47 protein-coding genes, 3 tRNA genes, 1 other RNA gene and 2 pseudogenes are annotated in these 56,923 nt (G+C 44.5%); 37 read left to right on the top strand and 16 right to left on the bottom strand.

Annotated features, from left to right (window positions below; genetic code table 11):
- Window position 1: 1 nt before the first annotated feature.
- From L876_RS0120495 to L876_RS0120535, 9 genes are all read left to right on the top strand, one after another.
- Window positions 2-78, top strand: a tRNA-Pro gene (locus L876_RS0120495).
- A gap of 64 nt (window positions 79-142) precedes the next feature.
- Window positions 143-219, top strand: a tRNA-Arg gene (locus L876_RS0120500).
- 7 nt (window positions 220-226) lie between these two features.
- Window positions 227-302: transfer RNA gene (locus tag L876_RS0120505), tRNA-His, on the top strand.
- 256 nt (window positions 303-558) lie between these two features.
- Window positions 559-1,863, top strand: coding sequence for a trigger factor (gene tig, locus L876_RS0120510; RefSeq protein WP_028765509.1), 1,305 nt, complete (start codon window positions 559-561; stop codon window positions 1,861-1,863).
- Window positions 1,864-1,952: 89 nt separating this feature from the next.
- Window positions 1,953-2,564: an ATP-dependent Clp endopeptidase proteolytic subunit ClpP gene (clpP, locus tag L876_RS0120515; protein ID WP_028765510.1), complete on the top strand. Its 612-nt coding sequence runs from the start codon at window positions 1,953-1,955 to the stop codon at window positions 2,562-2,564.
- Window positions 2,565-2,647: 83 nt separating this feature from the next.
- Complete coding sequence (gene clpX, locus L876_RS0120520; protein WP_028765511.1) at window positions 2,648-3,925, top strand: ATP-dependent protease ATP-binding subunit ClpX; 1,278 nt, start codon at window positions 2,648-2,650, stop codon at window positions 3,923-3,925.
- Window positions 3,926-4,054: 129 nt separating this feature from the next.
- Window positions 4,055-6,406 (top strand): endopeptidase La, encoded by a 2,352-nt coding sequence (gene lon / locus L876_RS0120525; RefSeq protein WP_028765512.1) that lies wholly within the window; start codon window positions 4,055-4,057, stop codon window positions 6,404-6,406.
- Between the two features lie 264 nt (window positions 6,407-6,670).
- Window positions 6,671-6,943: an HU family DNA-binding protein gene (locus L876_RS0120530; protein WP_011866302.1), complete on the top strand. Its 273-nt coding sequence runs from the start codon at window positions 6,671-6,673 to the stop codon at window positions 6,941-6,943.
- Window positions 6,944-7,162: 219 nt separating this feature from the next.
- Window positions 7,163-9,031 (top strand): SurA N-terminal domain-containing protein, encoded by a 1,869-nt coding sequence (locus L876_RS0120535; protein ID WP_028765513.1) that lies wholly within the window; start codon window positions 7,163-7,165, stop codon window positions 9,029-9,031.
- A 279-nt stretch (window positions 9,032-9,310) separates the two neighbouring features.
- Here L876_RS0120535 and fabV read toward each other — a convergent pair whose 3' ends face one another.
- The 7 genes and pseudogenes from fabV to pspF all read right to left on the bottom strand — a co-directional run bounded on the left by fabV (window position 9,311) and on the right by pspF (window position 17,113).
- Complete coding sequence (fabV, locus tag L876_RS0120540; protein WP_028765514.1) at window positions 9,311-10,513, bottom strand: enoyl-ACP reductase FabV; 1,203 nt, start codon at window positions 10,511-10,513, stop codon at window positions 9,311-9,313.
- Between the two features lie 104 nt (window positions 10,514-10,617).
- A pseudogene (locus L876_RS22230) lies at window positions 10,618-11,404 on the bottom strand (peptide ABC transporter ATP-binding protein).
- Window positions 11,379-12,392, bottom strand: coding sequence for a peptide ABC transporter ATP-binding protein (locus tag L876_RS0120550; protein ID WP_028765515.1), 1,014 nt, complete (start codon window positions 12,390-12,392; stop codon window positions 11,379-11,381). Before L876_RS0120550 ends, L876_RS22230 begins: the two are co-directional and overlap by 26 nt.
- A gap of 12 nt (window positions 12,393-12,404) precedes the next feature.
- Window positions 12,405-13,295 carry an ABC transporter permease subunit gene (locus L876_RS0120555; protein WP_028765516.1) on the bottom strand — a complete coding sequence of 297 codons (891 nt, stop codon included), beginning with the start codon at window positions 13,293-13,295 and terminating at the stop codon, window positions 12,405-12,407.
- On the bottom strand, window positions 13,282-14,313 hold the full coding sequence (locus L876_RS0120560; protein WP_028765517.1) for an ABC transporter permease: 1,032 nt from the start codon (window positions 14,311-14,313) through the stop codon (window positions 13,282-13,284). The genes L876_RS0120555 and L876_RS0120560 overlap by 14 nt, the downstream gene beginning before the upstream one ends.
- Window positions 14,314-15,960 (bottom strand): ABC transporter substrate-binding protein, encoded by a 1,647-nt coding sequence (locus L876_RS22235; protein WP_051413220.1) that lies wholly within the window; start codon window positions 15,958-15,960, stop codon window positions 14,314-14,316.
- An 88-nt stretch (window positions 15,961-16,048) separates the two neighbouring features.
- Window positions 16,049-17,113: a phage shock protein operon transcriptional activator gene (gene pspF / locus L876_RS0120570; RefSeq protein WP_028765518.1), complete on the bottom strand. Its 1,065-nt coding sequence runs from the start codon at window positions 17,111-17,113 to the stop codon at window positions 16,049-16,051.
- 178 nt (window positions 17,114-17,291) lie between these two features.
- Between pspF and pspA the strand changes: the two genes are divergently transcribed.
- The 6 genes from pspA to L876_RS0120600 all read left to right on the top strand — a co-directional run bounded on the left by pspA (window position 17,292) and on the right by L876_RS0120600 (window position 22,513).
- A complete protein-coding gene (pspA, locus tag L876_RS0120575; RefSeq protein WP_028765519.1) occupies window positions 17,292-17,975 on the top strand; it encodes a phage shock protein PspA in 684 nt (227 codons plus the stop codon).
- A 20-nt stretch (window positions 17,976-17,995) separates the two neighbouring features.
- A complete protein-coding gene (gene pspB, locus L876_RS0120580; protein ID WP_028765520.1) occupies window positions 17,996-18,235 on the top strand; it encodes an envelope stress response membrane protein PspB in 240 nt (79 codons plus the stop codon).
- Window positions 18,222-18,617, top strand: a complete 396-nt coding sequence (pspC, locus tag L876_RS0120585) for an envelope stress response membrane protein PspC (protein WP_028765521.1) — start codon at window positions 18,222-18,224, stop codon at window positions 18,615-18,617. Before pspB ends, pspC begins: the two co-directional genes overlap by 14 nt.
- 52 nt (window positions 18,618-18,669) lie before the next feature.
- Entirely contained in the window at window positions 18,670-20,112 is a 1,443-nt protein-coding gene (locus tag L876_RS0120590; protein WP_028765522.1) for a YcjX family GTP-binding protein, read from the top strand.
- A 29-nt stretch (window positions 20,113-20,141) separates the two neighbouring features.
- Window positions 20,142-21,230, top strand: a complete 1,089-nt coding sequence (locus tag L876_RS0120595; RefSeq protein WP_028765523.1) for a YcjF family protein — start codon at window positions 20,142-20,144, stop codon at window positions 21,228-21,230.
- Window positions 21,231-21,340: 110 nt separating this feature from the next.
- Window positions 21,341-22,513, top strand: coding sequence for a trans-sulfuration enzyme family protein (locus tag L876_RS0120600; RefSeq protein ID WP_028765524.1), 1,173 nt, complete (start codon window positions 21,341-21,343; stop codon window positions 22,511-22,513).
- A gap of 44 nt (window positions 22,514-22,557) precedes the next feature.
- Here L876_RS0120600 and L876_RS0120605 read toward each other — a convergent pair whose 3' ends face one another.
- Window positions 22,558-23,949: an SLC13 family permease gene (locus L876_RS0120605; protein WP_028765525.1), complete on the bottom strand. Its 1,392-nt coding sequence runs from the start codon at window positions 23,947-23,949 to the stop codon at window positions 22,558-22,560.
- Window positions 23,950-24,517: 568 nt separating this feature from the next.
- Between L876_RS0120605 and L876_RS0120610 the strand changes: the two genes are divergently transcribed.
- On the top strand, window positions 24,518-24,823 hold the full coding sequence (locus L876_RS0120610) for a ComEA family DNA-binding protein (protein ID WP_028765526.1): 306 nt from the start codon (window positions 24,518-24,520) through the stop codon (window positions 24,821-24,823).
- 173 nt (window positions 24,824-24,996) lie between these two features.
- An RNA gene (ffs, locus tag L876_RS22630) (signal recognition particle sRNA small type) lies at window positions 24,997-25,093 on the top strand.
- A 376-nt stretch (window positions 25,094-25,469) separates the two neighbouring features.
- On the opposite strand, the gene L876_RS0120615 is transcribed toward ffs, so the two are convergent.
- From L876_RS0120615 to dinG, 6 genes and pseudogenes are all read right to left on the bottom strand, one after another.
- Window positions 25,470-25,742 (bottom strand): late competence development ComFB family protein, encoded by a 273-nt coding sequence (locus L876_RS0120615; protein ID WP_028765527.1) that lies wholly within the window; start codon window positions 25,740-25,742, stop codon window positions 25,470-25,472.
- A 52-nt stretch (window positions 25,743-25,794) separates the two neighbouring features.
- A pseudogene (locus L876_RS22240) lies at window positions 25,795-26,698 on the bottom strand (histone deacetylase family protein).
- Window positions 26,699-26,708: 10 nt separating this feature from the next.
- A complete protein-coding gene (locus L876_RS0120625; protein WP_028765528.1) occupies window positions 26,709-27,416 on the bottom strand; it encodes a DUF2057 domain-containing protein in 708 nt (235 codons plus the stop codon).
- Between the two features lie 9 nt (window positions 27,417-27,425).
- Complete coding sequence (locus L876_RS0120630; RefSeq protein WP_028765529.1) at window positions 27,426-28,088, bottom strand: primosomal replication protein; 663 nt, start codon at window positions 28,086-28,088, stop codon at window positions 27,426-27,428.
- Window positions 28,085-28,858, bottom strand: a complete 774-nt coding sequence (locus L876_RS0120635) for a sulfite exporter TauE/SafE family protein (protein WP_028765530.1) — start codon at window positions 28,856-28,858, stop codon at window positions 28,085-28,087. The genes L876_RS0120630 and L876_RS0120635 overlap by 4 nt, the downstream gene beginning before the upstream one ends.
- A gap of 8 nt (window positions 28,859-28,866) precedes the next feature.
- Window positions 28,867-30,939: an ATP-dependent DNA helicase DinG gene (gene dinG, locus L876_RS0120640; RefSeq protein ID WP_028765531.1), complete on the bottom strand. Its 2,073-nt coding sequence runs from the start codon at window positions 30,937-30,939 to the stop codon at window positions 28,867-28,869.
- A 135-nt stretch (window positions 30,940-31,074) separates the two neighbouring features.
- Between dinG and L876_RS0120645 the strand changes: the two genes are divergently transcribed.
- From L876_RS0120645 to L876_RS0120695, 12 genes are all read left to right on the top strand, one after another.
- Window positions 31,075-33,441, top strand: coding sequence for a DNA polymerase II (locus L876_RS0120645; RefSeq protein ID WP_028765532.1), 2,367 nt, complete (start codon window positions 31,075-31,077; stop codon window positions 33,439-33,441).
- Between the two features lie 235 nt (window positions 33,442-33,676).
- Window positions 33,677-34,885 (top strand): porin, encoded by a 1,209-nt coding sequence (locus tag L876_RS0120650; protein ID WP_028765533.1) that lies wholly within the window; start codon window positions 33,677-33,679, stop codon window positions 34,883-34,885.
- A 415-nt stretch (window positions 34,886-35,300) separates the two neighbouring features.
- Entirely contained in the window at window positions 35,301-36,764 is a 1,464-nt protein-coding gene (locus L876_RS23120; protein WP_248674692.1) for a TonB-dependent receptor, read from the top strand.
- A gap of 12 nt (window positions 36,765-36,776) precedes the next feature.
- Window positions 36,777-38,111 carry a TonB-dependent receptor domain-containing protein gene (locus L876_RS23125; protein WP_248674695.1) on the top strand — a complete coding sequence of 445 codons (1,335 nt, stop codon included), beginning with the start codon at window positions 36,777-36,779 and terminating at the stop codon, window positions 38,109-38,111.
- 540 nt (window positions 38,112-38,651) lie between these two features.
- Entirely contained in the window at window positions 38,652-41,258 is a 2,607-nt protein-coding gene (locus L876_RS0120660; RefSeq protein WP_028765534.1) for a TonB-dependent receptor, read from the top strand.
- A gap of 108 nt (window positions 41,259-41,366) precedes the next feature.
- Complete coding sequence (locus L876_RS0120665) at window positions 41,367-42,332, top strand: class I SAM-dependent methyltransferase (RefSeq protein WP_028765535.1); 966 nt, start codon at window positions 41,367-41,369, stop codon at window positions 42,330-42,332.
- A gap of 491 nt (window positions 42,333-42,823) precedes the next feature.
- Window positions 42,824-43,606, top strand: a complete 783-nt coding sequence (locus L876_RS0120670) for a DUF3450 domain-containing protein (protein WP_028765536.1) — start codon at window positions 42,824-42,826, stop codon at window positions 43,604-43,606.
- On the top strand, window positions 43,606-44,961 hold the full coding sequence (locus L876_RS0120675; RefSeq protein ID WP_028765537.1) for a MotA/TolQ/ExbB proton channel family protein: 1,356 nt from the start codon (window positions 43,606-43,608) through the stop codon (window positions 44,959-44,961). The genes L876_RS0120670 and L876_RS0120675 overlap by 1 nt, the downstream gene beginning before the upstream one ends.
- Window positions 44,961-45,488, top strand: coding sequence for a MotA/TolQ/ExbB proton channel family protein (locus L876_RS0120680; RefSeq protein WP_081730758.1), 528 nt, complete (start codon window positions 44,961-44,963; stop codon window positions 45,486-45,488). The genes L876_RS0120675 and L876_RS0120680 overlap by 1 nt, the downstream gene beginning before the upstream one ends.
- A 13-nt stretch (window positions 45,489-45,501) precedes the next feature.
- Window positions 45,502-45,906, top strand: coding sequence for an ExbD/TolR family protein (locus L876_RS0120685; protein ID WP_028765539.1), 405 nt, complete (start codon window positions 45,502-45,504; stop codon window positions 45,904-45,906).
- A gap of 1 nt (window position 45,907) precedes the next feature.
- Window positions 45,908-46,525, top strand: coding sequence for an energy transducer TonB (locus tag L876_RS0120690; protein WP_028765540.1), 618 nt, complete (start codon window positions 45,908-45,910; stop codon window positions 46,523-46,525).
- 2 nt (window positions 46,526-46,527) lie between these two features.
- Complete coding sequence (locus tag L876_RS0120695) at window positions 46,528-47,778, top strand: tetratricopeptide repeat protein (protein WP_028765541.1); 1,251 nt, start codon at window positions 46,528-46,530, stop codon at window positions 47,776-47,778.
- Window positions 47,779-47,836: 58 nt separating this feature from the next.
- Here the strand turns inward: L876_RS0120695 and L876_RS0120700 are convergent, their stop codons facing one another.
- Window positions 47,837-48,352 (bottom strand): GGDEF domain-containing protein, encoded by a 516-nt coding sequence (locus L876_RS0120700; RefSeq protein WP_028765542.1) that lies wholly within the window; start codon window positions 48,350-48,352, stop codon window positions 47,837-47,839.
- Between the two features lie 79 nt (window positions 48,353-48,431).
- Between L876_RS0120700 and L876_RS0120705 the strand changes: the two genes are divergently transcribed.
- From L876_RS0120705 to L876_RS22250, 7 genes are all read left to right on the top strand, one after another.
- A complete protein-coding gene (locus tag L876_RS0120705; protein WP_028765543.1) occupies window positions 48,432-50,261 on the top strand; it encodes a DUF885 domain-containing protein in 1,830 nt (609 codons plus the stop codon).
- Window positions 50,262-50,359: 98 nt separating this feature from the next.
- Window positions 50,360-50,638 carry a peptidylprolyl isomerase gene (locus L876_RS0120710; RefSeq protein ID WP_028765544.1) on the top strand — a complete coding sequence of 93 codons (279 nt, stop codon included), beginning with the start codon at window positions 50,360-50,362 and terminating at the stop codon, window positions 50,636-50,638.
- Between the two features lie 14 nt (window positions 50,639-50,652).
- Entirely contained in the window at window positions 50,653-51,189 is a 537-nt protein-coding gene (locus L876_RS0120715; RefSeq protein ID WP_028765545.1) for a GNAT family N-acetyltransferase, read from the top strand.
- 50 nt (window positions 51,190-51,239) lie between these two features.
- Window positions 51,240-51,473, top strand: a complete 234-nt coding sequence (locus L876_RS0120720; RefSeq protein ID WP_028765546.1) for an RNA-binding S4 domain-containing protein — start codon at window positions 51,240-51,242, stop codon at window positions 51,471-51,473.
- Window positions 51,474-51,495: 22 nt separating this feature from the next.
- Window positions 51,496-51,882, top strand: coding sequence for a ribonuclease E inhibitor RraB (locus L876_RS0120725; protein WP_028765547.1), 387 nt, complete (start codon window positions 51,496-51,498; stop codon window positions 51,880-51,882).
- Window positions 51,883-51,983: 101 nt separating this feature from the next.
- Window positions 51,984-52,475: a nuclease-related domain-containing protein gene (locus L876_RS23130; RefSeq protein WP_248674697.1), complete on the top strand. Its 492-nt coding sequence runs from the start codon at window positions 51,984-51,986 to the stop codon at window positions 52,473-52,475.
- Window positions 52,442-53,953: a serine/threonine-protein kinase gene (locus L876_RS22250; protein ID WP_248674699.1), complete on the top strand. Its 1,512-nt coding sequence runs from the start codon at window positions 52,442-52,444 to the stop codon at window positions 53,951-53,953. Before L876_RS23130 ends, L876_RS22250 begins: the two co-directional genes overlap by 34 nt.
- 58 nt (window positions 53,954-54,011) lie before the next feature.
- Here the strand turns inward: L876_RS22250 and gcvA are convergent, their stop codons facing one another.
- Complete coding sequence (gene gcvA / locus L876_RS0120735) at window positions 54,012-54,914, bottom strand: transcriptional regulator GcvA (protein WP_028765548.1); 903 nt, start codon at window positions 54,912-54,914, stop codon at window positions 54,012-54,014.
- 111 nt (window positions 54,915-55,025) lie between these two features.
- Here gcvA and L876_RS0120740 point away from each other — a divergent pair, with 111 nt between their 5' ends.
- On the top strand, window positions 55,026-55,805 hold the full coding sequence (locus tag L876_RS0120740; RefSeq protein ID WP_028765549.1) for a TSUP family transporter: 780 nt from the start codon (window positions 55,026-55,028) through the stop codon (window positions 55,803-55,805).
- Window positions 55,806-56,923: the final 1,118 nt, after the last annotated feature.

Consider the following 56,923-nt stretch of genomic DNA (forward strand, 5'->3'; position numbering starts at 1 on the left):
TCGGTGATTAGCGCAGCCCGGTAGCGCATCTGGTTTGGGACCAGAGGGTCAGAGGTTCGAATCCTCTATCACCGACCAAATTTTTAAATGGCGTGTATACGCTGTTTTGCCCAGTTAGGATATGAACCTAGTTCATAACGAAGCGCCCGTAGCTCAGTTGGATAGAGCATCCGCCTTCTAAGCGGATGGCCGCAGGTTCGAATCCTGCCGGGCGTACCAAACAGTGGTGATTGTAGCTCAGTTGGTAGAGCCCCGGATTGTGATTCCGGTTGTCGTGGGTTCGAGCCCCATCAGTCACCCCACTTCTTTTTTAAGAAGAAAATAGAGAAAGCGACCCTAGGTCGCTTTTTTTACGCCTGTAATTCGAGTCTTGAGGCTCGACTATGCAGAAAACCGTGGCTATAATGTCGCGTCTTGATAAATTTCAACTATGTGCAACGACTGCCAAACTCAGTTACCACGGCATTTTAGTCGTTTTTTAGGATCAAGAAACGAATACTTTAATGGCTGAATATTCGGCTGTTACAAAAGACGTTTGACATATTTCGAGGTAAAACAATGCAAGTTTCTGTAGAAACAACACAAGGTTTAGAGCGCCGCCTAACAATTTCTGTTCCTGCTGAGCAGATCGAAAACACTGTTAAAGAAGCATTAAAGAGCGAAGCTAAACGTGCTCGTATTCCTGGTTTCCGTCCAGGAAAAGTACCAGTAAGCGTGATCAACAAGCGCTACGGTAACGCTATTCGTCAAGACATCACTGGTGAAGTGATGCAGCGTAACTTCGTTGAAGCGATTATTGCTGAAAAGTTGAACCCAGCTGGTGCACCAACTTTCGTTCCAGGCGAAACTGATGCTGAAAACTTCCAGTTTGTAGCAACTTTTGAGATCTACCCAGAAGTCGAATTAAAAGGTCTAGAAGCAATTGAAGTTGAACAGCCTAAGGCTGAAGTGACTGATGCTGACGTTGATGCAATGATTGATACATTGCGTAAGCAACATGCGACATTTGAAGCCGTAGAACGTGCTGCTGCAGATGGCGATAAAGCGAAAATTGATTTCGTTGGTTCTATCGACGGTGAAGAGTTCGAAGGCGGCAAAGCTGAAGATTTCGAACTTCAACTCGGTAGCGGTCGTATGATCCCTGGTTTTGAATCTGGTGTTGAAGGCCACAAAGCGGGCGAAGAGTTTGAGATCGACGTAACTTTCCCTGAAGATTACCACGCTGAAAACCTTAAAGGTAAAGTTGCTAAGTTTGCAATCACCCTTAAAGAAGTTCAAGCGGCTAACCTTCCAGAAGTTAACGACGAATTTGCTAAGTTGTTTGGTGTTGTTGACGGTGGCTTAGAAGCCCTTAAGACTGAAATCACTAAAAACATGACTCGCGAGCTTGAACAAGCGCTTAAAGCGAATGTTAAAGAGCAAGTGTTAAATGGTCTGTTAGCACAAAATGAAATTGAGCTACCAAAAGCACTTATCGACGGTGAAGTGAATGTTCTTCGTCAACAAGCTATGCAACGTTTTGGTGATCAAGCCGCTAACATGCCTGAGCTTCCAGCTGATTTATTCACTGAACAAGCTGAGCGTCGTGTGAAAGTGGGTCTACTTCTTGGTGAAGTGATCAAAACAAACGAACTTAAAGCTGAAGATGAGCGCGTACAAGCGTTGATCGCTTCTATGGCTTCTGCTTATGAAGATCCAAGTGAAGTTGTTGAATATTACAACAGCAACCAAGAGATGATGCAGAACATGCGTAACGTTGCGCTAGAAGAACAAGCGGTTGAAGCATTGCTAAATTCTGCGAAAGTGACTGAGAAAGACGTCAATTTCGAAGAATTTATGAACAAGGCTACAGGTCGCGCGTAACCTATGCTTGACTTAAATGGCTGTTAGCCATTTATAATGGCTCGTATGAGGCTCCTCATGCGAGCCATTTTTATTTAGGGAAGTTTATAATGCAAAATGCGCCAGAATCAGTACTGAATGCACTCGTCCCAATGGTTGTTGAACAAACAGCCAAAGGTGAACGCTCATATGATATCTATTCTCGTCTCTTAAAAGAGCGTGTCATCTTCTTGGTTGGCCAAGTCGAAGAGCATATGGCGAATCTCATTGTTGCTCAGTTACTCTTTTTAGAGTCAGAAAGCCCAGATAAAGATATCTACTTGTATATCAACTCTCCAGGCGGTTCGGTCACTGCGGGCATGGCGATTTATGATACCATGCAGTTTATTAAGCCAAATGTCAGCACTGTTTGTATTGGTCAGGCGGCGAGTATGGGCGCATTTTTGTTAGCCGGTGGTGCCAAAGGTAAGCGTCATTGTCTGCCTAACTCTCGCGTTATGATCCATCAACCATTAGGCGGTTTCCAAGGTCAGGCGTCTGATATCGCTATTCATGCGCAAGAGATCTTGGGTATTAAGAATAAATTGAATCAAATGTTGGCCGATCATACAGGCCAGCCTTTAGAGGTTATTGAACGTGATACCGACCGTGATAACTTTATGAGTGCGGCAGAAGCTGAAGCCTATGGCCTAGTTGATTCTGTATTAGATAAACGAGGCTGATATTTGTCTGCTGCTGAGCTATGATCAGTTAAAGACATTCAGATGAATTGTGCAGTGAGAGACACTGCAAAAGAGGTAAACTAATGGGCGACAACAAAAGCAACGGTGATAGCGGTAAGCTGCTGTACTGCTCTTTTTGTGGAAAGAGTCAGCATGAGGTGCGTAAGCTCATAGCCGGTCCTTCTGTGTATGTGTGCGACGAATGTGTAGAGCTGTGTAACGATATTATTCGTGAAGAGATCAGAGAGATCTCGCCGAAGCAAGATCAGGATAAACTACCTACACCACATGAGCTCAGAGCACATCTTGATGATTATGTTATCGGTCAAGAAAAAGCGAAAAAAGTATTGTCGGTTGCGGTTTATAATCACTATAAACGTCTTAAAAATGCATCGCCCATTGATGGCGTTGAATTAGGTAAAAGTAATATCTTGCTCATCGGTCCTACGGGTAGCGGTAAGACACTACTTGCGGAAACATTAGCACGCTTTTTGAATGTACCTTTTACCATGGCTGATGCCACCACACTGACCGAAGCGGGTTATGTGGGTGAGGATGTTGAAAACATCATCCAGAAGTTACTGCAAAAATGTGATTATGATGTAGAGAAAGCCCAACGCGGTATCGTCTATATCGATGAGATTGATAAAATCAGCCGTAAGTCTGACAATCCATCTATCACGCGTGATGTGTCTGGTGAAGGTGTGCAACAAGCCTTACTTAAGCTGATAGAGGGGACTGTTGCTGCTGTCCCTCCTCAAGGCGGCCGTAAGCACCCTCAACAAGAATTTTTGCAGGTAGATACCTCTAAGATCTTGTTTATTTGTGGTGGTGCGTTTGCCGGGCTTGAGAAGGTGATTGAGCAACGCTCACACGTGGGTACGGGTATTGGTTTCGGTGCTGAAGTCAAAGGTGATGCGGATAAAGCGACGATATCTGATGTATTGTTGCAAGTTGAGCCAGAAGATCTGGTTAAGTATGGTTTGATTCCTGAGTTTATCGGTCGTCTCCCTGTCCTTGCCACATTAACAGAGCTAGATGATGCCGCGCTTATCCAAATTTTGTCTGAGCCAAAAAATGCGTTAACTAAGCAATTTGCAGCACTGTTCGAAATGGAAGGGGTTGATTTAGAATTTAGAGAAGATGCGTTAAAAGCGATTGCGCTAAAAGCGAAAACCCGTAAAACCGGTGCACGTGGATTGCGTTCAATTGTTGAAGGTATCTTGCTCGATATCATGTATGACCTACCTTCATCAGAAAATGTAGCCAAAGTGGTTATTGATGAGTCGGTTGTTAAAGGTGAATCAGCGCCTATTTTGATTTACGAAAACAGTGAGTCTCAAGCGGCTGTTGCTGAGTAATAATTCAGCTAACAGAAAGCTAAACTATGATTAAGGAGCCCATTGGGCTCCTTTTTTTATTTTTGCCATTGAAACCGATTAATCTACCCCAATATACTCATTAATATTGTTATCAAACGGAATCGAGCTATGACCTTAGAGCGTGACGCGCGAATCGAACTCCCCGTATTACCACTGAGAGATGTCGTGGTATATCCCCATATGGTTATTCCCCTATTTGTTGGCCGGGAAAAATCTATCCGCTGTTTAGAAGCGGCGATGGAGCAAGATAAGCAAATTATATTGGTGGCGCAGCGCGATGCTGAACTTGATGAGCCCACCAGTGATGATATTTTCGAAGTTGGAACTGTTGCATCGATTTTACAGTTACTAAAACTCCCTGATGGTACCGTCAAGGTCTTGGTTGAGGGTGGCCAACGGGCCCGTATTAATAAATACACTCAAGAAACTGAATACTTTGTTGCAACGGCTGAATACCTTGAGTCTGCCGACATCGCCGAGAAAGAGGAAGAGGTACTTGTTCGCTCTGCTGTTGGCCAGTTTGAAGGCTATATCAAGCTGAATAAGAAGATCCCTCCAGAGGTCCTAACCTCTTTGTCTGGGATAGATGAAGCTGCACGTCTTGCCGATACTATGGCGGCGCACATGCCTCTCAAGCTTGAAGATAAGCAAACAGTGCTGGAGATGGTTAACGTCTCAGAGCGCCTTGAGTATTTGATGGCGATGATGGAGTCAGAAATCGATCTGTTACAGGTTGAGAAGCGTATTCGCTCTCGCGTGAAAAAACAGATGGAAAAAAGCCAGCGTGAGTATTATCTCAATGAGCAGATGAAGGCGATTCAAAAAGAGCTTGGCGATATCGACGAGACTCATGACGAATTTGAAACCTTAGGCCGTAAAATTGAAGAAGCGGGCATGCCTGCTGAGGCCAAAGACAAAGCCACTGCAGAACTAAACAAGTTAAAGATGATGTCACCGATGTCAGCTGAAGCGACGGTTGTTCGCAGCTATGTCGATTGGATGGTTTCAGTGCCATGGAAACAGCGCTCCAAGATTAAGCGTGACTTAGCCAAAGCTCAAGATGTGCTCGACACCGACCATTTCGGTCTAGAGAAGGTCAAGGAGCGTATTTTAGAGTATCTTGCGGTGCAAAGCCGTGTGAAACAGCTTAAAGGTCCAATACTTTGTCTTGTAGGCCCACCAGGTGTGGGTAAGACCTCATTGGGTCAGTCTATTGCTAAGGCGACGGGGCGTAAGTATGTGCGTGTTGCATTAGGCGGTGTGCGTGATGAAGCGGAAATCCGTGGTCATCGTCGCACCTATATCGGCTCAATGCCGGGGAAAGTGATTCAAAAAATGTCGAAAGTTGGCGTGAAGAATCCACTGTTCTTGCTCGATGAGATCGATAAGATGAGCTCTGATATGCGCGGTGATCCAGCTTCAGCATTGCTTGAAGTGTTAGATCCAGAACAGAACTCAACCTTTAGTGACCACTACCTTGAGGTGGATTACGATCTATCAGATGTGATGTTTGTTGCAACATCAAACTCTATGGATATTCCGGGTCCACTGCTTGATCGTATGGAAGTGATTCGTTTATCAGGCTACACAGAAGATGAGAAACTTAATATTGCCAAGCAACACTTGTTGCCAAAGCAGATTGAACGTAATGGACTGAAAGCCAGCGAAGTGACCGTTGATGATAGTGCGGTTATTGGCATTATTCGATACTACACCCGAGAAGCCGGTGTACGTGCTCTAGAGCGCGAGTTGTCGAAAATCTGCCGTAAAGTGGTTAAACAGATACTCTTAGACAAGTCACAAAAGCATGTGGAAGTGAATCAAGAAAACTTGAAGTCTTTTCTGGGGGTACAGCGATTTGACTATGGTAAAGCGGAATCAAACAACCAAATTGGTCAAGTGACTGGTCTAGCCTGGACACAAGTTGGTGGTGATCTGTTAACCATCGAGGCAACGTCTGTGGCGGGTAAGGGCAAGCTAACCTATACCGGTTCGCTGGGCGATGTGATGCAAGAGTCTATTCAAGCTGCGATGACCGTAGTTAGAGCGCGAGCAGAACAACTCGGCATTAATCCTGACTTTTATGAGAAACGTGATATTCACGTTCACGTACCTGAAGGGGCGACTCCTAAGGATGGTCCATCGGCAGGTGCGGCGATGTGCACGGCTTTAGTGTCTAGCTTGACGGGAAATCCGGTAAGAGCCGATGTTGCAATGACCGGAGAGATAACTCTTCGTGGTGAAGTCTTGCCGATTGGTGGACTTAAAGAGAAACTACTCGCCGCTCACCGAGGTGGCACTAAGTTGGTGTTAATTCCTAAAGAAAATGAGCGCGACTTGGAAGAGATCCCTGCAAATGTTATTGCTGATCTTGAGATTAGACCCGTGCGTTGGGTTGAGGAAGTACTTGAATTGGCGTTAGAACGACCAATCAAAGGCTTCGAAGTCGTTAAAAGTTAGGCGTAACGCAAGAAAATACCCATTTGCACCAAAAAAAATGCAAAAAGGGGCTTTTTAAAATCGAAACCTGTGGTAGCCTAGGTCGGTGGATAGCTCTTTAGCTACAGGCCTTGGCACTGCTGGTTTTGAGCTTGTTCCAATTTTATTTATTAGGTTTTCCTATTTGGCTTGAACTTTGGTTTCAAGCTTGTTATAAAAAGCCTCCGCAGACCGCTCTAGACAAGGATTTGGTTGCGGCGCAAAAATTAAATTCAAGGGGATGACATGAACAAATCTGAACTAATCGAGAAAATCGCTTCTGGTGCTGACATTTCTAAAGCGGCTGCTGGCCGTGCTCTAGATTCTTTTATTTCTGCTGTGACTGATGGCCTAAAAGATGGCGATAAAATTTCTCTAGTTGGTTTTGGTACTTTCGAAGTACGTCAGCGTGCAGAGCGCACTGGCCGTAACCCACAAACGGGTAAAGAGATCAAGATTGCTGCTGCTAACATCCCAGCTTTCAAAGCGGGTAAAGCACTTAAAGACGCTGTAAACTAAGAAAACTTAGTCAAGGTGGCCTTTGTAAACCTTATTGGTAGACGTTAAGCACTGTTTAAACAGTGCTTTTTACCAGTAAGTGTTTTGATAATTAAGAGTATTATCATGCCGTTGGCCTAACTTACGCACTGTGTAACTAGGTCTGACAATTTACAAAAATGGCGCATCCTCTATGGTGATGCGCCTTTTTATTTTTTAATGCAACGAGCGAGAAGTCTGATGTTAGAAAAGATTCGCGAAGGCTCACAAGGCGTGATTGCAAAAAGCATTCTTGTTCTTGTAATACTATCCTTTGCATTTACTGGTGTAAGTAGCTATTTAGGTTCATCTTCTGAGCCAACTGCCGCCACGGTTAATGGTGAAGAGATCAGTAAAGCAGCGTTAGAGCAAGCCTATCAAAGCGAGCGTGCTCGATTAGAGCAGCAACTCGGTGAAATGTACGATGCTTTGGCGGGTAACGACACTTATTTAGCTAGCGTTAAACAAAGTGTTTTAGAGCGTTTGATTGCTGACAAGCTGGTTGATCAAAGTGCCGCAAACCTAGGGCTAACGGTTTCTGATGAGCAGATTAAAAATGCCATCATGAACGAGCCTGCTTTCCAAACCGATGGCCGTTTCGACAATGATCGCTATTTAGCGCTTATTCGCCAATTAGGCTACCAGGCAAACAGTTTCCGCGACATGATGCGTGCTGATATGACACGACGTCAGCTAGTTGTTTCATTGGTTGGTTCTGAGTTTGTATTACCTGGTGAAGCTAACTATTTAGCCGATATTCAGGGACAAACTCGTGATATTCGTTACCACATCGTTGATGCGACTCCGCTGCTTGAGCAAGTGACGGTTTCTGATGAAGAAGCCAATACCTACTACCAAGCTAATCAAATTCAGTTTGTGCGCCCTGAAACGGTCTCGCTTGACTATGTCGAACTCAATTCTGCGGATATGGCCAGTGCTATCGTCGTATCAGATGAAGAAGCACAAACTTATTACGATGAAAATAAAACCCAATATTTACAGCCGGAAAAACGTTTAGCCGGCCATATTCTGGTTAACTTTGGCGATGATGAAGATGTGGCCAAAGCTAAAGCTGATGCTATCTACGCTAAGTTAGCGGCAGGTGAAGATTTTGCGGCATTAGCCAAGTCAGACTCTGACGATACCTTTAGTGGTGAGCAGGGCGGGCAACTCGATTGGTTTGAACAAGGTGTGATGGATGAAGCATTTGATGCTGCTCTTTTCTCGCTCGATAAAGGCCAATATTCAGCGGTTGTGAAAACTAACTTTGGTTATCACATAGTGAAACTGCTGGATGTACAAGCTGGTTCAACGGCACCGTTTGCTGACGTCAAAGATAAAATTATTGCTCAACTGATGCAGAACAAAGCGGTTGATCAGTTCTATAGTTTGCAGCAGCGTTTAGCTGATGTTAGTTATGAGGTACCTGACACACTAGCTGAAGCGGCACAAGAAGTGGGTGTGCAGGTTAAGACTAGCCCAGAGTTTTCTCGTGATAGTGCTCCTGCGCCATTAGATTCACCTGAGGTGATCAAGGCTGCGTTTTCAAATACCGTACTACTCGATGGTATGAACAGTGATGTGATTGAGCTTGGTCCTAACCACGTTATCGTTGTTCGTATGAATAAACATACGGCTGCTGGTACACTGGCATTTGATGATGTTAAGGCTTCCATTGTTCAACGTCTTAAGCAAGATAAGGCTAACGAAATTGCTCGTGATAATGCACAGACTATGATGACTGCATTAAAAGCGGGCGATACGTCAGTTGCACTTACTGAGCAGACCAAGCTAACACGCTTTGATCAAGCTATTGATACCTCTATCGTTAACAAAGCTTTCCAGATGGCGCATCCAGATGTCGATTTAGTTGTCGACACCGCTGCGCTAGCCAATGGTTATGCGGTAATAGTGCTTGATAAAGTTAACGCTGCTGAAAGCGTTGACGAGAATTTAGTTAACGCATTGAAGCAGCGTTTAAGCTCGCAATATAGCGAGAACGATTATCGCTCGTTAATCGCATTATTGAAATCTAAAGGCGAAGTGGTTTATACCCCAGCCGATGAGTAATCGATAAGCGACTTCAACTGCTTAATGTTAAAAAAGCCAGCGGGTTAACTCGCTGGCTTTTTTTATGGGGTAATTGGCATTAAAAGGTTTTATTTACTAGTGTGACGGCTACATGGAGTCATACAAAGCGCTAAGCAGCTGCTTACGTTGTTCATTTGAGATTGATGTAAAATGAGGTGGCCAAACATGTTTGTCACGTTAGAGCGCGCGACAGCCGCGATACCAAGGGTATAAAAAAAGCCACGATAATAATCGTGGCTTTTTTTATAGGATAGCGTGTTAAATCTGTTCTACATCAAACTCAATTGCTGGGTTTACGTCTGCTTCATAATCAACAGATGCGACCCCAAAGCCAAATAGTTTAAGAAATTCTTCTTTATACTCACGATAGTCAGTAAGCTCACTTAAGTTTTCAGTGGTCACAGATGGCCATAAATCACGGCAGTGCTGCTGGATCTCTTCTTTAAGTTCCCAGTCATCTAGACGAAGACGGTTAGCGTCATCGACCGATGGTGCGTTGCCGTCTGCACGGAATAGACGTTCATTGAACATACGGTTGATTTGCTCTTGGCAACCTTCGTGAAGGCCAGCTTCACGCATCTTCTTAAATACCATTGCAATGTAAAGTGGCATAACTGGAATTGCTGAACTTGCTTGGGTTACCACACTTTTTAGTACGGCAACGTTTGCACTGCCGCCAGTGGTCGAAAGCTGGTCATTTAGCGCATGGGCTGCGCGATCAAGGTCCATCTTGGCTTTACCTAACGCACCATGCCAGTAGATAGGCCAAGTAAGTTCGGTACCAATATAGCTGTAGGCAACAGTTTTACAGTTAGGGGCCAATACGCCTGCATCGGCTAGAGCATTGATCCAAAGCTCCCAATCTTCACCGCCCATGACGGTGACTGTATCTTGGATCTCTTGCTCTGTTGCTGGCTCAACACTCGTTTCGATAATGAGATCTTTATTGGTGTCTACAGCCGTTGCGGTATAGGTTTCACCGATAGGCTTTAACGATGAACGGATTAATTCGCCGCTGTCAGGGAGCTTTCTTACCGGAGAGGCCAAAGAGTAAACCACCATGTCGACTTGGCCTAGGTCTTGTTTGATTAACTCAATCGCTTTTTGTTTCGCTTCATGGCTGAAGGCGTCGCCGTTAAGGCTTTTAGAATACAAACCTTCTTGTTTAGCGAACTTATCGAAAGCGGCTGAATTATACCAACCCGCTGTACCTGGTTTTGTCTCTGTTCCAGGTTTTTCAAAAAAGACGCCGAGGGTTGCAGCATTGCTACCGAAGGCAGCGGCAATGCGCGAAGATAGACCATAGCCACTGGAAGAGCCGATCACTAACACTTTTTTAGGACCATTTTTGACTGGACCATTTGCTTTGGTGACGTTGATTTGCTCTAGTACATTTGCTTCACAGCCAACCGGATGAGTGGTGGTACAAATAAAGCCACGTGTTTTGGGTTTGATTATCATGTTTCTGCTTCTCTTGAAAAAGTGCCATAAGGATAATTAAACAAGCATGAAATGGCACATGTTTTTTGACAATTCGTGTTGTTAACGTGAGTGGTTGGAGCAGTTTAGCGTTTGTATGAAAACATTGTCTGCTCCTGAATGAGCCGCTGGGTGTACTCATGTTGTGGTGCATTAAACAGTTTTTCTGTGGTGGCTTTCTCGACCATTTTTCCCTGGTGAAGCACCATTATCTTATCGCTAAAGTGGCGAATGATGTTCATGTTATGGGAGACAAAGATATAGGATAAGCCCATCTCTTGCTGCAGCTTAAGCAGCAGGTTCAGGATCTGTGAACGTACGGATAGATCTAAAGCTGTCAGTGCTTCATCAGCAATAATAATTTTTGGATCTAGCATTAATGCGCGCGCTACGGCTACGCGCTGCTTCATCCCTTCTGAGATCATATGGGGATAAAAATCAGCGTGTTCAGGCAACAACCCTACTTTTTTTCAACCGGTCAACCACCTGATTTCGTCTGGCGTGTTTATCTAAATTGGTATTGAATCGCAGCGGTTCATCCAGTAATTCACCCACGGTTAGCCTTGGGTTTAATGAGGTGTTGGGGTCTTGGAATATCATTCTAATCAGTTTACAACGTTGCTTTAGATTGCGAGACTCTAACACTTCGCCTTCAAACAGTATTTCACCGCTAGAGCGTTCTTCTGCCCCCACTAATATTCTTGCTAGGGTGCTTTTTCCTGAGCCAGTTTCACCCACGATCGCTAAGGTTTCACCGCGATTTAACTCGAAGGATATGGGCTCAAGTGCTTGGTTATATTGGCGCTTAAACCCCTTATAGCCCGAGAAGAAGGTTTTACTTAGTTGATTAACTTTTAGTAAGGGGCTCGTCATGGCATGGCTCATTATGGTAAGGGAAGTGGCAAGCGAAATAACGGTCTTTTTGGTGGCATAAACTGGGTTGATTAACGCAGTGCTTTTGTGCCTGTGGGCAACGCGGCCCCAGTCGGCAACCAATAGGCAGATGCTGCAAAGCGGGTGCTGAGCCTGGTAGCGTGTGCATCATGGTTTTATGGTGTTCGGCATTTGAGTAGTCTGGGATATTATCCAGCAGAGCCTTAGTATAAGGGTGATAAGGCTGTGCGATAACATCTGCAGTGGGGCCTGACTCCATTATCTGGCCGCTATACATCACTGATAACCGATCGCACCATTGAGAGAGTGTTTCCAGTTCATGACTGATAAGCAAAATTGACACGTTTTGCAATTGGTTGAGCTTACTTAATAAACGGAAGATCTGCGCTTGGGTACGCAGCTCCATCGAGTTGGTCGGCTCATCGGCGATGAGTAGCCTTGGTTTATTTGCCACGGCAATCGCTATCATCACCTTTTGGCATTCACCGTCGGATAACTCCCAAGCATAGCTAGACATCACTTTTTGGGTGTTTTTTATGCCTACTTTGTGTAGCCACTGTTGCGCATTGATTCGCTTATCAGCTGCACGCTTCCACCAAGAGATGGTTTTGTTTTCTGGCATGGCTTCTATTAATTGTGCACCAACAGATATCGCGGGATCTAAACTGCTCATGGGATCTTGAAATATCATTGCCATTTCGCATCCCATTAAGGCCCGTCGCTGCCTAGCGCTCATCTCCATGAGGTTCTGTCCATCCCACATCATGCGATCCGCTTGTACGGTCCAGTTGTGCCCAGGAATGCCCAAAATTGCTTTCGCTAGCAGAGTGCGTCCAGAGCCCGATTCACCCACTAAACCGTGGATCTCTCCAGGATTTAGGGTCAAACTTACGCGCTCAAGGGCTTTGACTCGCCCATGCGGCGTATCGAGTTCGATGGTGAGATTTCTAATATCCAATAATGGCATTTGCTTTGCTCACTAATTTCGAATGGGTGATAGGGCTGAGCGCAACCCATCACCCACTAAGTTAATCGCTAATACACTGCATAGAATTGCCACTCCAGGAATGGTCACCGTCCATGGGGCAGTTAATAGGTTGTCCATGCCTTGGGATACCATAGCGCCCCATTCAGGACTCGGTGCCTGAGCGCCTAGGTTAAGGAAGCCCAATGCGGCAATATCCAAAATCGCCGCTGAGATCCCTAAAGTGGTTTGAATAATCATGGTGTCTGAGATGTTAGGTAATATCACGTACCAAAAAATCTGCAATGGATTGGCGCCATCCAGACGCGCAGCGGTGACATACTCTTTTTGTAACTCTTCATGCACGGCTTGGTGGATTGCCCTAACAAACTGTGGTGTCAATGCGATACCCACGGCCCAAAACACATTACTCAGCCCAGGTCCGGTTATCGCTACCACCAAAATGGCCATCAATAGCGATGGGATTGATAACAGCGCGTCCAGTAGGTGACTTAATATGCTGGATTTTAATCCCTTCATCATGCCGGAAATTGAGCCGATGATAAATCCTAAGAATAATGCTGTTATGACGATACCGAGCGCCATACCGAAGGTGAGGTGCGCACCATGCAAAAGGCGGCTAAAGATATCACGCCCCAGATCGTCCGTGCCTAGGAAGTGTTCGACTGTCCCTGCAGGATCCCATGATGGAGCCAATAGCAGCGCATGGGGATCTTGATGTTCTGGTGAGTAAGGGGCAATAAACGGCCCAAACAAGGCTAACAACAGCAGCGACACCACAGCCCAAAGCCCTGCAAAGGCAAATGGATTATCGGTGAACGCTGACCATATTCTGGATGCCGGCGAAGGAATATGATCTTCTTGATAGATCTTAATTTGCGGCATAGAGCTCTTTCCTGCTTATGGGATTTAGGGCGGTGTGCATAATCTCTATCAAGATACTTAAAAAGATAATGAGCAGCGCGACCGATAAAATGCCCCCCTGTATCACAGTGTAGTCGCGTTGGTAGATACCCGATACCAGCCAGGCGCCAACACCTGGCCAGCTAAATATCACCTCGACGACCATGGCATAACTGGCAAATGCGCCGAGCATCAGGCCAAGGTTTTTTAACACAGGAATGAAGGCGTTGGGCAGTGCGTGGCGCATTACTATGGTTGATGTATGTAACCCCCTAGCTTCTGCTGCCTTGATATAGGTTTCTTCCATGATTGTCATCATGGCGCTACGGGTAATGCGCACAACTACGGTAAATGGCAGCACGGCAAGGGTGACCGCGGGCAAAATAATGTGCTGTAATGCATCAAGAAACGCTGATAACGCGTACTTAGAATCAGAGAGTAAGGTATCAATAAGCAAAAAGCCGGTAACGGAATCAATTTCGTAAAGTAAATTGATTTGGCCTGAGATAGGCAGCCAGCCTAGCTGTACGCCAAACCACAGTGAAAGTGTTAATCCTAGCCAGAAAACCGGAATAGAATACCCTGTCAACGTGATGGCCATAATACTGTGCTGAGTGATTTTATTGGTACTTAATGAGGCTAATACGCCCAGAGGAATACCAAATAGCACCGCAATGAGCCCAGCGAAGAAACCCAATTCAAAACTCGCTGGTAGGACTGCCGTTAATTCATCCAATATCAAATTTTGAGATGTTGACGATAGTCCAAGGTCGCCATCGAGTCTTTGTTGTAGATAGGCAATAAACTGACTGATTTGACCATCATTGAGTCGGTAATCTTGAGTGATCCTTGTTATTTGTTGTGCTGTCGGTTGTTGAACGCCAGTCAATGCAGCGATGCGATCTACTGGGAACTTGCTTACAGCGATAAACATCACAATAAAGAGGATCAGTGAGGTAGCCAAAAAAAGATTTAAGCGTCGAATAAGGTAGCGAATCATCTATTGTATACCTCGTTCATCTATAGCTGTCGTTGCTGCTTGGGTCGTGTTGGTAAAGGAAATCCCCCCAAACGGCGTTAGTTTTGATTGAGTCACATTTTTATTTTTTACGACTAAGCGTGTCGCATGAGCAAACGGGATGAGTGGAACTTGCTGAGCAATCTGCTGCTCGGCTTGCTGGTAAAAGGCGGAACGTTTGAGCTTGTCGGTCGTGGATTTTGCCGATTCTAAAATGGCGTCGAATGCAGGGTCGCACCAGCGAGAACGGTTACTATTTGATTCGACAGAGGCACAACTCAATATTGGGGTAAAGAAGTTATCAGGATCACTGTTGTCGGCGTTCCAACCTATCAATACCGAGTCATAACTGTGTTTACTCAATTTTTGATTAAACACACTCCAGTCATAAGTGATGATATTAACTTTTACGCCAATATTGGCCAAATCCGCTTGGATCAGTTCCGCCGTCTTATGGGCATTGGGGTTATATATTCGGGCGACGGGTATCGCCCAAATATCTATGGTCAGATCCGTAACGCCAGCTTCTGCCAGTAAACGCCGAGCTTTAGCAGGGTCGTATTGAGTAATGCTGGTGTTTGATGAGTATGCCCAAGACAATGGAGGCAGCATTCCCACAGCCTCTACTGCAGTTTTTTGATACACAGCGCGCAGGATATTCTCTTTGTCTATTGCGTGCGCAAGGGCTCTACGTACTCTGACGTCATTCAGCGGGATCCGCTCGGTATTAAGTGCCCAGAACGCCACATTAAAACCGGGAATAGAATCTACTTCTAAGGTTTCTTTATCAATCACAACAGGTAACTCACCCGCTTTAGGGAGGGCCGAAATATTGCAATCCCCGGTGATCAATTTTGCTAAACGTGTGGTGCTTTTAGGCGTGATATCAAAAACGACTTGCTCAACCTCTGGGGTAAGGCGCCAGTAATTTTTATTGCGGTAATAGCGAATATAGTCGTTTTTCACATATTGAATCAGTCTAAATGGACCTGTGCCAATCGCGAGCCTATCTATCTGAGCTTGTTCATTCATTTTAGTCAGTTGATCGGCATACTCTTTTGATAAGATAACGGCGAAGCCGGTTGCCAAATTTGACAAGAAAGAAGCATCTTTACGATTTAAGTGAAAAGCCACTTGGTAGTCAGAAACCTTTTCAATTTTTCCGATGAGATCGGTAAAACCGATACTTTGGAAAAAAGGATAACCCGTCTTAGACACGTCATGATAGGGATGAGTACTATCTATGATTCGATTAAATGAGAACAGTACGTCGTCGGCATTGAAATTACGGGTGGGAGAAAAACTGTCTGAATGATGAAACTGAACGCCTTGTCTTAAATGAAACGTGTAAACCTTTTCATCGTCGCTAATATCCCAAGATGTGGCCAGAGAGGGGATCAATTCGCCAAATTTAGCATCATAATCGAGTAAGCCATCGTAAAGTTGCTGCGACGTAGCATCCACTGTTGTACCTGAGGTGACAAGCTGCGGGTTAAAGGATTCGGGATTACCCTCGGAACAATAGACTAAACCGGATGGAACTCGAGTTGGGCCACAAGCCGATAACAGCAACACTATGGTGCATCCAAGTGTTGAACCAAACGTGAGACGCTTTATCAGGTCTTTCATCAATAGATGTAATATTTTTTTGAATGAAGAGTTTCATTTTAACAGTGCTATAGAGCTAGGAGCAAACACCATCTACTCCTAGCCAGCTTTATTTATCCAATAAATTGTACTTTTTCAAAATTCCACGCAGTTGATGATAGCTAAGACCAAGTAATTCAGCGGTTTTTTTCTGATTATATTGTCCAACTTCCAAGGCTTGCTTTAGCAAATTGGTTTCTTGGCTTTCACAGTGGGTTTTGAAGTCGAGCGGAAAATCAACTTTGGGAACTGTGATGGCTTGTGATTCTGGGTCAGGTTGAGATGTTGGCGTGTCGCTATGTTCAACTTGCGGTTGCTGTCTCGATTTGGTTTTTACGCGTTGTGTGGGGCGATAGGGTGACGAAAATGGGTCGATAACAATGCTATCAATGGCTGCGTGAAGGTCTGTATTACGGTACACGCTGCGTTCTACGACGTTTTTCAACTCACGAATATTACCTGGCCAGCTATATTCCATAAGCTGCTCAACGGCATTTGAGGTAAACCCATCAAACAGTTCATGTTTAAGTTGCCTTGCCATGCCAATCGCAAAGTATTCAGCCAGCGGCATAATATCTTCTTTTCGATGCCTTAGTGGCGGTAAAGTGATCACATCAAAGGCCAAACGGTCGAGTAGATCGGCTCGAAATTCGCCCGCATCAGCTAAAGAGGGCAGATCTTCATTCGCTGCACACACCAGTCGAACGTCAGTTTGTACCGTTTTGCTCCCGCCAACCCGTTCAAACTCACCATATTCTATGACTCGTAATAATTTTTCCTGAATAAGCCCTGAGGTATTGGCGAGTTCATCAAGAAATAGAGTGCCGCCATCAGCACGCTCAAAACGGCCTTCATGCTTCTTGCTTGCGCCAGTAAATGCGCCAGCATCATGGCCAAATAATTCACTTTCAAGTAAATTTTCGCTTAATGATGAGCAATTTAGTTTAATGAAACTTTGATCCCACCGCTGAGAAAGGTAATGTAAACGCTCGGCGATCAATTCTTTACCTGTACCGCGCTCACCGATAATGAGCACAGGTTTAGAGAGAGGCGCAATTTTTGAAACGTGTTCTAACACTTCAAGTAGCGCATTCGATGAACCAATAAGATTGTCTTGCTGAAATTGAGTAGCCACAGTAAATTTTAGTCTTTCACGCTAATTATTGGTGAAATTAATAATATGTTCCTGAGGAATTAAAATAAAGTAAAAGTTAAAATATTGTTTAAGTTGCTGTATATTAAGGGTTAGTAAAAGTTGGCACGCTAAATGTATTATTCTTTGCGACACCAACGTTAATTTAGAGGACAGTATTATGGGAATTTTCTCTCGCTTCGCAGATATCATCAACTCGAATATCAGCGCATTACTTGATAAAGCCGAAGATCCAGAAAAAATGGTTCGCCTTATCATCCAAGAAATGGAAGACACCTTAGTTGAAGTACGTTCAACGTCAGCCAAAGTGCTTGCCGAGAAGAAAGAGATTCTTCGTCGTATCGCTAAAGTGCAAGAGCAAGTGCAAGATTGGCAGGATAAAGCGGAATTGGCTTTATCGAAAGATCGTGAAGACTTAGCTAAAGCTGCATTGCTTGAAAAGCAGAAAGCCAGTGAATTGGCTGCTACGCTAGAACAAGAGCTAGTTGTTGTTGAAGAGCAGATTAATCGCTTGAAAGAGGAAGTTAATCTACTTCAAGAAAAGTTAGCCGATGCTAAAGCACGTCAAAAGACGATTATCATGCGCAAGCAGACAGCCTCTTCACGCTTAGAAGTTAAGCGTCAGCTAGATTCAAGTAAAATTGATAATGCTATGAGCAAGTTTGAGCAATATGAGCGTCGAGTTGAAGGGCTAGAGTCACAAGTCGAATCTTATGACTTGGGCAACCAAAAGACACTAAATGATGAGTTTGCTGCATTAGAAGCTGAAGATTCAGTGAACGCTGAGCTTGAAGCATTGAAAGCTAAAGTCAACGCAAGCAAAACAAAAAAGCAAACTAAATAACAACGATTCTGAGGTGAGTTATGGATATGGACTTATTAATAGCCCCGATTATTATCTTTATGATAGTGGTGGCGCCCATCTGGCTAATTCTACATTACCGTAGTAAGCGCCAAGTGAGCCAGGGACTCACTGAAGAAGAGTTTACTCAGCTCAATGAGTTAATCGGCAAAGCAGATAAAATGGCCCTACGCATTGAAACATTGGAAGCGATTTTAGATAGCGAGGCCCCACAATGGAGAAATCGAGATGAGCGAATCTAACGGACGACCCTTATATCGAATCCCCGAGTCAGGAAAGATAGCCGGAGTATGTGCAGGGATAGCAGACTACTTCAACTTTGAAACCTGGTTAGTGAGAGTGGTCGCCGCATCGATATTTTTGCTTGGGGGATCGGGAATTATCTTCATCATCTATGTGCTACTTTGGATGATATTAGATATTAAACCTGGCAGCGCAAAGAACAAGCAACAGCACAAAGAGATAGAAGTTAAGAAAAAGGTTTGGCAAGCAGGAGAGCCTGCCAAAGCAGCGTTAAGGGATGTAAGTAGTCAATTTAGGCATTTGGAAATGAGACTGCAAAACCTTGAGCGTCACGTAACATCTGATAGCTTCGATCTCAAACGAGAGATCAATAATCTTTAATCCTTTCAATGGGCGGTCTATTCCGCCCTTTAACGCGTCTAAGATATAGGTTATGAATTCATTTAACCGCTCATTGAAACAGCTTTCTCAGCACTCTCAGTCCCTGATTAAACGCACTACCGATAATCATATCCGTTTAGCTGTAACAGGTTTATCAGGTGCCGGCAAAACCGCATTCATTACCGGGTTAGTGAATCAATTATTACATAGTGGTGCAGGGGGCTCGCTTAATGCCTTACCATTGTGGCAGGTCGCTCGTGACGAGCGACTCTATGGCGTTAAGCGCGCCATGCAACCCGATATGACTATAGCCAGTTTTGACTATGAGGCGGCGATGAGTGCACTTAGTGATATCACGCCCCATTGGCCAGCATCGACCCGCAGCATTAGTGAACTGAGGTTAGCTATTCGGTATCAACCTCTCAAAGGGTTGCGCGCTAAATTTACCGACAGTGCCACACTGTTTTTAGATATTGTCGACTATCCTGGCGAGTGGCTGCTTGATTTACCTATGCTCAAGCTATCTTATCTGCAATGGTCGCAACAGCAGCTTAAGCGACAATCAATGCTGGCGCTGAGTGAGCATTATCAGCCTTTTATTAATGCGTGTAAGTCGATTGCGTTGAGTGAAAATGCAGAAGAGCAAACGCTTAAAGATATTGCCAAGCTGTATCAAACGCTGTTGGTCGACAGTGTCGAAACCCATGGTTTCTATAATGCCCAACCAGGACGAATGTTATTGCCAGGTGAGCTTGTTGATACACCGATTCTGGCTTTTTTCCCCTTGTTAGGCACAATTGATGCGCAGGTTGATGAGTTAGAAAAAAGCCCCAAGGCGTCTTACTATCATGTGTTGAAAAGCCGCTATCAAAGTTACGTTGCAGAGGTGGTGAAACCCTTCTATCGCGATTATTTTGCCAAGTTCGATCGTCAAGTGGTATTGGTGGACTGTTTTACGCCACTTAATCGTGGCAAGGCCCAATTTGAAGATATGAAAAGTGCACTTGATGGCATTATGGAAAGCTTTAATTTTGGTCAATCAAATATTCTTAAACGACTGTTTTCACCACGCATCGATAAATTACTGTTTGCAGCGAGCAAGGTTGATCATATCACCCGAGATCAGCAGGGCAATGTCCTGTCGTTATTGACACAGCTTGTTAAGCAGAGTCAACAACATGCGCAATTTGAAGGCTGTAACGTAGAAGTGATGGCGATCAGTGCGATAAAAGCAACCGCCCACGGCATGGTGCAAAGTGGCACTAAGCAAGTTGAGGTGGTAAAGGGGGTTGATTTGGTCACAAATCAAGCGGTCACACTGTTTCCTGGTGAGGTACCAAAGCAGCTACCTCAAGGCGGATTTTGGACGGATCAAGGCTTTGAATTTGTTAATTTTGCGCCGCCACAATTACCGTCAACGCAAGGTGATGTTCATTTTGAACACATTAGACTTGATCACCTATTGCAATACCTTGTCGGCGATAAGCTTAACTAAGCCACTAAGTGTGGAGCCTAGGACAGATAATGACTAAACACACCCAGTCTATAGCGAAGAAACAAGTTTTTGATCATGCAACGGTTACCGAAGTTACACCTTTGCGTGAAGCAGAGCATTTTGACGGCAACGAGCTATTGCCTGAACCCGTCACAGAGATTTCAGAGAGCGACATAGAGCTGTTATCTGAGCGAGCGGATATGGGCGTCCAAGGTTTGCGAACGCACAAGAAGCGCCGCTGGTCTTGGCTAGCTAAGGGCACGTTATTCGGTCTGATAGCATTGGTCATCAGTGAGACCGTATTGTCTTTGATGCAAGCATGGCAGCAGAGTCCGTGGCTGTTTGGTCTGTATGCCAGTGTTACCTCGATTATTCTGCTGTGGGTCAGCAATATCGTTTACGGCGAATGGCGTCAGTTGAAACGTCTTAGAGGCGTTGAAGAAGCACAGCAGGTTAGTGAGCGCTTAGCACTGAGTATGCAAATCGGTGAAGCGACTCCATTTATTGATAATATTTTAGCCAAATTGCCGTCTGATATCGATACCAGCAAATATGCACATCATGTCAGAGAAGAGCACAACGATGCCGAGAGAGTGCTGTTATTTGAATCCACAGTGCTAAACAGTATCGATGTTAAAGCTAAAAAATTAGTCCACCGTTATGCCACTGAGTCAGCATTATTGTTAGCGGCCAGTCCGCTCGCGGTATTGGATATGGCCATCATCTTGTGGCGTAACCAAAAGATGATCCGTGAGTTAGCCCGCTGCTATGGTATCGAGCTTGGTTATTGGAGTCGTATTAAGCTAATTAAATCAGTGATCACCAACATTATTTATGCGGGTACCAGTGAGGTTGTAACCGATATAGGCACCCAACTCCTGTCGCTCGAATTGTCTGGTAAGGTTTCGGCAAGAATGGCGCAAGGTTTAGGTGGTGGCTTACTCACAGCGCGTCTGGGATATCAGACCATGGCCCTATGCCGACCCGTAGCATTTAACGCAGAGTCTCGGCCGAAGTTGACAAAAATCCACGCTGCATTGCTCGGTGAACTGAAAGACTTCTCCTTGTCTGCCTTAAGTAAAACCACCAGCCGTAACAAAGATTTTACATCTCGTTAGTGCTTAATTATTGCCAATAGGTTTACCTTAACGTCATAAACGGTTCAAGGTAGCAGACCGCTCTCATTCAACCCTAACAATAACAGTGAGCGGTGACCTCGGAGATTGTTATGCAAGAAAAATGGAAGCTTGCCACTAAGGTAATTCATGCTGGGCACCAAAAAAATGACAAGGGCGCGTTAGTGTCACCGCTGTATCAGTCAGCAACTTTTGTGTTTGATAGTGCAGAGCAAGGGGGAGAGCGCTTCGCTGGAGAACAAGAGGGGTATATCTATACTCGCCTCGGTAACCCAACCACCGCAGAGTTTGAGCGCAAAATAGCCGCGTTGGAAGGGAGTGAATCGGCTGCGGCAACTGCATCAGGCATGGCCGCCGTCTCGGTAGCATTACTGGTTAACCTGAGTTGTGGTGACCACCTGGTTGCATCAAAAGCGGTCTACGGCTGCACTTACGCCTTAATGACCGAACAATTTAAAAAATTTGGTATTGAAGTCACGTTAGTGGATTTTTGCGATCTTGACGCCATCAAAAAAGCAATTCAACCCAACAGTAAAGCCTTGTTCTGTGAAACACCGGTTAATCCTCATCTGGACGTTTATGATCTCCGTGCAATCGCCAAGATAGCGCAACAACATCAGTTGGTGAGTATTGTCGATAACACTTTTATGACGCCGCTACTGCAGCGACCACTTGAGTTTGGTATCGACATGGTGATCCACAGTGCAACCAAATACCTCAACGGTCATGGTGATGTGATAGCAGGTGTCGTGTGCGGCAGCGATGAGATGATCCATAAGGTTAAGTATGAAGTGTTGAAAGACATTGGCGGTGTTTTATCACCTCATGATGCGTGGCTAATTTTACGTGGACTTAAAACATTGGATGTGAGGTTAACGCGCCATTGTGATAGTGCGGAGCGGATTGCTGAGTATTTAGCGTCACACAGTCAGGTCTCCCGAGTCTATTATCCTGGTTTGCCTAACCATCCTGGGCGTAAGCTACTTGGCACCCAGATGCGACGTGCTGGCGGGGTTATCGCCTTCGAGCTTGATGGCGATTTAGCCGCTGCGGTTGGGTTTGTTAATCGACTTAAAATGTTTACTATTGCCGTGAGTTTAGGCGATGCCGAATCTCTGATACAGCATCCCGCCTCGATGACCCATTCTCCCTATTCGCCAGAGGAGCGCCATGCTGCCGGTATTAGTGATAACCTCCTGCGGATCTCTGTGGGTTTAGAAGACGTTGAAGATATTATTGCTGATTTAGAGCAGGCATTTAGTTAGCGTTATAAGGCGGTCGGTTGTGAGGTTAACCGACCGCTTAACGTTTAGATGGTCCAGAATAGATGGGCGATAATGTAGAGGACTAACATACTGATAAAGTTAATGATCACCCCCGCCCGCATCATCTCCGACTGCTTAATAAAGCCAGAACCATAGACGATGGCATTTGGTGGCGTGGCAACCGGGAGCATAAACGCACAAGAGGCAGCGATACCGATTAAAACTGATAGCATTATAGGTGATAACCCTAAGGCTTCAGCGATTGCCGCAAACACGGGAACAAGTAAGGCTGCGCTAGCTGTATTACTGGCAAATTCGGTGAGCATCACCACAAAAAAGATCACCGCAAAGGTGAACAATGCCATATGAGTATTGCCAAAAATATCCGTAACCCAATGGGCCAAAAACACACTGGTTCCCGTTGTTTTTAAAATAGCACTTAGGGTTAAGCCACCACCGAAAAGAATCAGTACGCCCCAATCTGTGGTTTTTTCTATCTTTTTCCACTGCACTAGCCCAAGGCCAGCAAGCAACACGACAGCGCCTAGTGCAACGATGGTATCAAATTGTGCTATGCCTCCAAGTGCCGCCGAAATCGGTTTACTGAATATCCAACAGCCTACTGTGACGATAAAAATCACTAAGGTTAGTTTTCCTGTCATCCCCAACTGCTCTTTGCTTTGAGGAATTGTGCATACCACGTTTAGGTTTGGTTTAAGGTAAAGGTATAGTGCTATGAGCATCGCTGGGAGCATCAGTGCAACCGTTATCAAGCCAAACTCCAGCCAGTCGGCAAAGCTTAGACCAACCTGCGCGGCAGCAATGGCGTTGGGTGGACTCCCGACCAAGGTGCCAATACCACCAATGTTGGCAGAATATGCAATACCAAGCAGCATGAACAGGTAGGTGTTTCGATGCTCCTTAATGTCCAACTGCTGCAAGATGCCTAATGCCAGAGGCAGCATCATGGCGGCCGTTGCTGTGTTGCTGATCCACATAGATAACAGCGCCGTTATACCAAATAGCATCATGCAGGCGATGCTGAGTTTGCCTTTAGATGCGGTGAGAACTTTATGGGTAATGCGTCTATCTATTCCTTGATGATTTAACGCCGCGGCGAGTACAAAGCCACCGAAAAACAAGTAGATGATTGGATTAGCAAAGTTACTCATAGCGGTTTTAGTTTCAAAAACCCCGAGTAACACCCCCATGATAGGGATCAGTATTGCCGTGACACTAATGTGGATCGCTTCGGTTAACCAAAGGATTGCGGCAAAGATAAGAATAGAGAGTCCAGTATTTACGCCAGATTCAAATGGTAAAAAATTATACAGCAGAAAAAATAAGCCGATATTAGCAAACAAAATGAGTAACTTGTTTTGCGTTGATGCGTTAGTTTCACTCACTGGCATAGCCGAAGTATTTTCTAAGGTCATGTAGGGTCCTTATTGTCGTTATTATATAGAGGGTCAACGGAATGAGCGGGTGAGCATGCAGGACTAATTGATTGCGTTTCAAAGATATAATCTGTACTGCAATATGGACTAAACGTGGTTTACCGCTTGCAGTTTCTTTGCGTAATTCGTTGTTAGGTTTCCGACAGTCTAATGCAGAGGCTAGCAGTGCCATATACTCGTTGACACGACACACTAGCTCAGTAATTACTCACTGCAAAATGATTTATTTCGTCATAAATTTTCCAAATTGAACGGTTATAAATGTGTGCTAGATGCAACAAAAGGGCTGAATTTAGCCGTTGATCACTGAATTCAGACTGCGAAAGATCATATTTTTTTTCATGGCGCGTAAAAATCATTCATATTGCTAATCTTCTGAAAGAAATAGAAAAACAATTACTGTGATCCTGGTCACTGCGTGGCGGGGTGCTCGGTGCTGAGGGTCACGTATTGGCGTAACTTTTGAACTTGTTCTATGTTTTTAATGCGGCCAAGGAAAAGGATTGCTGGCTGTATGTTTATTAATATGGATTAAAAGGAGACGATTATGAAAATGTCATTTCTTGGCGTGCTCGTTGCAGCAGCGCTAATGGTAGCCCCAGCACTTGCCGCAGAAAAAGTTACGCCACAGTCTGAAGTATCCAAAACCCTCACCCAAATGGAGGCGGTAAACATTAATACTGCTAGCGCTGAACAGCTAACTCAACTTAAAGGTGTTGGCGAAAGCAAGGCGCAGGCTATTATTGAATATCGTAAAGCGCATGGTGGCTTTAAAAACCTGGATGAATTAACGCAGGTTAAGGGGATCGGCCCCAAACTACTTGAGCAAAATCGAGCCAGTTTAAAGTTGTAAAAATGGTGGTTGACGGTATCGTTAAATGCCCGCGTCAGCGGGCATTTGTATAGAGAAGCAGCAGTTAACAGCAAAGCATCAGTAACATCACGATATTCACTTGATTGCTGAGCCACCATAGTAGATAATGCTCGCCGTCTTAAAGAGAACATCTTTAAGAATCTATGGTGACCCTAGGGTCCCCCCGCAATGATAACCTGTGAACTCGGCCAGGCCCGGAAGGGAGCAACCGCAGCAGGCGACTCATGTGCCGGGGTGTGGCTCTAGGGAAACCTCCAAAACTCCCCTATTTAGAAATAACTCCCTGATTTTAAATGATATTTTAACTGGTCTTTTCAGTTTCTTATCTTAAATCGGCCTAGTTGTACAATTCCTGTGTACCACCTCATCTGAAAATATGACGTATTGGCTTATAAGGGAACAACCGCAGCAAGTTACTCATGTGGCTTATATAGTCAATGTGTGGCTCTAGGGTAACCTCCAAAATAAAGTCTAATCAAAGGCTTATCTCATAAATACCTCAGGTGATACACTTGGTGGTACACTTGATGAGAAATAGTTTATCTAAAACTCCCCCATATTAGTTTCAATCTCGGTTTTTATTTGGCTGTAATGCTAATAGATTTTTCATGCTAGAGACGATCCCTTACGCATTCTCTTCTTTCTGTAAGTTTGCTTTTAAAAATGCTCTGGATTTTTCCAGTGCAGTTTGTATCTCTTCTTTCATCCGCTTGAGTTCGTTATAGTCTTCAAAAAAGTAGGTGTCGACCAAGTGCCGTATGTAACGAACGGGGAGTTGATTGAGGGTTACGCAACAGAGATCCGCTAAATAATCTTCTGGCAGTTCATCCATTAAACCTTCGTCCGATAACATTTCCATGAGTAAGACTTCATAATAATTTCGAATTTCTAATTGCATAAGCTTGTCTCCAATCGGTCGGTGTCAGATCATTAAAGCACAATCTAGTTTGCTACCATAATTTATTGGCGGCAATAAAAACTTGGGCATGTCTTTTAGATAATTCTAGTGGCTGTTTGCTGTATCCGCCTCCTATTACACAAGCTATTGGTATATTTAAAGCTTTTGCCATACTTAATACCAATAGGTCCCGCTCAAAAATCCCCTGAGTTGAAAGCGCTAAATGTCCCAAATCATCCTGTTGATGCACATCAACGCCTGCATCATAGATGATAAGATCAGGCTGGTGGAGACGTATAACAAGGGCCAAAGTCTGGGTTATCGTTTCAAGATAAAGCGCGTCACCGCTACCTCGTTCGAGTTCAATATCATGATCTGACCGCTGTTTTCTAGCTGGGAAGTTCTCTTGGCAATGGACTGAACAGCTAATGATATCAGGGTAGGCCTGGGCCATTGTCGCGGTCCCATCCCCCTTGATGTACATCGCAATCGAAGATCAGCACTTTTTCAATATCACTGCGGGCGAGTGAATGTACAGCCCCGGCAATTAAGTCATTAAAGACACAGTAGCCACTACCAAAATGATAATGAGCATGGTGGTAGCCGCCACTTAACTGAAGTGCAATGCCTTGAGACATTGCGAGATCACAAGCAAGCATGGTTCCGCTTACCGAATGCAAACTGCGTGTCAGGAGTCCGTCGCTTAGCGGAAAACCTAAGCGTCGAATCGCTTGAGGTGAGAGCTTTTTTGTTAAGAACTGTGCCACATAATCGGGACAATGAATCTGTTTTAAAAACTCAATGTCGACCGAAGATGGTGTGTGAAAATCGTCTTTATCAGCCAATTTATGCTCAAGCAGAAATTGATAAAGCCGTTGGTATTTACTCGTTGGAAAGCGGTGCTGAGAAGGTAACGCCAGCTGGGAATAGCTGGCGTGATAGATAAGCGGGGGCATTAGGGTGGTATTAAAGCTGTTGAATAGCCCAGCTCATAAACTCTTTACGTGTTTTATCATCAGCATGCAACCACCAGTATTGTAGCATTTGCTGCGCATGTTCAGCTGATGCAGCGTCGTTTGCTGGCAGTGTAGTAGGCACAGCCGTAGGAAGCGTTGCCGCCTCTACTTGGGTTTTAGCTGCTACCGGTGGCGGTGTTGTAACCGCAGACGCTGTGACGGCTGCTCCCGTTGCTGCCGCCGCAGCTACTTCGATATCTTGGCCATTGTCGCCACCAAACAATTTTCCTACAAAGGTTTCCTCGGTGAAATTAGTTTGAGTGACTTTATAGTTGACGCTGCCACCATCATTGCGGGTGATGATTACTTGCGGTGATTTTGCAAAAGACTTTGGACGTTTAACGACTTCACCTTCTGCAGGTTGCAATGTGTAGTCATGCTCACCATCTACGTTTAGCGTGACGATAAAAGGTGATGATTTAACAAAGCTTTCACTGTCACTGAAATCATCTTGAACCATGTCATGATAACGGATAGCTATTTTATGGCTTCCCTGAGTTAAATCCAGATCGGATTTATGGTTAAACAGACTGCCTTCAATTTTCTTTCCGTCAATTGCGAGATATTCAAATGCCATTGGGATGGTTAGATTTGCAGCCATGGCCGATGAGGCACCAAGCAGAGCGATTAAAGCGGTGATTGGCATGATGGATTTCATTGTTGCTCCTTAACGATTCTGACTCTTATACGGGCGTTCAAACGCCTGAATGCGATCTTCTATATAGCTAATAGCTTGTCGACACTTCCCTAAGCGACGATGGACTAAAAGTATCTCATTTTGCAGTGCAATTTTGTCAGCACTATGACAGTTTTCAAGCTTTGATTGTAAATTTTCAATTTTTTGTTCAAATGTTTGAACCCAGTTCATATGTTTATTGAGTTCATCATACAATTGATGACTATTGTGCATCACACCTGTTGCAATCCACCCAAAACCGCTTTCTGCATGGGACTGTTGACGACGCTTTTTAGCGTTGGCAAATCGTGATGCGCGTTGTTGTTCAGCAGATTTCACGTTTAACGTTGTCGTGTTAAGAGCTCGGCGAACGGCTGTAAATCTGTCTTGGATCCCTTCACAGCTTAACAATATAGTGTCAGTCGAGATATTCCCCTTTAGTAGCTTTTCCAATTGGGAAATCTTTTTACTCAGTTGGCCAATACATGGCGCTAATTGTGCGCCAGTTTGATTGAATAGCCCTTCGTTAAAACGTTCAGTATCTTGCAATAGATTGCGCTGGCCTTTGACCAATTGGCTGTCGTGTTGCAGTACTTCCTGTTCTAACTGTTTGAGTTGGACTCGTAAACGTTGGATTAGTTCAGCGTTTTTCATGCCCATGCACTCCAAGCGAGGTTTATTGCCATTAAAATCACTATGGTGATAAATAGCGGTCTGATAAAGGATACGCCAAATTTTATCGCCGTTCTTGCGCCGACAAAGGAACCTAACATCATACATAACCCCATCGATAAACCTATGGTGATATTGACTTGCCCCAGAGCAAAGAAAACCACAAGGGACGTTAGGTTGCTGATGCAAGTCATCGATCTCGCTAATCCACAGCTTTCGAGCACGGGTAACTTATATTGTGACACACTACTGATGGTCCAAAATGCGCCAGTACCTGGGCCAGCAAAACCATCATAAAAACCTAATAACAGTCCCTGAATCCACTGTTTTACTTTTGCGGGAGCTTGAGTCGGCGCGCTAAACGAAGGTGAGCCCATTGCGTTGGGTTTTGCCAGCGTGTAGATAGCAATAAATATGATCATCAAGGGTAACCATTTTTCAAGCCATTGATTATCTATTAAATAGACGACACCAGTACCAAATATTGCTCCGATAAATGTCGCGATGGCGGCCTGGTACCAAAATCTTGGGGTAAAAAACTGTTGCTTATAATAGGTAAATGCCGACATGGAGGAGCCAAAGCTCGCCGCGAGTTTATTAGTGCCTAAGGCAACATGGGGAGGAATGCCGGTAGTTAATAGCGCCGGAATAGAGAGTAATCCACCACCACCAGCAACCGCATCAATAAAGCCAGCGATAAACCCGATCGCGGCAAGAATCGCCCAGCTGCTCGGTTCTAACAATAAATCCAATGGTGATCCTATTCTATAACTTGGCGAAAGGGGGGCAGTGCATCGAGTAGTGACTTTCCATATCGCTTAGTGACGAGTCGACGATCCAAAATGGTTATTCTACCGTAGTCTTCCTCTTTACGTAGTAATCTACCACAACTTTGAATCAGTTTACGCGACGCATCGGGAATCGTTAATTGTAAGAACGGATTTCCGCCCTTAATTTTTACATATTCTGCGTGTGCCTGTTCTACTGGCGAGGTGGGGACGGCAAAGGGCAATTTAGTAATAATTAAGTTGGTGAGGTAGTCACCCGGTAAGTCTAACCCTTCAGAAAAGCTGCCAGTGCCAAAGATGATGCTGACGTCACCAGCGTCACAGCGCTGTTTATGGGTGCTCAGTAGTTGTTGGCGCGAGTCTTCACCTTGTATGAGCAGTGGTACTTTAATTTTAGGCCGCACAATATCCGATACTTTTTCCATCTGCCAATAGGATGCGAACAGCACTAATGTAGCGGTTTCACCCTCGATAAGCTGTAATATTTGCTCGGCTAGCTCGTCTGTGTAGCGATCGTCCGTTGGCTCGGTGCGCATTTTGGGCAGATATAAGGTCGCGTTCTGTTTAAAATCGAAAGGACTATCCATAGCCAGGTAGCGACTGCCGTCGTTAATGGATAGACCAACTTGATGAGTAAAGTGGTTAAAGTTATTCAACGCCCTGAGTGTGGCGCTGCAAAGCACTACCCCTGCCGCTTTTTCCCATAGCAGAGTTTCAAGCATAAAGCCGACTTCAATGGGGGAGGCATTAAACAGATAGTCGGGCTGCTTACCGACAATTTGTTCAACCCATCTGGCCATCGGAGCGCCTTTAGGGCTATCTGTTTTGGCCATCATTTTCCATAGCTTCTGTAAATTTTCCAGTCGCTGCAGCATAAAGCCGGTTTCACTGAGAAGCTGTTCGGCTTGGTGCTTGGGGAGCTCACCGTCTTTGATTGATTCACTCAGTAACGCTAGCATCTTGTTAAACTGTTTCAGCGCACTGTTAGAGGCGCTGGCAAGGTTTTCAGCTTGAATGATTAGCGCTGATGGTAGCTTACCATGCTCAAAACGAATGCGGTTTTCAGGGTTATCGAAAGCGGCGCTTTGTCCGTCACAATACTGTGCTACTTGGTTTAGTAAACTGGTTAGATCGCTAATATGGTCGAGCATCGCTTGTGCCGGGGCAATAATGTGATTGCTCTTTAATTGGTTTTGCAGCTTGGCGCTGGTTTTACCTATTTTCTCTAACCAGTCAATGGCCCCGCGCAGCGTTGCTTGCGCACTAGAGAAATCACGCGCGACTATTGGCAGATGATGAGCTTCATCGATAATGTAATACAGTTCTTCTGGATCAGGAAGAATAACACCACCACCCAGCTCAAGATCAGCAAAGAGCAAGCTATGGTTGGCGATCAGTACATCCCAATTATCAATATCTTCACGGGCTTTATGGAACGGACAGTTTCTGTGGCTTGCCAGTTGTCGATGGCAGCTGTGTTTGTCGCAGGCTATTTGCGTCCATAAATGATCAGGCAGTTGGGTGGTTAAGGTGTCGCGTTCACCATTCCAGCGGCCTTCATGGAAATCTTTTAATAAGCCTTGCAATAACTCTACTTGGCTGTGATCGGGCTTAGTTTGCCACATCGCCATTTGCGTGCCATCGTCACTACCGATGAGCATTTCCAACTTGGCTAAACAGACGTAACGTTGGCGACCTTTAACTAAGCCGAAAGTAAAATCTAACCCTGACTGCTGTAAGAAAAAAGGCAAGTCTTTGTTCAACAACTGCTCCTGCAATGCCACTGTCGCGGTGGCGATACAGACTTTTTTCTTACTTGCTAATGCCAGAGGAATAGAACCCAGAATATAGGCAAGCGATTTACCTATGCCTGTACCGGCTTCGACCACAATAATGCGCCTATGCTTGTCATATTCGCCCGCTAATGTTTTAGAGATCTCAGCGACGATATAGTTTTGTTCTCGGCGAGAACGAAAGTTAGGTAGGGCTGTAGCAATATCTTTATAGATAGTGCGGATCTGAGTTTTGACGTCGGCTGATAACATGAAAGCACATTGCAGATAAATAGAGCTGTACATAATAACAGTGATTACATAGCCTAAGAAGCGTTATCGTGACTATTTTAAGCGGTAATTCACTTTAAACCACAGAGTTTGGCAATTGATAGAGTTGGGAAAACATTGAGTGAGATAGGTAAAAACAGCATACAGGAGACAGTAAAAGGCCGGATTTTAACTCGTCATCATTCGGGTAACGCTCTGCTGTACTATGTAAAAACGATAGACGGCCCGGTTAAAGTGGTGGTTAACGACAGCGCGCGAGTTTGTTTTTGTTTAGCTCATGAGGCACCTCGTTTAAGCGCGATAGCGTCCGTTCGTATTGAAGAACTTGGGCTGAGTAGCTTCAGTCACCAAAGTGTTAGTGCTATCTATAGCCAAACGGGGCAAGCTTTTCGGCAGCTAGTACGCCAAGCGAATGATTTAGGCGTTGAGTTATTTGAGGCCGATATTCGACCAGAGCAACGTTACCTCATTGAGCGGTTTATTGCCTTAGATGCCGAGTTTATTGGCCAAGCCGCATCGGCTCGTGCATTGCCAACGTTTACAGCCAGCAGAGCACGCAAGCGTGATCTTAAGATAACGATGTCGATTGTATCATTGGATTTTGAATGTGCTATGGATGGCCAGCTATACAGCGTCGCACTTTATGGTGAGTCCGATACAGGAGAGAAGATAGCAAAGGTCATCATGGTGGGCGATAGTCCTCAATCACAATCGGTAGATTATATTGATTGGGTAGAGGATGAAGCGAGCTTGATTCATGGACTGGTTGCTTGGTTTAAGCAAGCAGACCCCGACATTATCATTGGCTGGGCAGTGGTGACGTTCGATATCGCGCTGCTTTATCGCCGTGCCAAGTACCATAATATTGCCTTAACATTAGGTAGAGGCGATGAGCTTCTCAATTGGAAGGTTGAAGACAAGTATAGGCCTGAGACATTAATTCTACCTGGTCGAGTGGTGTTAGATGGCATCGATTGGTTAAAGGCGGCTTTTTATCAGTTTGATAGTTTCTCCTTAGAGCATGTGTCACGTCAGCTTTTAGGGGAGGGCAAGGCTATTGATAAAGTGGAAAATAGAGGTGAGTCAATTACCGAGTTGTTTCAGCACGATAAGTTAGCCTTGGCGCATTACAATCTAACCGATAGCCGCTTAGTTTGGGACATTTTTAAAAAAACACATCTTACCGAGTTTTCCATGGAGCGTTCACGTCTCACAGGATTGGAGTTAGGGCGTGTGGGTGGCTCGGTTGCAGCCTTTAATAATCTCTATCTACCCTATCTACATCGTGCAGGATTTGTGGCCCCAAGTCGTCCTGCCAGTGATGGGATAGAAAGCCCTGGTGGATATGTGATGGACTCTGTTCCGGGGCTGTACCAACATATTTTGGTACTAGATTTTAAGAGTCTCTACCCCTCTATTATTCGTACTTTTAATATCGACCCCAAGGCACTGATTGAGGGCGAAAGGTTAGCTGAGTCGCAAACCGTACCAGGTTTTCTTGGGGCAACTTTTAATCGTCAGGGCGCCATTTTACCCAATTTAATTGCTGAACTATCTGCTAAGCGAGAGTTAGCAAAATTAGAGAACAACGCCCCCCTCTCTCAAGCGATTAAGATCATCATGAATTCACTTTATGGTGTGCTTGGCTCTCGTGGGTGTGTTTTCCATGATGCAAGGTTAGCCAGTTCTATTACGTTGCGCGGCCATCAAATAATGAAACAGACGCGTCAATGGATTGAAGAACTTGGGTTACGCGTAATCTATGGTGACACCGATTCGACTTTTGTGCATTTGGCCGATCTCAGTGGCATAGAATCGATTGATAAGTTCGCAGAAAACTTAGTCGCTACCATTAATGGTAAGTGGCAAGCGCGATTAGCAGAGCTGTACAATATTCCCTGTTATTTAGAGTTAGAATATGAACGTCATTTTGAGCAGTTTTTTATGCCCACACTGAGGGGATCTACAGAGGGGTCTAAAAAGCGCTATGTGGGGGCCTACACTAATCCAAAGGGGGAGTTAAGCGTTGTGTTTAAAGGGATGGAGCAGGTTAGAAGCGACTGGAGTCCATTGGCTAGGCAGGTGCAAGAGCAGCTCTATTATCGGTTATTCGCTAAACAAGACGTACAAGAGTACCTGCAAGATATCATTGTGCGTTTGCAAGCAGGTGAACTTGACGAGTTGCTTATTTTTAGTAAACGGCTCAGGCGTGATATTGCTGACTATACCCAAAAAGCCTCGCCCCATGTTAAAGCTGCGAGCTTATATTGTGAGCGAAGTGGCGTGCCGGCACACGGAAAACGGGGCAGTAAGATTGAGTATCTAATCACCCTCTCGGGGGCTGAACCCATTCAGTTTTGTATCGGCAAAATTGATTACCAATATTACTTGGATAAACAAATCGCACCTATTTCTGATCCTGTACTTTCAGTTTTCAATGTTTCTTTCAGTGACCTTATCTCTAAACAGATGACGTTAATTTAGATGAAGCTTCGTTGAGCTTATTCTGAATAAATGTTAACAGATGGTGTAAGTCATGATGCGTAGAGGTTTTAGTGGTTAATGTGGTGAAAATAACTGCACTTTTTGTGATATTCGTCTTTGAGGATTTGCTAATCTTTTGCTAGTCTCAATTTGAAATTGGAACGAAATAAAACGACGGAATGTGACAATAAAAAATATAGAGCAAACTGAACATAACACAAGGTTAGGCGATCACATGAAAAAGAGTTTACTAGCAACAGCATTAGCGGCTGTCATATTTGTACCTGCAGCATCAGCCATTGAAATCTACAAAGATGATAAAAATGCTGTTGAAATTGGCGGATTTATCGACGCCCGTGTGATTAACACTCAAGGCGAAACCGAAGTCGTTAACGGCGCATCGCGTATTAATTTCGGTTTTACTCGGGAAATGACCGACGGCTGGAAAGCCTTTACCAAGCTTGAATGGGGTGTTAACCCATTTGGTAACAGTGAAATTGTTTACAGCAGTGAAAGTAATTTTGAATCTCAAAGTGGTGATTTCCTTAATAACCGTTTGGGTTATGTTGGCCTTAGCCATGATACCTACGGAAGTTTGACCATTGGTAAGCAGTGGGGTGCATGGTATGACGTCGTGTACAACACCAACTATGGCTTTGTATGGGATGGTAACGCGGCAGGTGTTTACACTTACAACAAAGCAGATGGTGCCATCAATGGTGTAGGTCGTGGTGACAAAATCGTCCAATATCGTAATGGCTTTGGTGATGTGAGCTTTGCTGTGCAAGCGCAGCTAAAAAATAATAGTTTCTATACCTGTGAAAACCTTCCCGGACTTAGCACTGATTGCGAGGAACGTTGGAATAATAACGAAGAGTCACAAGAAGTCGATTATGGCTACACATATGGTGGTTCTGTAACTTATCAAGCTACTGATAAACTAGTCCTAACCGCAGGTGTTAACCGCGGAGAGTTCGATGTCAGTTTCCATACTGGTGAACAGATCACCGCTGTGGACTTAATTTACGGTGCTGGTGTGACTTGGGGTAACTTTGACGCTGATGGCTTCTATGGTGCAGCGAACTTCAACAAGAATGAAAACCACGATACCGATAACTTAGGTCGTTTGATCAAAGATTCTTACGGAATTGAGTCATTGTTCTCATACAAGTTTGAAAATGGTTTACGTCCATTTATCTCCTACAACCTTCTTGATGCTGGTAGCGATTATGTTATTCAACCAAATAACGTAGACCCTACTGATGTTTTCAAGCGTCAATTTGTTGTAGCGGGTTTACACTATGTTTGGGATGCCAACACAGTACTTTATATTGAAGGCCGTAAAGACTTTAGTGACTTTAGCAGTGCAGACCAAGAGCAAGAAGCGAGAATGTCTATCTCAGAAGAAGATGGTATAGCAATTGGTATTCGTTACACTTTGTAAGGCTTAAATCGATAAAAAATAGACAAAAAAGCGCTTCATATATGAAGCGCTTTTTTTGTGCCTTTCGCTCTTAAATATCACCTTTAACATAAATACAACACGCTGTTACTGCTTTTTGCTATTTGTAAGCAGAATCGGTATGTGTTGCATTTTGTGTCACCCTGTAAATGTTAGTTTATTTTGTTTTTATACAGCGGCTTACATATTTTTCTGGATGGGTTTACGCCCATTTTTCGATAATTTTTAGCTGTTTGATGGGTATGCCTCAAATTAGATCTGTTACTTTTGTTGGTTGCTTGTTGCGCTTGTGTTTATTTCTGTTGCGAATGTTGGCAATTAATACGATGCCAATTGTTCCAACTAAGCCAGATGGCTTTGCATAAATATAAAAGACATTGAAGTCTAGGAGAATGACATGCAACAGAATCGCAGCTTTTTAGGTGCCTCAATAAAGTTAGCTTTATTAGGTGCAGCGACAACCATGACCTTGGCCGCCCCACAAGCAATGGCGGCCGATGATGACACGGTAGAAAGAATCGAAGTCACAGGTTCTCGAATTAAACGTACCGATATGGAGACGACAGTACCGATTACTACGCTAACTCGAGAAGATATTGCGCAAACGGGTGCGATAAACGTCGCGGACATTCTCAACTCATCGCCGGTATCAATCGCCGCATCGGATCAATCTAATAGTGCGTTTTCAACCACGACAGTAGGCCTTAATACGACCGCGCTGCGTAATTTAGGACAGTCACGTACCTTGGTATTGGTTAATGGCCGTCGCTTTGTATCGGGTGTCGACCCATCCACGGGTTATGCGGTGGATTTGAATGCAATTCCGACATCAATGATTGAACGTATTGATATCTTGAAAAGCGCTTCGTCAGCTGTATATGGCTCGGATGCCGTTGCTGGTGTGGTAAACATCATTACACGTAGTGATTTTGATGGCGTGGAAATTAGTGCGCAGGCTGGTGTCGCGGGAGAGGGCGATCGAAAGACTAAGACAATTAGTATTACATCAGGTAAAGATTGGTCAGGCGGTAATGCTTGGGTTTCATTAGGTTATGACGATGATGATGGCATCAAAGCGACCGATCGTGATTTCTCAAGCCAAGATTTGGCGGTCTATTTAGATGATGATGGAAATGAGTACATCGATGCCCTCTATTCATCATACCCGCCTCAAGGACGCGTCAATGGTTATAACGCAGATGGCACGCCATTTACCGCTGATGGTCGATTTAATCGTGCATCATATCGCCAGCTAGTTACCCCGTTAGAGCGTAAGTATGCGGCAGCGGGTTTAACACAAGAGATCAATGACGATGTGTCATTCTTTACTGAGATTAACTGGAACACGACTAAAACCAAAGACTCTACTATTGAACCGACACCACTTGATGTGGTGAATGATATTTGGCTGCAGGACCGTAACGGTAGTGGAGGGATGAGCATCAATTCGCCTTTGGTACCTGATGCGTTGCGCAATGCTCTCGCTGCAGATGGTATTTCAAACTTAAATGAAACCACCTTTGTTAGACGATTAGTTGAGTTTGGCGCGCGTTCTACCGATTTAGAGCGCGATACGGTTCGTATCGCGACTGGGGTGGATTGGCAGATAAATGATGAATGGGCCAACCAAACGTATTTAACTTGGGGTCGTACCGATCAGTTCCAAGAAAATGGCGGCCAGATGAATATTGAGCGTGCGGCTTTAGCGCTAGATGTTATGGATGATGGCAATGGCAACTTAGTTTGTGTTAATGAAGATGCGCGTTTGCAAGGTTGTGTGCCGCTAAACCTGTTTGGTGAAGGCACTGTGTCTCAAGACGCTGTTGACTATGTACGCGCCCCCGCTAAGGCAACGGGGTAAGCAGAGCAGTTTGTGATTGGAAGTACCGTGACAGGCGAGCTGCCTTGGGAGCTTTCTGGTGGTAATGTTGGTATGGCATTTGGGCTAGAATATCGTGAGGAGCGCGGTTCATACAGTCCTGGTGATTTAGCACAAACGGGAGCGTCATCGACCAATAAGTCGGAACCAACCAATGGTAAATTGGACTCTAAAGATATCTACGCAGAAGCCATATTTCCCATCTTAGATTCATTAGAATTAGATTTAGCAGCGCGTTATGCCGACCATTCTATTACTGGTGGTGATGTCACGTGGAATGCAGGTATAGAATTTACCCCACTAGATACATTAAAGTTTAGAGCATCGGCTGCAACGGCTATCCGCACGCCAAATATTTCTGATTTATATGGTGGTAGAGGGGAAACATTTGCGACGGTGGCAGATCCCTGTAATGGCATTGATGCGAGCACATCTGGACAAGTGGCTGACAACTGTCGTTCTATCCAGTCGATTAATGACAGGATTACTGATCAAGGTGTGTTTGAACTCACCCAGACAGAAGCACAAGGAACAGGTGGTACCACTGGTGGTAATGCTGATGTCAAAGCCGAAACCGCAGATACATGGAGTGCCGGCGTAATTTGGCAGGTGATGGACGATCTCTCTATCACGCTTGATTACTATGATATTGCAGTAAAAGATGCCATCTCGACCACAAGTAGAACAACAGTATTGAATCGTTGTTTTGATGTGGCATCGAGTGACTTCTCTGCGAACTGTAATGGTGCAGCCATTCGTGATCAGAACGGCGCATTAATTGAGGTGCATTCAGGTACGTCTAATGAAAACAATATCGACACCTCCGGCTTTGATACAGAAATTAACTACACCGTTGATCTCGGTCCGGGTAGCTTCCGAGCACAATTGATTTGGAACTACACCAATGAGTACGTAATAACCGGTATTGAAGATGGTGATGCTGTTGATTATGTTGGTGAAGTGCTCTATCCAGAACATCGTGCTAACTTAAACCTCTCTTACTTGATTGATGATTTCAACCTTGCATGGCGTATGCGTTACTGGCATTCAGTGGTTGACTCTGTCAACGAAGAGAACTTCAACTTTACCACAGGTGAGCCACTCACCACGTACAATGAGATTGATGCAGTGGTTTACCATGACATCAATGCCCGCTATAACTTTAGCGAGAATTTTGAAGCGTCAGTGGGTGTTAGAAACCTATTCGATAAAGAGCCGCCAATTCTTCCTCAAGGCACTAACTCTGGAGGGACGGGGATTAATACCGCATCTGAAGCTTATGATGTAACGGGTCGATACTTCTATGCAGGTGTCAACGTAAGGTTCTAACCGTTTATTTATGATAAATAAAACGCCAACATTGATATGTTGGCGTTTTTGTAATCTATTCTTTACAAAAATAGAGTTTTACGTCTTTGGCAATCGCCCCACCACAGTGACCTTAAACAGTCTTTCCACTTTATATCAGCCTCTATCAAACTCTTTTAATTCTAACAAGCTCTCAGTGCATTCCACTCCACCCCCCATTTACTTTAGCATCTGGTTATCTATTTTGGGGGCGTAAAGTAAGCTTATTTCTTGTTTTTTAGACTTTTTCCTTTCTCCCGCTAAGGTCTTATGGGCGCTTTTTACACGTGGGTTATTTAAGAAGAACTGCCGGGAAGAGATCTATTTTTTATGCATAAATGAGAGGTTAGCCTACAAATTAACCGTTCATTCCATAAATCTGTGAAAATAATGAGACGAATGTTGATTAAATGTTTCACATGTGGTTCTATTTGTTTGCGAATGTGCACAAGTGTAACAACAGATGTTGATTTGTGTTTACTTTCACACAAAAATAAAAAATAAAGTCCAGGGAGAAACAACATGTATAAGAACAGCTTATTAGCTAATTCAGTGCGTTTCGCACTAGTTAGTGGTGCAGCTATGACTGCTTTTACTGCTCCAGCAGTATTCGCAGCAGATGAAGAGTCTGCAGAAAAAGTTGAACGTATTGAAGTTACTGGTTCACGTATTAAGCGTAGCGATCTAGAAGGTGCTTCACCTGTAACAACGATCACTGCAGACGACATGAAAGTTGAAGGTAACTTTACTGTAGCTGATGCGCTACGTAACAGTAACTTAAACTCATTCGGTTCATTCTCTGAGCGTTCAGGTAGCTCAGCACAGTCTCAAGCAACTATCGATCTACGTGGTGCTGGCTCAAGCCGTACTCTAGTTCTTATTGATGGTAAGCGTTTCCCAGGCTCACCAACACTAGGTGGCGCTTCAGCTAACCTTAACGCTATCCCAATGGCGGCTGTTGAGCGTATTGAAATTCTAACTGACGGTGCATCTTCTACCTACGGTTCTGACGCGATTGCTGGTGTTGTTAACATCATCATGAAAAAGAACTTCCAAGGTATCGAATTCAACGTTGGTGGCGGTTCACGTGACCGTGACGGCGGACTAACAAGTAAAGAGTTCTCAGTCGTTGCTGGTTACGAAATGGATAAGGGTAACATTACCTTTGCATTTGACCACCAGGACCGTAAAGGTATTGCTGATGGCGACCGTGCATTTACAGCACCTTGGATGCGTGACCTAGACGGTGACGGTACAATTCAAGCGTATAACGAGACTGATGGCTGGTCTATCTACGGTGCAACGGTTGCAGCACCTGACTTCTCTACAACACAAGCTTCACCATTGTGTGATGACTTAGCTGCAGAATACGGTGACAATGTATTTAAGACTGTTGCTGCTGATACTGATTGGGGTCCAGGTTCAACTTACTGTATGTATGCATACGGTAATGTGTCTTATAACAAGGCATCTGTTGACCGTAACACTGTTTATGTTGATGCAAACTATGAAATCGCTGAAGATGTTGAGTGGTTTGGTCGCATCATGTTTACTCAGAACAACTCATTTGGTCGTTATGCGCCGCCAGCTGCTGCTTGGAATAACATGGCTGCTGACAACCCACATAACCCATACGGCGAAGAAACTAAAGGTTACTTCCGTTGGGTTGGTATCGGAACACGTGATGGTAGCGTAGATGATTATAACCAAGATTACCTAACTGGTCTTCGCGGTTCTATCAGTGCATGGAATGATGCAACGTGGGAATTCTACTACCACTACAACAAAGCTGATAACAAGTCTATCGGTGAGTACTACTTAAGCTATTCAGGTCTTGCTTACAACGAAGCTAACGGAATCGATCTTGGTTCTGAAGCTGGTGTAAACAACATGAAAGCAACGACTCTTACTCAAGATTCAGCCACTTTCCACCAGTACAATGCAGGTATCGGTTTCGATGCATTTGAACTACCAGGTGGTACTGTTGCTCATTACTTCGGTATGGAATACTTCGAGCAAGATTTCGCTTCAGTATATGATGCGCAATCAGAAGCTGGTTTAGTTGGTGGTAGCGCAGGTAACTCTGCTGGTGGTGACCGTCAAGTATGGGCAGCTTTCTATGAAGCAGCATTACCAATTATCGATTCTGTAGAAGTTAACGTAGCGGCTCGTTTCGATGATTACAGCGACTTTGGTACAAACGTAGCGCCTAAGGTTTCTGTTCGCTGGCAAGCACTTGAAAATATCGTAGTTCGTGCGTCTTACTCTGAAGCGTTCCGCGCTCCAGCACTAGATCAGCTATATGCTGCGACTACATTCAGTGCCGATACCGGTACCGATTACCCATACTGTAAGTCTAATAATATTTCTGATTGTTCGAGCAAGCAGTACGATACCTATATTCGTGCTAACAGTGACCTAGGACCTGAAACTTCAGAGTACATTAACTTCGGTGTGGCATGGGATGTTGTTGATAACTTCGGTATCAAGGTTGACTACTTCGACCTAAACATCGACAACGTGATCAGCCGTCGTTCAATCACTAACGTGATGGACGGTATCGCTTCTGGTGACCTAGCAACTACAGAAACTTTCTATGTAAACCGTGCTCCAGGAACTGGTGGCGCGCTAGGTAAAGCTCTTGAAATTGGTACTGGTTACGGTAACGGTGACAAGATGCAAATTACTGGTATCGACGTTGGCCTAAACGGTAACATCGAAACAGGTATCGGTGATTTCTCTATGAACTGGATGAACAGCTTCGTATTGGATTACATCGTGGAAGTAGAAGGTGGTGCTGACGCCATCAATACTGCAGGCTGGAACGGTCAACCTGACTACAAGTCTAACTTCACAACTACTTACTCAATGGGTGACCATCGTGTATCTTGGAACGTGAACTACACTGCATCAACTTATGAAGTTAAGGATGAAGGTAAGTTAGACGATTGGTTAATCCACAACTTAAGCTACACGTATGATGCGGGTTCATATGGTTCTATCATGGTAGGTGTTAACAACCTAACTGACGAAGATCCAGTACTATCTTCAGATGGTAAGTATGAAAATGCTGACCTATACAACAACTACGGTCGTGAATACCGTGCGAGCTACACTCTTAAGTTCTAAGAGCTAGTTAAACGTTGATATAGAAATAGTGTAAGAAAAAGGCCCTTTATAGGGCCTTTTTTTATGGTGTATTATCAAGCATCAAAACAATAACTAAATGGTGGCGTGATGAGTTCGCATTGGGATGAGTATTGGCAGCAAGGGCATTTAACTTCTTTTGGTGATAGTTTTAAGGGTAATTATTCTGGCGTATTGAGTACCCTATGGAATACAGAGTTCGCTAAGTTAAAGCCAAACTTTAAGGTATTAGATGTTGCTACGGGAAATGGTGCACTGCCACTGCTAATCAATCAGTTTTTTCGTGACCAACAAATAGGCGGGCATGTTGATGGTGTTGATTTAGCACAGATCGCTACAGATTTATCAACTCAACAGCTGAATGATGAAGTAACTGTCTCACTGATCTCGAATATTAATGGTAACGAGTTGCCATTCGAGAAGGGCCAATATGATTTGGTCATGTCTCAATTTGGTATCGAATATTCTGATCTTTCACGCTCTATTCCTGAAGCGCTAAGAGTATTGAAAACCGGTGGCAGGTTTTGCGTCGTTACTCATCACAGCCGTTCAATGATCATTAATAGAAATCGAGACATTTTGGCATTAATTAATGATAGCGCCGTGGATAATGTATTTAGCATCATCACAGCACTCGTTAAAAGAATGGGGAATATGAGCAATGGTGATGATCTAAAACGTATCAAAATTGATCCTGAAGCCGAGCGTTTAAGAGGAGAGTTAAATACGGAAATTAATACTTTGGCAAAACTCAATGAAGCGGCTTTAAAAGATTGTGAGTTACTCAATTACGTTGCCACACTGTTTCAGCAAGGTCTATTCTGGTCGGTTGACAAAAAGCTGACTTACATCGAGTTTGCATCAGGTCAAATAGCTTCGTTGAAAGAGCGCCTCGGAGAACTCGTTAACGCGGCACTTTCTGAACAAAAAGTAGCAGACATATTAGCGTCATTATCAGACGCAGCGCTAGAATGCATCGACACTATTTGTGATGACGAAGGTAAGATATTGGCTTGGAAGATAACCTTGATTAAGCTTTCTGAGTCGTCATGTTAAACACCTAATGATTGGCCTGCATTTGCCTAATTTAGACAGGACGAAGTGGTTAACGGTTTACATATTAGTGACATCTACAAGTTTTTAATGACAATTAGGTTGCGCGTTTGTTAAATCTTGTGGTGTTTTGTGTTAATGATTAAAGTCTTTGTTTATTAATGGTTTAGTGGTTTAGTCGTTCTAATTTGATAACAAGGTTCGTTGTGAAGTAATTACCAACTTGTCTGAAAAAGCACCTCTTATACGATTTTCGACTCCTAATCGCTTTTTCTACTAGTTTTAGCGCTCCCCAAATGTTGACACAGGTCAACATTTTGTGAAATGATGCCAGCGGGTCTACACCCTGAGGGGTGTGGAAAAGGGAAGATAATAACTAACAATCACAAGAGAAATGCACACTTATAGCTGAGGAATTCTTGCAAGATAAGCAGAAACCCGGTGTTGCTATTAAGTTAAACCTTTTATTTTTCACTTCAAATTGGTTGGGAACTATGTCCAAGGTAAGCAATAGAACTAAAATCGCTACAGCGCTCGTAGGCGCGCTGGCCTTAGCAGGCAGTAACTTAGTGGTTGCAGATCCACTTTCAGAAGTACAGAAAGCGGATACTAAGATTCACACAGATGCAGCAGCATCTCAAAAGAAAGTCGATAAGTATTACGACCAAGCGCAAGATATGGCGTTTGAATATGGTCAAGTTGCTGACACGCGTGAGTCAACTAAGTCATACAATGATTACGTTGCTGGTTTGGTCGCAGACCAAGAAGCAACAATGAAACTTATTCAAGATGACATCAACGGCGTTGACAAGCTTCGTCAAGGCGTTGTGCCACTTATGTTCAAGATGGTTGATGCACTGGAGCAATTCATTGCACTTGATCTACCATTTAATCTAGATGCTCGTGAAGCGCGTGTTAAACGTCTACGTGAAACCCTAGATACCGCTAACGTAACTTTGGCTGAAAAATACCGTCTTATCTTAGATGCATATAACATCGAGCGTGAATATGGCTCTAAGTTGAATGTTGAAACGGGTAAGCTGCAATTAGATAGCAAAGAGATCCTTGTTGACTTCATCAACTTCGGTCGCGTTGGCTTCTACGCACAAAGCCTAGACCAAAAGTCTGCATGGATGTTTAATCCAGAGACTAAAGCATGGGACAAGCTAGAAGATAGCTACCTACGTAACATTACTAAAGCAATTCGCCAAGCTCGTGGCCAAGGTGCTCCAGATATGTTCGCGTTACCAATCCCTGCTGCGGAGGCTGCACAATAATGAAAAAGTTAATCTCTACAGCAATCGTTGCTGCAAGTTTATCATTAACAGCTGGTATGGTTAGTGCGGCTGACGCACCTAAAAACATCGATCAGCTACTTAAGCAAGTACAAACTGACCGTGCTAACGCTGCTAAAGTAAACAAGAAGCGTGAAGCTGAGTTCCAAGCGGAACGTGGCGACAAAGCAGCACTACTTAAGCGTGAAAAATCTGCTCTTGCTGCTGAAGAACAGCGTGGCAAAGACCTTTCACAAGCTTTCGCTGACAACGAGCGTAAAATTGCTCAGTTAGAAGAAGACCGTAAAATTGCACAAGGTGACTTGGGTGAGATGTTCGGTGTTGTTAAAGGTGAAGCGGGTGATTTCGCTGGCAAGCTAGTGTCTTCAAACGTTAGTGCTCAGTTCCCTGGTCGTGACGCGTTTATCGCTGAACTTGGTGCTCGTAAAGAGCTACCAAAGATCGAAGAGCTAGAAAAGTTCTGGGAAGAGCAGCTATTTGAAATGGCTGAGTCTGGTAAAGTTGTAACTTTCGATGCTTCAGTAACGGGTATCGACGGTAACGTAAACAACACTAAAGTAACTCGTGTTGGTGCTTACAACCTGCTTGCTGATGGTCAATACGTTGTATACAACGCAGATTTAGGCCTGATTCAGCAGCTTTCACAGCAGCCTGGCGGCGAGCAAGTATCTAGCGTTAAGGCTTTCGAAGGCCAAACGTCAGGTATTCATAAGCTGTTTGTTGACCCTGCGCGTGGTGTACTACTAAACGTATTCACTCAAAAAGCTACAATCGAAGAGCGTATTGAAGCGGGTGGAACCATCGGTTACATCATTATCGCACTACTCGCTCTTGGTGCACTTATCTCTATCGAGCGTCTTATCACGCTATATGTTGTTGGTGCTAAAGTTAACGCACAGCGCAAAGATATTGAGAACCCAGGTGACAACCCACTTGGCCGTGTATTAAAAGCCTATCAAGACAACAAAGATGTAGATGTTGAAACGTTAGAGCTGAAACTTGACGAAGCCATTCTGAAAGAAACACCAGCACTTGAAACACGCATCTCAATTATCAAGGTTCTTGCGGCTATCGCACCTATGATGGGTCTTCTGGGTACGGTTACAGGTATGATTGCAACCTTCCAAAGCATTCAGTTGTTCGGTACGGGTGATCCTAAGCTAATGGCTGGTGGTATCTCTATGGCACTTATGACGACTGTACAGGGTCTAGTTGCTGCACTACCGTTAATGCTGATGCATGCAATCGTTATTGCACGCAGCAAGTCAGTTGTTCAAATCCTTGAAGAGCAAAGTGCTGGTATTGTAGCTTCGCACGCTGAGAAGAGGAACGCCTAATGATGCTATACCTGATGGACATCTGGGATTCCGTCAGGGGCTTCATGGCCTCCGGAGGCGACGTCCTTTGGTTGGTTGCGGCAGTGCTATTCCTAATGTGGGTGTTAATGCTTGAGCGTTTTTGGTATCTCAATTTAATTGCGCCAAAAGAGCATCAAGGCATTATCACTGCATGGAGTGAAAGAGAGGACTCTACCTCTTGGCACGCACACCGTATCCGTGAAGCTTGGGTATCCCAAGCGAAACAAGATATGAATGCTCGTATGCTGATTATCAAAACCTTAGTAGCAATCTGTCCTATGATAGGTCTACTAGGTACCGTAACCGGTATGATACAGGTATTCGATGTGATGGCAGTTCATGGGACGAGTAACGCTCGTATGATGGCAGCTGGTATTTCAATGGCAACCATGCCGACAATGGCGGGAATGGTCGCTGCGTTATCGGGAGTATTCTTTAGTACTCGCCTAGACGCAAAGATGAAGATCAGTATGGAAAAGCTAAAAGATAGCCTGCCACACCACTAGAGAGAGATTGAACATGGCACGTAAAAAGCATTCAAGTATAGAAGAAGAAGCACAAATTGATATGACACCGATGCTCGACATCGTGTTTATCATGTTGATCTTCTTTATCGTAACAACGTCGTTCATTAAGCCATCTGGTCTTGACTATAACAAGCCAGAAGCTTCTCAAGCGACAACTCAGAAGTCTGCAAACATCTTTATCGGTGTAAGCAAGACAGGCGTAATTAAGATGGAAAACCGTCAGGTTGACATCGAGCGTGTAACGGCAAACGTAGAACGTATGTTAGCTGAATCACCTGAAGCGGCTGTATTGATTGAAGCAGATAAAGAAGCTGAACATGGCCTAGTAGTTAAGGTTATGGACAACGTGAAGAAAGCAGGTATCAATAAGATTTCGGTATCAGCGGGGAAAGACTAATATGCTGAGAGGAATAGTATCATTATTAGTTGGTGGTGCTGTTACTTTTGCCCTGTTTGTTTTCATGGCCTTCTTGGTCAGTGGCGGCGCCAAGCGCGCCGACACTGCAACTGATTCTCCAGTAATTGAGATCAGTATGGATAAACAGGATACAAAAGTGCAGGACAAGCCTAGGGTAAAGCCTAAGCCACCTACACCGCCTGAGCAGCCACCTTTGCCTGATACGCCGCCACCAGATAGCTCATCTGACATCGACACTAACATGTCGTTTAACATGAGTGGTGTGGTAGCTGGCGGAGCAAGTACTGGCTTCAAGCTTGGTAACATGATGACACGTGATGGTGACGCAACACCTATCGTTCGTATTGAGCCTCAGTATCCAATTGCTGCAGCTCGTGATGGTAAAGAAGGTTGGGTACAACTTAGCTTTACGATTAACGAACTTGGTGGTGTTGAAGACGTTCAAGTTATCAAAGCAGAACCAAAGCGTGTTTTCGATAAAGAAGCGAAACGTGCGCTTAAAAAGTGGAAGTACAAGCCAAAGATTGTTGACGGTAAAGCCCTTAAACAACCAGGCATGACAGTACAACTCGACTTTAAACTAGATGGAGGCAAATAATGATGCAAAAAGTTAATACTCTTGCAGCAGCTCTTTTGCTTACTATCGGTGGTAGTCTAGTGACTGCGCCAATGGCGTACGCTGCGGCAGAAAAGTGCCCAATTGACAAGCGCCAATCTAAAGCGGTTGGGCAAAGCTCTGCAAAGAAAGTACAAAAATCTTTTGAAGCATATCAAGAAGGCAATATTGACGGTGCTATCGCCATTTTGCTTGAAGCTGATCCCCGTGATGCATTTGATAAGGCGTACATTGCCCGTATGTTGGGTAACTTTTACGCTGAAAAGAATCAGATGGGTACTGCAATTAAGTATCTTAAGACTGCAGTAGATGCTGATATTCTTGGTGGTACCGATCACGGTGCAACCTTGCGCTTATACGCCGACTTGTTGATTCAAGAGAAAAAGTTCAAAGAATCAATTCCTTACTACTATGAGTGGATGAAGTTTACCTGTAAAGAAGATGCACAAGTGTATCGTCGTATCGGTATTGCTTATTCTGAACTTAAAGAGTGGGACAAAGTTCTGCAAGTTGTCGATAAAGGTCTTTCTGTTAGTACTAAACCTGACAAAGGTTTGTACCAGATGAAGCTAACCGCTTATTTCAATAAGAAAGATTATAAGAATGCCGTTAAAGTACTCGAGACTATGGTGCCATTGTTCCAACAAGATGGTCGCCTGTGGGTACAGTTAGCGCAGTTCTATTTGATGACTGAAAGCTATGATAAATCGTTAGCAACTTATGATTTAGCTTATAAGAATGGATTTTTAGAGACGGCGGGTAACATTACTCGTTTATCTCAGCTTTTAGCACAAAATGGTTCGCCATACCGTGCAGCTAAAATCTATGAAAAGCATATGAAAAGCGGCCTAATCAAAGAAGACGAGAAAACGCTCTCTATTCTTGGTGGTTTCTATCATAACGCTAAAGAGTTAAAGGAAGCGGCGAGTTATTACGGTAAAGCAGCTGCAGTCAATAATGACGGTAAGCTTTACTTAAAGCAGGCACGTCTACTCACTTTGCAAGAAAAGCATAAGGATGCGATTCCTGTGCTTAAGAAAGCGCTTGCTGCTGGTGACGTGAGTAAAGGTGAAGTTGAGTTCGAATTGGCTCTCGCTTATCTTGGTACCAAGCAATACAAAGCAGCGTATAACGCTTGCTTGAAAGCTGCCAAGGATGAGAAAACTAAGCGTACTGCAAATAGCTACCTAGCATATATTAAAGAAAAGGCACGTATTTATAACGTAGCACTTTAAATTTAATTGCTAAAAAAGCCCCTTGATAGGGGCTTTTTTTATGCCGAATTTTGAGTGGTTATTGCAGGGTAAGGCTGCGAACTTGCACATGCTTATCTTTAAGCAACTCTAATTCACTACTGAGTAGCTTTACATCTTCAAACAGGTTTTCAATATTGAGCTCGTTGACTGGTTGGCATACACAAGCGGCAAGTTCATAGTCGATATGGCTGGCATGCTTGCGTCGATACTCAAGATTAAACTCCTCGATTTTTTGCTCTATGCGAGCGATAACCGTTTGGGTGCCGACTTCGTCAATGTTAAATAGTCCAAGGGCGAAGTTATCTTGATTGAGTCTTGCAACCATATCGGTTGTGCGTAGTATCGCTTCTTGCACCTGTTTCATAAACAATTCAAGTAAATGAGGTTGCTTAACTGTTTCATGTATGTGTGGGCAAAGATACAATAGGGCTAAACTCTGGTTGTCTCTGATATGCCGATGCCATTCGCGATTAAAGACCTCCATAAAATAGGTTTGGTTATAGACGCCAGTTTCGGGGTCTCTAAACCCCGAGTTACGAAATGAATAGATCATTGGCTAGTTCCTCTCATGCACCTATTGATAAGTATAGAAAACAACAAGCAATTGAACAGAATATGAAGGATATAAAATAATGAACAAAACCTTTATCGCGCTATCTGTCGCTGCAGGCCTAGCGTTAGCGGGTTGTAGTGAAGCACCACAAAACTCCACGGAAACGCAAACTAGCGCGAAAACATCTGTAGAAACAGGTGTTACGCAAACTGCTGAACAGGCTTACCTAGCCCTAGTTGAACGCTACTTTCAAGATACGCTTAAGCTAGAACCTATTTATGCCACGTTTGTAGGTGTCAACGATTATAACGATCAGTTCGGCGGCTCACTGACCGAAGATTATTTAAAGCAGCGTCATGATCTAAATACGCGCTACCTAAAGGCTGTAAAAGCGATTGACCGTCAAGCGCTACCAGCAGCATTACAGCTTAGCTATGACATGTTCACTTATGACAGAAACGTCGCGCTGACCTCAGAGACCTTCCCTGAACACTTTATGCCAATGAATCAGTTTTACAGCACGGTCATTAGCATGGTTCAGCTCGGTAGTGGCGAAAGCGCCCAACCGTTCAATACCGTTGAAGACTACAATAATTGGTTGTCGCGTTTAACCGGTTTTATTGAGTGGACTAAGCTAGCGCAAATTCGAATGGATGAAGGGATTGCAAGCAAGGTTGTACTGCCGCGCGTTTTGGTTGAACGTATTATTCCTCAACTTGAGGCACAATTAGTGACATCGCCGCAGGAAAGCTTGTTCTATGCACCAATCAATAATCTACCCGATGATTTTAGTGATGCAGATAAACAAGCGGTTACCGACGCCTACAGCAAATTGATTGCAGAGCAGCTGTTACCAGCACTGACTCAACTAAAGCACTATTTCGAACAAACCTATCTACCCGTGGCGCGAGCAAGTGACGGTTGGTGGGGGCTCCCTAACGGTAAAGTGTGGTATCAGCATTTAGCCAACTCGCACACGACGACAACAATGCCTGTGGATGAGATCCATCTGGTGGGCTTGTCTGAAGTTGCACGTATTTTGGCTGAAATGGACAAGGTTCGTCAGCAAGTCGGCTTCGAAGGTGATTTAAGCGCCTTTTTTGCATCACTTTCTTCAGAGCCGCAGTATTTCTTTGACGAACGTCAGGGGCTTATTGATGGTTATATGACGTTGAAAGATAAGATTAATGCCGAGTTACCTAAATACTTCAATGTGATGCCTAAAGCAGATTACGTGGTTAAGCCGGTAGAAAGCTTCCGAGAGCAGTCTGCTGCAGGCGCGTCTTACGAGTCGCCAGCGGTTGATGGGTCACGTCCTGGGGTGTTTTATATCAACACCTACAACCTTAAAGCACAACCTAAGTGGGGCATGACCACCTTGTCTCTGCATGAGGCTGCACCAGGTCATCACTTCCAAATTGCTATCAAGCAAGAGCTTACTGGCGTGCCAGAATTTCAGCGCTTTGGTGGATATACGGCATTTGAAGAGGGTTGGGCGCTGTACGCTGAATATCTAGGAATCGAAATGGGCCTATTTAATGACCCGTATCAATACTTCGGTAAACTGTCAGACGAAATGCTCCGTGCCATGCGTCTAGTGGTCGACACCGGTCTGCATGCCAAAGGGTGGAGTCGTGAACAAGCGATTCAATACATGAAAGATAATTCGCCAATGGCAGAATCTGACATTGTTGCTGAAGTCGAACGTTATATGGCGATTCCGGGACAGGCTTTGTCGTATAAAGTGGGCCAGTTGAAGATCTTATCACTGCGTGCAGAAGCGGAAGCGGCCCTTGGTGATAAGTTTGATCTGAAAGGGTTCCATGACCAAATATTAACCTCTGGTTCATTGCCTATGGCGGTGATGGAGCGAAAAATCCATCAGTGGATCGCAGCGCAGAAAGCTTAAGGGATAAAACCTTGTTTTAACGCTTTTTAAACCCAGCAAATGTTTTATACTTGCTGGGTTTTATTTTTATCTATTTTCGGGAAGTTTAGGAGCGCAAAATGGTACAAGCAACAGCACGTCACTTATTAGTTAGCAGCGAAGAGCAGTGTGAACAATTGAAGCAGCAGATCCTTGAAGGTGCAGATTTTGGCGAAGTCGCTAAGGCAAACTCTTCTTGCCCATCTGGTGCTCAAGGTGGTGACCTAGGTTCTTTTGGCCCAGGTATGATGGTACGTGAATTTGACGAAGTGGTATTTAGTGCGCCACTTAATGAAGTACAAGGTCCTGTAAAAACTCAGTTTGGTTATCACTTACTTGAAGTGACCAGCCGCGGTTAATGCTGGACACTGCAATGCTTGAACTCTATACCGACAGGTTAAAAATCCGATCATTGCAGCGGGCGGATTGGCAGGTTTTCTTGTCAATCCACCAAGATCTTGAGCTTAATCAATTTGTAAGACGGCCGGACAGTATCCAGGCTATCAGTGATAAGTTTGAAGCGCGGTTATTACCGTGGTTATTTGACTCTGGTGATTGGTTAACCCTCACTATCGAAGAGATAGACACAGGTAACATTATCGGCTTTACTGGGCTTTATGCCAGCAACGTCGATTTAGGGCACGCAGAGGTTGGCTATATGCTTAGTCAGGCGGGTCAAGGTCAAGGTTATGCGACTGAGAGCTTAGCGGCAGTGATTGACTGGGCTAGCTTGTCTCATCAAGTGTATAAGTTTATTGGTTTGTGTGCCACGGAAAATCGAGCATCGGTTCGGGTGCTAGAAAAATGTGGTTTTCAGCTTGAAGGGGTGTTACGTCACAATTACAGAATCGATGACCGCTGGATTGATGATTGTTGTTTTGGCTTATTAACCCATGAACGTGCACTCTAGCGTATCAGTGTTATAATCGCGTCGATCTCATTTTGAAAAGGTACACTAGTGTGACTACAGCATCACAAACCCTTGCATTGTTGCCAGGTGAAGAGTTTATTGAGCTCTATAAAGTATTAAAAGTACAATCCATGACTGGTGGTGGTGGCGAAGCGAAATTCGTTATCAGTGAAGGTATGGTGACCGTAGACGGTGAAGTTGAAACGCGTAAACGTAAAAAAGTGATCGCTGGGCAAGTGGTGAGCTTTAATGACGAAAGCGTGACCATTGTTGCGGCAGACTAGTTTCTAAATATTGGAGTTTACAATGCAATTTCCAGATGATGACAATGGCAAAATGCTAGCGGCAATGGCCGATGCTGGTATTGATTTAACGAAAGCGCTTGATGTTGATTTCTTCCTCGTCTTTGATGATCAACGAGACGCTGAGTCTGCGGCCGAAGAGTTAACCAAATCAGAGCTTGAAGGCGAGATGGAGTTGCATCTCAACGATGATGTGGGCAAATGGGAACTCATCGTGTGTGTCAACATGGTGCCTGACTACAACGCCATTGTTGAACAAGAAGTTGAGCTCAATAGCTTTGCCGCCGAGTTTGGCGGTGCCACAGATGGATGGGGCGTAATGCAACATCAAGAGGGCGATGACGAATTTGCCGATGATGAGCACGAGTGCAGCGACGATTGTAAACACTAATGCGATATTGAATAAAAAAGGCCACTAGTATTAGTGGCTTTTTTATACTTCAAATTCAGCATTTATCAGATGTATAGCAATTGCCACTAAGGGAGAAAAGAATGGCAAAGCAGATAAGTTTTGGTACCCCAGTTAATGATGCTGAGCGTTGGGCATTTTCAATGCTAGCCGACGAGCTGCCCGAGAATTACATCTTATTGACCAATGTTGAAATTCCCACTAAATCGGGCCAAGCCATGGAAGTTGATGCCTTAGTGATAGGTGAGTGGGGCGTGTATGTGGTCGATGTAAAAGGTTATATCGGTCGTCTCGATGCGGGTCTACATGCATGGTCGCTAGATGGTCGTCAAGTTGATAACAGTTTAGCCAAAGCTAACTATGTCGCGCGCGTTTTGGCGGGTAATGTCAAGCATAAGGTACCTGTAGGCGTTTATGCACCGTGGTGCCAAGGCATGGTATTTGTTACGGGTCGCAAAGGCGAAGAGATTGAGCTTGAAAAGCAGCAAGGCTCGTTAAGTATCTATACGCCAACTCAAATCGTCCAGGCGTTAACAAAAGAGTGGGGCTCACTGCACCGCACAAACATTTGGTAACGGATGAACAGAAAGAGATGGTGCTTAAGACCATTGGGCAAGTGGCATTGGTTGAGCAGCGCAACAGTAAGATTCAAGATTTCATCAAGCTAAAATGCCTGTTTATTCAGTCTGGGCTAGAAGTGTGGCAGTCTGAATACAATCCCGGAGGCTGGACTGCACCTTGGCTGCTTAAAATACTCGTGCCGACTCAGTTTGAAAACAGCGATGAGTCGAGCCATTTTGAGCAGCGACTGCGGGACGAATTTAAGCGTTTGCAGGCCCTGTCGGGTTGCAGTGGCGTTCCACATTGTGCGCCTTTAATACAAGATGGTGAGCAGTTAGTGCTTCCTATCCGTATGCCCCTTGGTGTGCCGCTAAATGTGCTTGAACATGAAAACCTCAGCACTTATCAATTACTGGAGATATTGCGCCGCTCAGTGTCGGGATTGCAACAGATCCACCGCCGTGGCTATACCGTTGGTGGGTGGACTAGCAATTGCGTGTTTATCTCAGATCAGGGTGACGTTGAGTTTATTGACATTAAAGATAATCTGAACACTAGCGAAGATATTCTGGCTTATGCGGCTAGCTTCTTAACCTTGGCAGAACAAACCAAACAGCCGCGTGTTTATCAGTGGTATCGATTGGCAGCAACGGGAGCGACGACGGACCTTGATGCATTGCGTTGTGATATTTCAGCATTAATTGATAATGGTGTCTGTGACACCTTGCCAGAGCGCATAGCGATACAAACTGGGGCGATTGTTGATCATCACTACCGCCTAGAAACCTTTATCGCAGCGACCGAGCACAGTCAATTCTGGCGCGCTCGCCATCTACAGGGACATTATCAGTGTGGTCTATCAATTTATGACAAAGTGGACACCGACTGGTTACTGCTCAGCAATCTCTACCGTAGCCTATCTAAAGTCTATCATCCGCATATTGAAAAAGTGTTGGCCTTTGGTCAGCTGCCACAAAGTGATGAACTCTTTATTGCCAGAGCTTGGGAATATGGCGAGTCATTACAGGAGTTAAATGAGATCCAGTTAGGTCAGCCAGTCATGTGGTTCACACAGCTGTTATCAGCGCTACAGTATATGCATCAGATGGAGATCTATCATGGTGCTATCTGTCCAATGAACATCATCTGCAACAAACATAAAGCGATTTTAGTGAACTTTGGTATTGGACTGGATATCGCAACTAGCCATTATGCTAGTCGGTATGCGGATCCACAGATGTGGGCTGCCGAAGGAGATGCTGAAAAAGATTTATACGGTTTAGTCGCGAGCTTTATTGCCACATTGACACCCATTAAACTGCAGGGCGACGGTGGACAAGCAGGCATTATCAGTGCATTGCATGCGTTTGATAAAACATGGTTTGGCGAAAAAACCTTCGACACCTGTTTGAAGGTGCTTAACTTTGAGTTTGATGCCGATGCGGGCCAATCTTACCTTGAGGCTTTTGACGTCGCCGACAAACTTATCTAGGCCTAAATAGCGCCAATGCTCCAGCAAGGGGTATTGGCTTTTATTTGCTTTAGCCCATTCATCTTGATGAGCTGCTACGATAAGGCTTGAGAATCTCTAATATCCAATCAATAAACGCCGCTGACTTTTCAGGTAGATGCGTTGCTTGTGGTGTCAATACATAGTAGGCGTAAGGGCTGGTAAAACCCGCTGAAAATGGGATCACTAAGCTGCCGTTATTGAGTTCTTGTTCAATAAAAAAGCGCGGAATAAGTGCTACGCCCATTCCGCTCACGGCCGCCTGACTGAGCATGTAAAAATGCTCCATACCAAATTTCTTCGATGTGGTGAGTGTTACGCCGACTTTTTCTGCCCAATAAGGCCACAATTCGGGGCGTGTCGTGTGCTTGAGTAGTGTCATGTTATTAATATCTGACGGCTGAGTTAATTGGCTGGCTAGCTGAGGCGCACAAACTAAGCAGAGATCTTCATCCATCAGTTTAATCACATTACACCCTTTTGGTGTGCTCGTTGCACTGCGGATGGCAATATCATAATGCTGCTGACTAAAATCGACCTGGAAGTCGCCAATAGACAGGTCGACATACAGCTGTGGTGCTCGTCGTTTAAAGGCTTCGAGTCTTGGGATCAGCCAGTTAATCGTTAGGCTGGGTAACACGTTGACTGATAACGCTTGATGCCGAGAGGCACGCAGGGTTATCTCATCTGTTGCTTGGTCAATCGTGTGCAAAGCGGTGCTGATATGCAGCAGATAACGCTGTCCCGTTTCAGTTAATGCCAGCTGCCGATGTTGCCGCACAAATAGCGACGTGCCTAAATAGGACTCAAGGGCTTTTATCTGTTTGCTGACAGCCCCGTGAGTGACATAAAGTTCAGTTGCAGCTTTGGTAAAACTTAAATTTCGCGCTGCAGATTCAAAATACTTAAGGGTATTTAGTGGTGGAAGCTGTTTAAGTGTCATGGTTTTAGTGTGAGAAATTGTCACATAACAAAGACAATAACTCCTTTGCTTTATCTGTGTAAACCACGTTTAATAGCGCCACTCTTAATTTCGTTAAAGCCAATCACTAAAATGTCGTTTGAATTAACCTATGAACTTATCGCTATTTTGTTTGTTGTGGCTATGGTGGCAGGCTGTATCGATGCTATCGCTGGTGGTGGCGGGCTGTTAACCATTCCCGCATTGATGTGGGCAGGGCTGCCACCAACAGCAGCACTGGCGACCAACAAATTACAGGCCTGCGGCGGTAGTTTTTTTGCCAGCGCTTATTTTGTGCGTAAAGGCATGGTTAAGTTAGGCCAAATGAAACTGGCCATCGCATGCGCTTTTATAGGCTCAGCGCTGGGGACGATTAGTGTGCAGCTGATTGATGCCTCGGTACTTGAATCCGTATTGCCATTTTTGATGCTGTTGATTGGTGGCTACTTTTTGTTCTCTAAAAAAATTAGTGAAGAGGATAAGCACCAGATACTTACGCCAACGGTTTTTGGTTTTACCGCCGCATTAGGGGTTGGTTTCTACGATGGGTTCTTTGGCCCTGGGACGGGTAGTTTCTTTGCGTTGGCCTTTGTATCGCTAGCGGGATTTGGCTTAGCAAAGGCTACGGCACACGCTAAGGTGCTTAACTTTTCTACTAATATCGCCTCACTAATCTTCTTTGCGCTCGGCGGTAAAGTGTTTTGGTTACTTGGCGGCATCATGTTGATTGGCCAAGCTCTTGGTGCAACCTTAGGTTCGCGCATGGTGATGACAAAAGGCAGTAAAATTATTAAGCCGTTAGTGGTCACTATGTCGATAGCCATGAGCGTCAAGTTACTCTCAAATCAGTACGACCTGTTATTTTGGCTCTAGCCGAGTGGCTGCCTTCGAATCAAGGGTGATTACATTTTCTGTTTTAGCCTCTAGTTAGTTTGGTATTTACTGGTGTCCTTGAAGATAATACCTTCATTATTGTTTACTGCCTCCAGGTGGGTATGTGCAGTGATTTCAGTGACACGACATGAGTATATCCCCATAGTCTCGTCCGTGATGTCTATCTCACAGACGGTGACAGAGGGTCACAGATGGTCACAGACGGTCACAGACCCAGCTACACCTGTTTTTTCTATTCAATGTGGCTTCATTGCAGGAGTTCCGTAACTCACTTTTGCCCCAAAACTTGTTAGCCTTCGAATAAAGGCTGGTTACATTTTCTCTTTTGGTTCATTGTTATTGGGGGGGTGCGTGAAGGTCATACCTTTATCGCCATCTAACGCCTGCCCGGCGAGGGATGTGCAGATACGCCTGTGAGACGCCGTGAATAAGTCCCTTTAGGCTCTGCGAAACATCCCTGTTTCGGAAGCTCACCGGCGTATCTACACTCGGTATCTCAACGTCTCTTCGATTTGGCGGATGTCGGAAGGGGGAATAAAAAACTGACTTGATTTTGCCTCAAAATGACTTAACACGTTGTCGGTGGATCAGTACCTAATGGGCTTTCTGGCCTAGACATTTTCATCGCGACACCAGCGAGATGTAATTCACTACTTCCCAACCAAAAACTGAATAACTATACAGTCATATTCAAATCATCAGGATTTTGAACGATTTTCATCCTGAATTTGTGTGCGTTTTCTCATGTTGATTTAAATAAATAGCATTAGAATTAATCGCTTATGCTATTCGTTAAGTAGATAATAGGTTTGGAAAACGCGCATGCGCGTTTTTCCAGATGGTATATTTAGCAAAATGCTGATAAGTTCATTGTATACAGATAGTTAACTGTGCGCGTTTTCACTGGTCCAACGAGGTAAACGCGCATGCGCACTAATAAAATGTTCTTGACCTGCGGTAGACGATTTTTAGCAAAAAAGAAGTGATATTTAAGTCTAGCCGAAGGACTAGATAGAGCCAAACGCGATGGAAGAAACGCCTAATTTATGATAGCTTGAAGGCACTTGCTAAGGCTCGTAAAGCGAAGCTTTTAAAGA

It is taken from the genome of Shewanella colwelliana ATCC 39565 (assembly GCF_000518705.1).
GTDB classification, from domain to species: Bacteria; Pseudomonadota; Gammaproteobacteria; order Enterobacterales; family Shewanellaceae; genus Shewanella; species Shewanella colwelliana.

What these genes read in the sequence shown, in the direction of transcription:
- pspA (WP_028765519.1), top strand. Translation starts at nt 17,292, where the DNA reads ATGGGAATTTTCTCTCGCTTCGCAGATATCATCAACTCGAATATCAGC.
- L876_RS0120660 (WP_028765534.1), top strand. Translation starts at nt 38,652, where the DNA reads ATGTATAAGAACAGCTTATTAGCTAATTCAGTGCGTTTCGCACTAGTT.
- L876_RS0120680 (WP_081730758.1), top strand. Translation starts at nt 44,961, where the DNA reads ATGATGCTATACCTGATGGACATCTGGGATTCCGTCAGGGGCTTCATG.
- L876_RS0120590 (WP_028765522.1), top strand. Translation starts at nt 18,670, where the DNA reads ATGAATTCATTTAACCGCTCATTGAAACAGCTTTCTCAGCACTCTCAG.
- L876_RS0120665 (WP_028765535.1), top strand. Translation starts at nt 41,367, where the DNA reads ATGAGTTCGCATTGGGATGAGTATTGGCAGCAAGGGCATTTAACTTCT.
- L876_RS0120555 (WP_028765516.1), bottom strand. Translation starts at nt 13,295, where the DNA reads ATGCCGCAAATTAAGATCTATCAAGAAGATCATATTCCTTCGCCGGCA.
- L876_RS0120690 (WP_028765540.1), top strand. Translation starts at nt 45,908, where the DNA reads ATGCTGAGAGGAATAGTATCATTATTAGTTGGTGGTGCTGTTACTTTT.
- L876_RS0120670 (WP_028765536.1), top strand. Translation starts at nt 42,824, where the DNA reads ATGTCCAAGGTAAGCAATAGAACTAAAATCGCTACAGCGCTCGTAGGC.
- lon (WP_028765512.1), top strand. Translation starts at nt 4,055, where the DNA reads ATGACCTTAGAGCGTGACGCGCGAATCGAACTCCCCGTATTACCACTG.
- L876_RS0120675 (WP_028765537.1), top strand. Translation starts at nt 43,606, where the DNA reads ATGAAAAAGTTAATCTCTACAGCAATCGTTGCTGCAAGTTTATCATTA.
- L876_RS0120700 (WP_028765542.1), bottom strand. Translation starts at nt 48,352, where the DNA reads ATGATCTATTCATTTCGTAACTCGGGGTTTAGAGACCCCGAAACTGGC.
- L876_RS0120625 (WP_028765528.1), bottom strand. Translation starts at nt 27,416, where the DNA reads ATGAAATCCATCATGCCAATCACCGCTTTAATCGCTCTGCTTGGTGCC.
- tig (WP_028765509.1), top strand. Translation starts at nt 559, where the DNA reads ATGCAAGTTTCTGTAGAAACAACACAAGGTTTAGAGCGCCGCCTAACA.
- L876_RS0120710 (WP_028765544.1), top strand. Translation starts at nt 50,360, where the DNA reads ATGGTACAAGCAACAGCACGTCACTTATTAGTTAGCAGCGAAGAGCAG.
- L876_RS0120615 (WP_028765527.1), bottom strand. Translation starts at nt 25,742, where the DNA reads ATGCAATTAGAAATTCGAAATTATTATGAAGTCTTACTCATGGAAATG.
- L876_RS0120630 (WP_028765529.1), bottom strand. Translation starts at nt 28,088, where the DNA reads ATGAAAAACGCTGAACTAATCCAACGTTTACGAGTCCAACTCAAACAG.
- L876_RS23120 (WP_248674692.1), top strand. Translation starts at nt 35,301, where the DNA reads ATGCAACAGAATCGCAGCTTTTTAGGTGCCTCAATAAAGTTAGCTTTA.
- L876_RS0120535 (WP_028765513.1), top strand. Translation starts at nt 7,163, where the DNA reads ATGTTAGAAAAGATTCGCGAAGGCTCACAAGGCGTGATTGCAAAAAGC.
- L876_RS0120595 (WP_028765523.1), top strand. Translation starts at nt 20,142, where the DNA reads ATGACTAAACACACCCAGTCTATAGCGAAGAAACAAGTTTTTGATCAT.
- pspB (WP_028765520.1), top strand. Translation starts at nt 17,996, where the DNA reads ATGGATATGGACTTATTAATAGCCCCGATTATTATCTTTATGATAGTG.
- L876_RS0120530 (WP_011866302.1), top strand. Translation starts at nt 6,671, where the DNA reads ATGAACAAATCTGAACTAATCGAGAAAATCGCTTCTGGTGCTGACATT.
- L876_RS22235 (WP_051413220.1), bottom strand. Translation starts at nt 15,960, where the DNA reads ATGAAAGACCTGATAAAGCGTCTCACGTTTGGTTCAACACTTGGATGC.
- clpX (WP_028765511.1), top strand. Translation starts at nt 2,648, where the DNA reads ATGGGCGACAACAAAAGCAACGGTGATAGCGGTAAGCTGCTGTACTGC.
- L876_RS0120600 (WP_028765524.1), top strand. Translation starts at nt 21,341, where the DNA reads ATGCAAGAAAAATGGAAGCTTGCCACTAAGGTAATTCATGCTGGGCAC.
- L876_RS0120685 (WP_028765539.1), top strand. Translation starts at nt 45,502, where the DNA reads ATGGCACGTAAAAAGCATTCAAGTATAGAAGAAGAAGCACAAATTGAT.
- L876_RS0120650 (WP_028765533.1), top strand. Translation starts at nt 33,677, where the DNA reads ATGAAAAAGAGTTTACTAGCAACAGCATTAGCGGCTGTCATATTTGTA.
- gcvA (WP_028765548.1), bottom strand. Translation starts at nt 54,914, where the DNA reads ATGACACTTAAACAGCTTCCACCACTAAATACCCTTAAGTATTTTGAA.
- dinG (WP_028765531.1), bottom strand. Translation starts at nt 30,939, where the DNA reads ATGTTATCAGCCGACGTCAAAACTCAGATCCGCACTATCTATAAAGAT.
- L876_RS0120705 (WP_028765543.1), top strand. Translation starts at nt 48,432, where the DNA reads ATGAACAAAACCTTTATCGCGCTATCTGTCGCTGCAGGCCTAGCGTTA.
- L876_RS23130 (WP_248674697.1), top strand. Translation starts at nt 51,984, where the DNA reads ATGGCAAAGCAGATAAGTTTTGGTACCCCAGTTAATGATGCTGAGCGT.
- L876_RS0120740 (WP_028765549.1), top strand. Translation starts at nt 55,026, where the DNA reads ATGTCGTTTGAATTAACCTATGAACTTATCGCTATTTTGTTTGTTGTG.
- L876_RS0120550 (WP_028765515.1), bottom strand. Translation starts at nt 12,392, where the DNA reads ATGCCATTATTGGATATTAGAAATCTCACCATCGAACTCGATACGCCG.
- L876_RS0120560 (WP_028765517.1), bottom strand. Translation starts at nt 14,313, where the DNA reads ATGATTCGCTACCTTATTCGACGCTTAAATCTTTTTTTGGCTACCTCA.
- L876_RS0120695 (WP_028765541.1), top strand. Translation starts at nt 46,528, where the DNA reads ATGCAAAAAGTTAATACTCTTGCAGCAGCTCTTTTGCTTACTATCGGT.
- pspC (WP_028765521.1), top strand. Translation starts at nt 18,222, where the DNA reads ATGAGCGAATCTAACGGACGACCCTTATATCGAATCCCCGAGTCAGGA.
- clpP (WP_028765510.1), top strand. Translation starts at nt 1,953, where the DNA reads ATGCAAAATGCGCCAGAATCAGTACTGAATGCACTCGTCCCAATGGTT.
- fabV (WP_028765514.1), bottom strand. Translation starts at nt 10,513, where the DNA reads ATGATAATCAAACCCAAAACACGTGGCTTTATTTGTACCACCACTCAT.
- L876_RS0120605 (WP_028765525.1), bottom strand. Translation starts at nt 23,949, where the DNA reads ATGACCTTAGAAAATACTTCGGCTATGCCAGTGAGTGAAACTAACGCA.
- L876_RS0120715 (WP_028765545.1), top strand. Translation starts at nt 50,653, where the DNA reads ATGCTTGAACTCTATACCGACAGGTTAAAAATCCGATCATTGCAGCGG.
- L876_RS0120610 (WP_028765526.1), top strand. Translation starts at nt 24,518, where the DNA reads ATGAAAATGTCATTTCTTGGCGTGCTCGTTGCAGCAGCGCTAATGGTA.
- L876_RS0120725 (WP_028765547.1), top strand. Translation starts at nt 51,496, where the DNA reads ATGCAATTTCCAGATGATGACAATGGCAAAATGCTAGCGGCAATGGCC.